At 74.7% G+C, this 57,216-nt stretch carries 53 protein-coding genes (2 of these 53 running past the window's edge); 22 read left to right on the top strand and 31 right to left on the bottom strand.

The annotated features are described in order from the left end of the window. Positions 1–19, top strand: partial view of a hypothetical protein gene (locus JOD57_RS05545; RefSeq protein ID WP_204690978.1) — the final stretch only. 227 nt of this gene lie to the left of the window's left edge; 19 of the gene's 246 nt are visible here — the last part of the coding sequence; the start codon falls outside the window, past its left edge; its stop codon occupies positions 17–19. Between the two features lie 16 nt (positions 20–35). On the opposite strand, the gene JOD57_RS05540 is transcribed toward JOD57_RS05545, so the two are convergent. From JOD57_RS05540 to boxC, 8 genes are all read right to left on the bottom strand, one after another. Next, positions 36–1,106 (bottom strand): glutathione S-transferase family protein, encoded by a 1,071-nt coding sequence (locus JOD57_RS05540; protein ID WP_204690977.1) that lies wholly within the window; start codon positions 1,104–1,106, stop codon positions 36–38. Between the two features lie 103 nt (positions 1,107–1,209). After that, positions 1,210–1,623 carry a DUF1810 domain-containing protein gene (locus JOD57_RS05535; RefSeq protein ID WP_204690976.1) on the bottom strand — a complete coding sequence of 138 codons (414 nt, stop codon included), beginning with the start codon at positions 1,621–1,623 and terminating at the stop codon, positions 1,210–1,212. Between the two features lie 53 nt (positions 1,624–1,676). Then, complete coding sequence (locus tag JOD57_RS05530) at positions 1,677–2,591, bottom strand: LLM class flavin-dependent oxidoreductase (RefSeq protein WP_204690975.1); 915 nt, start codon at positions 2,589–2,591, stop codon at positions 1,677–1,679. A gap of 23 nt (positions 2,592–2,614) precedes the next feature. Further along, entirely contained in the window at positions 2,615–3,133 is a 519-nt protein-coding gene (locus JOD57_RS26710; protein WP_204690974.1) for a gamma carbonic anhydrase family protein, read from the bottom strand. Beyond that, positions 3,130–3,462 (bottom strand): ferredoxin, encoded by a 333-nt coding sequence (fdxA, locus tag JOD57_RS05520; protein ID WP_204690973.1) that lies wholly within the window; start codon positions 3,460–3,462, stop codon positions 3,130–3,132. Before fdxA ends, JOD57_RS26710 begins: the two co-directional genes overlap by 4 nt. Before the next feature lie 115 nt (positions 3,463–3,577). Then, positions 3,578–5,263, bottom strand: coding sequence for a benzoate-CoA ligase family protein (locus tag JOD57_RS05515; RefSeq protein WP_307824490.1), 1,686 nt, complete (start codon positions 5,261–5,263; stop codon positions 3,578–3,580). Positions 5,264–5,391: 128 nt separating this feature from the next. After that, positions 5,392–6,873, bottom strand: a complete 1,482-nt coding sequence (gene boxB, locus JOD57_RS05510) for a benzoyl-CoA 2,3-epoxidase subunit BoxB (RefSeq protein WP_239568189.1) — start codon at positions 6,871–6,873, stop codon at positions 5,392–5,394. 2 nt (positions 6,874–6,875) lie between these two features. Beyond that, on the bottom strand, positions 6,876–8,603 hold the full coding sequence (gene boxC / locus JOD57_RS05505) for a 2,3-epoxybenzoyl-CoA dihydrolase (RefSeq protein WP_204690972.1): 1,728 nt from the start codon (positions 8,601–8,603) through the stop codon (positions 6,876–6,878). A 170-nt stretch (positions 8,604–8,773) separates the two neighbouring features. Between boxC and JOD57_RS05500 the strand changes: the two genes are divergently transcribed. Next, entirely contained in the window at positions 8,774–9,427 is a 654-nt protein-coding gene (locus tag JOD57_RS05500; protein ID WP_204690971.1) for a GNAT family N-acetyltransferase, read from the top strand. Here the strand turns inward: JOD57_RS05500 and JOD57_RS05495 are convergent. From JOD57_RS05495 to JOD57_RS05470, 6 genes are all read right to left on the bottom strand, one after another. Further along, the gene (locus JOD57_RS05495) at positions 9,421–10,350 is read right to left on the bottom strand and encodes a DMT family transporter (RefSeq protein ID WP_204690970.1); all 930 of its coding nucleotides are present in this window, start codon (positions 10,348–10,350) and stop codon (positions 9,421–9,423) included. The genes JOD57_RS05500 and JOD57_RS05495 overlap by 7 nt on opposite strands. A 7-nt stretch (positions 10,351–10,357) precedes the next feature. Continuing rightward, the gene (locus JOD57_RS05490; RefSeq protein WP_204690969.1) at positions 10,358–11,059 is read right to left on the bottom strand and encodes an ABC transporter ATP-binding protein; all 702 of its coding nucleotides are present in this window, start codon (positions 11,057–11,059) and stop codon (positions 10,358–10,360) included. Continuing rightward, a complete protein-coding gene (locus JOD57_RS05485; RefSeq protein ID WP_204690968.1) occupies positions 11,060–11,851 on the bottom strand; it encodes an ABC transporter ATP-binding protein in 792 nt (263 codons plus the stop codon). Then, on the bottom strand, positions 11,848–12,885 hold the full coding sequence (locus JOD57_RS05480) for a branched-chain amino acid ABC transporter permease (RefSeq protein ID WP_204690967.1): 1,038 nt from the start codon (positions 12,883–12,885) through the stop codon (positions 11,848–11,850). The genes JOD57_RS05485 and JOD57_RS05480 overlap by 4 nt, the downstream gene beginning before the upstream one ends. Continuing rightward, positions 12,882–13,772 (bottom strand): branched-chain amino acid ABC transporter permease, encoded by an 891-nt coding sequence (locus JOD57_RS05475; protein ID WP_204690966.1) that lies wholly within the window; start codon positions 13,770–13,772, stop codon positions 12,882–12,884. Before JOD57_RS05475 ends, JOD57_RS05480 begins: the two co-directional genes overlap by 4 nt. Positions 13,773–13,839: 67 nt before the next feature. Next, complete coding sequence (locus JOD57_RS05470) at positions 13,840–15,072, bottom strand: ABC transporter substrate-binding protein (RefSeq protein WP_204690965.1); 1,233 nt, start codon at positions 15,070–15,072, stop codon at positions 13,840–13,842. 178 nt (positions 15,073–15,250) lie between these two features. Here JOD57_RS05470 and JOD57_RS05465 point away from each other — a divergent pair, with 178 nt between their 5' ends. After that, a complete protein-coding gene (locus JOD57_RS05465) occupies positions 15,251–16,096 on the top strand; it encodes a PaaX family transcriptional regulator (RefSeq protein WP_204690964.1) in 846 nt (281 codons plus the stop codon). 26 nt (positions 16,097–16,122) lie between these two features. Here the strand turns inward: JOD57_RS05465 and JOD57_RS05460 are convergent, their stop codons facing one another. After that, positions 16,123–16,674 (bottom strand): DUF6158 family protein, encoded by a 552-nt coding sequence (locus JOD57_RS05460; RefSeq protein WP_204690963.1) that lies wholly within the window; start codon positions 16,672–16,674, stop codon positions 16,123–16,125. A gap of 201 nt (positions 16,675–16,875) precedes the next feature. Between JOD57_RS05460 and JOD57_RS05455 the strand changes: the two genes are divergently transcribed. Beyond that, entirely contained in the window at positions 16,876–17,742 is an 867-nt protein-coding gene (locus JOD57_RS05455; protein WP_204690962.1) for an amidohydrolase family protein, read from the top strand. Between the two features lie 11 nt (positions 17,743–17,753). Beyond that, positions 17,754–18,176 carry a hypothetical protein gene (locus JOD57_RS05450; protein ID WP_204690961.1) on the top strand — a complete coding sequence of 141 codons (423 nt, stop codon included), beginning with the start codon at positions 17,754–17,756 and terminating at the stop codon, positions 18,174–18,176. On the opposite strand, the gene JOD57_RS05445 is transcribed toward JOD57_RS05450, so the two are convergent. From JOD57_RS05445 to JOD57_RS05425, 5 genes are read right to left on the bottom strand one after another with little or no spacing between them, the layout of a single operon-like run. Continuing rightward, on the bottom strand, positions 18,151–18,567 hold the full coding sequence (locus tag JOD57_RS05445; RefSeq protein ID WP_204690960.1) for a PaaI family thioesterase: 417 nt from the start codon (positions 18,565–18,567) through the stop codon (positions 18,151–18,153). The genes JOD57_RS05450 and JOD57_RS05445 overlap by 26 nt on opposite strands. 24 nt (positions 18,568–18,591) lie before the next feature. Further along, positions 18,592–19,170, bottom strand: coding sequence for an MBL fold metallo-hydrolase (locus JOD57_RS05440; RefSeq protein WP_204690959.1), 579 nt, complete (start codon positions 19,168–19,170; stop codon positions 18,592–18,594). After that, positions 19,089–19,577, bottom strand: coding sequence for a hypothetical protein (locus JOD57_RS05435; RefSeq protein WP_204690958.1), 489 nt, complete (start codon positions 19,575–19,577; stop codon positions 19,089–19,091). The genes JOD57_RS05440 and JOD57_RS05435 overlap by 82 nt, the downstream gene beginning before the upstream one ends. Then, positions 19,574–21,511, bottom strand: coding sequence for a primary-amine oxidase (locus JOD57_RS05430; protein WP_204690957.1), 1,938 nt, complete (start codon positions 21,509–21,511; stop codon positions 19,574–19,576). The genes JOD57_RS05435 and JOD57_RS05430 overlap by 4 nt, the downstream gene beginning before the upstream one ends. Positions 21,512–21,522: 11 nt before the next feature. Continuing rightward, on the bottom strand, positions 21,523–22,998 hold the full coding sequence (locus tag JOD57_RS05425) for an APC family permease (RefSeq protein WP_239568185.1): 1,476 nt from the start codon (positions 22,996–22,998) through the stop codon (positions 21,523–21,525). 217 nt (positions 22,999–23,215) lie between these two features. Here JOD57_RS05425 and JOD57_RS05420 point away from each other — a divergent pair, with 217 nt between their 5' ends. Together JOD57_RS05420 and JOD57_RS05415 are read left to right on the top strand one after the other, a co-directional pair. Beyond that, positions 23,216–24,679: an APC family permease gene (locus tag JOD57_RS05420; RefSeq protein ID WP_204690956.1), complete on the top strand. Its 1,464-nt coding sequence runs from the start codon at positions 23,216–23,218 to the stop codon at positions 24,677–24,679. Next, a complete protein-coding gene (locus tag JOD57_RS05415) occupies positions 24,676–25,431 on the top strand; it encodes an IclR family transcriptional regulator (protein WP_204690955.1) in 756 nt (251 codons plus the stop codon). Before JOD57_RS05420 ends, JOD57_RS05415 begins: the two co-directional genes overlap by 4 nt. 22 nt (positions 25,432–25,453) lie before the next feature. Here the strand turns inward: JOD57_RS05415 and JOD57_RS05410 are convergent, their stop codons facing one another. Genes JOD57_RS05410 through JOD57_RS05400 form a run of 3 tightly spaced genes read right to left on the bottom strand, consistent with a single transcriptional unit; the run spans position 25,454 to position 29,139 of the window. Beyond that, positions 25,454–26,347: an alpha/beta fold hydrolase gene (locus tag JOD57_RS05410; RefSeq protein WP_204690954.1), complete on the bottom strand. Its 894-nt coding sequence runs from the start codon at positions 26,345–26,347 to the stop codon at positions 25,454–25,456. Further along, a complete protein-coding gene (locus JOD57_RS05405) occupies positions 26,344–27,750 on the bottom strand; it encodes an FAD-binding oxidoreductase (protein ID WP_307824487.1) in 1,407 nt (468 codons plus the stop codon). The genes JOD57_RS05410 and JOD57_RS05405 overlap by 4 nt, the downstream gene beginning before the upstream one ends. A gap of 39 nt (positions 27,751–27,789) precedes the next feature. Beyond that, complete coding sequence (locus tag JOD57_RS05400; protein WP_307824486.1) at positions 27,790–29,139, bottom strand: MFS transporter; 1,350 nt, start codon at positions 29,137–29,139, stop codon at positions 27,790–27,792. 166 nt (positions 29,140–29,305) lie between these two features. Between JOD57_RS05400 and JOD57_RS05395 the strand changes: the two genes are divergently transcribed. Both JOD57_RS05395 and JOD57_RS05390 read left to right on the top strand, forming a co-directional pair. Next, the gene (locus JOD57_RS05395) at positions 29,306–30,739 is read left to right on the top strand and encodes an aldehyde dehydrogenase family protein (protein WP_204690952.1); all 1,434 of its coding nucleotides are present in this window, start codon (positions 29,306–29,308) and stop codon (positions 30,737–30,739) included. Positions 30,740–30,854: 115 nt separating this feature from the next. Further along, positions 30,855–31,298, top strand: a complete 444-nt coding sequence (locus JOD57_RS05390; RefSeq protein WP_204690951.1) for an ester cyclase — start codon at positions 30,855–30,857, stop codon at positions 31,296–31,298. A 79-nt stretch (positions 31,299–31,377) separates the two neighbouring features. Here the strand turns inward: JOD57_RS05390 and JOD57_RS05385 are convergent, their stop codons facing one another. Genes JOD57_RS05385 through JOD57_RS05370 form a run of 4 tightly spaced genes read right to left on the bottom strand, consistent with a single transcriptional unit; the run spans position 31,378 to position 36,268 of the window. Then, positions 31,378–32,823 (bottom strand): gamma-aminobutyraldehyde dehydrogenase, encoded by a 1,446-nt coding sequence (locus JOD57_RS05385; protein WP_204690950.1) that lies wholly within the window; start codon positions 32,821–32,823, stop codon positions 31,378–31,380. Positions 32,824–32,860: 37 nt separating this feature from the next. After that, positions 32,861–33,226, bottom strand: a complete 366-nt coding sequence (locus JOD57_RS05380) for a hypothetical protein (RefSeq protein WP_204690949.1) — start codon at positions 33,224–33,226, stop codon at positions 32,861–32,863. Then, a complete protein-coding gene (locus tag JOD57_RS05375; protein WP_204690948.1) occupies positions 33,213–34,775 on the bottom strand; it encodes an FAD-binding oxidoreductase in 1,563 nt (520 codons plus the stop codon). The genes JOD57_RS05380 and JOD57_RS05375 overlap by 14 nt, the downstream gene beginning before the upstream one ends. 2 nt (positions 34,776–34,777) lie before the next feature. Then, positions 34,778–36,268, bottom strand: coding sequence for a (Fe-S)-binding protein (locus tag JOD57_RS05370; protein ID WP_204690947.1), 1,491 nt, complete (start codon positions 36,266–36,268; stop codon positions 34,778–34,780). A gap of 127 nt (positions 36,269–36,395) precedes the next feature. Between JOD57_RS05370 and JOD57_RS05365 the strand changes: the two genes are divergently transcribed. From JOD57_RS05365 to JOD57_RS05350, 4 genes are all read left to right on the top strand, one after another. After that, a complete protein-coding gene (locus JOD57_RS05365) occupies positions 36,396–37,169 on the top strand; it encodes a FadR/GntR family transcriptional regulator (protein ID WP_204690946.1) in 774 nt (257 codons plus the stop codon). Continuing rightward, entirely contained in the window at positions 37,166–37,885 is a 720-nt protein-coding gene (locus JOD57_RS05360) for a cache domain-containing protein (protein WP_204690945.1), read from the top strand. Before JOD57_RS05365 ends, JOD57_RS05360 begins: the two co-directional genes overlap by 4 nt. Positions 37,886–38,039: 154 nt before the next feature. Next, positions 38,040–39,608 (top strand): APC family permease, encoded by a 1,569-nt coding sequence (locus JOD57_RS05355; RefSeq protein WP_204690944.1) that lies wholly within the window; start codon positions 38,040–38,042, stop codon positions 39,606–39,608. Beyond that, complete coding sequence (locus tag JOD57_RS05350; protein ID WP_204690943.1) at positions 39,605–40,651, top strand: LLM class flavin-dependent oxidoreductase; 1,047 nt, start codon at positions 39,605–39,607, stop codon at positions 40,649–40,651. The genes JOD57_RS05355 and JOD57_RS05350 overlap by 4 nt, the downstream gene beginning before the upstream one ends. Positions 40,652–40,726: 75 nt before the next feature. Here the strand turns inward: JOD57_RS05350 and JOD57_RS05345 are convergent, their stop codons facing one another. Next, positions 40,727–42,241 carry a PucR family transcriptional regulator gene (locus tag JOD57_RS05345; protein WP_204690942.1) on the bottom strand — a complete coding sequence of 505 codons (1,515 nt, stop codon included), beginning with the start codon at positions 42,239–42,241 and terminating at the stop codon, positions 40,727–40,729. A 144-nt stretch (positions 42,242–42,385) separates the two neighbouring features. Here JOD57_RS05345 and gabT point away from each other — a divergent pair, with 144 nt between their 5' ends. Beyond that, on the top strand, positions 42,386–43,741 hold the full coding sequence (gabT, locus tag JOD57_RS05340; RefSeq protein WP_204690941.1) for a 4-aminobutyrate--2-oxoglutarate transaminase: 1,356 nt from the start codon (positions 42,386–42,388) through the stop codon (positions 43,739–43,741). After that, positions 43,738–46,884 carry an NAD-glutamate dehydrogenase domain-containing protein gene (locus tag JOD57_RS05335; protein ID WP_307824484.1) on the top strand — a complete coding sequence of 1,049 codons (3,147 nt, stop codon included), beginning with the start codon at positions 43,738–43,740 and terminating at the stop codon, positions 46,882–46,884. Before gabT ends, JOD57_RS05335 begins: the two co-directional genes overlap by 4 nt. A 33-nt stretch (positions 46,885–46,917) precedes the next feature. On the opposite strand, the gene JOD57_RS05330 is transcribed toward JOD57_RS05335, so the two are convergent. Both JOD57_RS05330 and JOD57_RS05325 read right to left on the bottom strand, forming a co-directional pair. Further along, complete coding sequence (locus JOD57_RS05330; RefSeq protein WP_204690940.1) at positions 46,918–47,934, bottom strand: carbon-nitrogen hydrolase family protein; 1,017 nt, start codon at positions 47,932–47,934, stop codon at positions 46,918–46,920. Continuing rightward, the gene (locus JOD57_RS05325) at positions 47,931–49,403 is read right to left on the bottom strand and encodes a purine-cytosine permease family protein (RefSeq protein ID WP_204690939.1); all 1,473 of its coding nucleotides are present in this window, start codon (positions 49,401–49,403) and stop codon (positions 47,931–47,933) included. Before JOD57_RS05325 ends, JOD57_RS05330 begins: the two co-directional genes overlap by 4 nt. Before the next feature lie 126 nt (positions 49,404–49,529). Here JOD57_RS05325 and JOD57_RS05320 point away from each other — a divergent pair, with 126 nt between their 5' ends. From JOD57_RS05320 to JOD57_RS05305, 4 genes are all read left to right on the top strand, one after another. Beyond that, positions 49,530–51,074 (top strand): PucR family transcriptional regulator, encoded by a 1,545-nt coding sequence (locus tag JOD57_RS05320; protein WP_204690938.1) that lies wholly within the window; start codon positions 49,530–49,532, stop codon positions 51,072–51,074. An 86-nt stretch (positions 51,075–51,160) separates the two neighbouring features. Continuing rightward, positions 51,161–51,652: an Lrp/AsnC family transcriptional regulator gene (locus JOD57_RS05315; protein WP_204690937.1), complete on the top strand. Its 492-nt coding sequence runs from the start codon at positions 51,161–51,163 to the stop codon at positions 51,650–51,652. A 20-nt stretch (positions 51,653–51,672) separates the two neighbouring features. Continuing rightward, complete coding sequence (locus tag JOD57_RS05310) at positions 51,673–52,566, top strand: ornithine cyclodeaminase family protein (protein WP_204690936.1); 894 nt, start codon at positions 51,673–51,675, stop codon at positions 52,564–52,566. A 249-nt stretch (positions 52,567–52,815) separates the two neighbouring features. Then, positions 52,816–53,253, top strand: a complete 438-nt coding sequence (locus tag JOD57_RS05305) for a VOC family protein (RefSeq protein ID WP_239568181.1) — start codon at positions 52,816–52,818, stop codon at positions 53,251–53,253. A 471-nt stretch (positions 53,254–53,724) separates the two neighbouring features. Here the strand turns inward: JOD57_RS05305 and speB are convergent, their stop codons facing one another. After that, positions 53,725–54,675: an agmatinase gene (gene speB, locus JOD57_RS05300; protein ID WP_204690935.1), complete on the bottom strand. Its 951-nt coding sequence runs from the start codon at positions 54,673–54,675 to the stop codon at positions 53,725–53,727. A gap of 127 nt (positions 54,676–54,802) precedes the next feature. Here speB and JOD57_RS05295 point away from each other — a divergent pair, with 127 nt between their 5' ends. From JOD57_RS05295 to JOD57_RS05285, 3 genes are all read left to right on the top strand, one after another. After that, positions 54,803–55,390, top strand: a complete 588-nt coding sequence (locus tag JOD57_RS05295) for a helix-turn-helix domain-containing protein (RefSeq protein ID WP_204690934.1) — start codon at positions 54,803–54,805, stop codon at positions 55,388–55,390. A gap of 80 nt (positions 55,391–55,470) precedes the next feature. Beyond that, positions 55,471–56,937: an amino acid permease gene (locus JOD57_RS05290; RefSeq protein WP_204690933.1), complete on the top strand. Its 1,467-nt coding sequence runs from the start codon at positions 55,471–55,473 to the stop codon at positions 56,935–56,937. Positions 56,938–56,959: 22 nt separating this feature from the next. Next, positions 56,960–57,216 carry the start of a carbon-nitrogen hydrolase family protein gene (locus JOD57_RS05285; RefSeq protein ID WP_204690932.1) on the top strand. It continues 541 nt past the right edge of the window, so the window shows 257 of its 798 coding nt (coding positions 1–257); it begins with the start codon at positions 56,960–56,962; its stop codon lies beyond the right edge, outside the window.

Genomic DNA, 57,216 nt, shown 5'->3' with positions numbered 1-57,216 from the left:
CGGAGGCGGCGGGTTCTGACCTCCTGACCGGCCGATCAGGCCGGCCGGGGCCGGTGCCGCTCCGCGTCGGGACGGTGGCCGATGCCGCCGGGCCCGTGGTCGGCCGGGACCTCCTCGCCCTGCGCGACCGGTCCGGGCGGGGTGCCGTCGCCGAACGGTGAGCCACCGAGTTCCTCGCGGCCGTGCGGGGTCAGCCAGTTCGACGTGTCCGGGCCCTGCGGGATGACCTGCGTCGGGTTGATGTCGGCGTGCACCACGTAGTAGTGCTCCTTGATCTGCGGGAAGTCGGTGGTGTCCCCGAACCCCGGCGTCTGGAACAGGTCGCGCGCGTAGCCCCACAGCGCCGGCATCTCGGCCAGCTTCTGGCGGTTGGCCTTGAAGTGGCCGTGGTAGACGGCGTCGAAGCGGGCCAGCGTGGTGAACAGCCGGACGTCGGCCTCGGTGATCGTGTCGCCCAGGAGGAAGCGCTGCGTCGACAGCCGCTCCTCCAGCCAGTCCAGCGCCGTCCAGAGCCGGTCGTAGGCCCGGTCGTAGGCGTGCTGCGAGCCGGCGAAGCCGCACCGGTACACGCCGTTGTTGACCTCGGTGTAGACGCGCTCCATCACGTCGTCCATCTCGTCCCGCAGGTGCTCGGGGTAGAGGTCGGGGGCGCCGTCGCGGTGGTGCGCCGTCCACTGGGTGGAGAAGTCGAGCGTCATCTGCACGAAGTCGTTGGTGACGACGGCCTTGGTCGGGACGTCGACCATCGCCGGCACCGTGATGCCACGCGGGTACCCGGGGTCGCGGGCGAGGAAGGCCTCCTGCAGCCGCTCGTGGCCGAGCACCGGGTCGCGGCCGCCGGGGTCGAGGTCGAAGGTCCAGCTGCGCTCGTCGTGGGTGGGCCCGCAGATGCCCATCGAGATGACCGGCTCGAGGCCGAGCAGCCGGCGCACGATCGCGGCGCGGTTGGCCCACGGGCAGGCGCGGGCGATGACCAGCCGGTAGCGGTCGGGCTCGACCGGCCAGGGGCTCGACCCGTCGGAGGTGATCCGGTCGGTCAGGTAGTTGGTGTCCCGGCTGTACTCCTGGCCGTTGGCCACGTACCCGGATCCCGTGTCGTCGCTCACGCCGTCCAGCCTCGCCGACGCCGGTCGGCGCCGCGCGGGGAGTGCTGCGCCCGGCCTCGTGCTCCGGTCCGCACGGGGACCGGAGCACGAGCGTCGGCAGCGGTCACAGCCGGGACGTCGTCGCCTCGTCCTCGACCCCGCCGAAGTACTGGTCGAGGACCGCCCGGAACACCGGCTCGTCCGGAGCGGCGTGCGCGAACAGCGTCATCGACGAGCGCAGCTTCACCGCGTCCACCGGGCCGAGCACCCGCACCGGGTCCGACCCCGGCAGCGCGGTGAGCGCCCGCGCGCACTCGACCAGCCGCGGGCCCAGCACCGGGTGGGCGAGGTAGGCGCGGGCCTCGTCCAGCCCGCTGATCGCGTAGTGCTGCGCGGTGGCGCTGCGGCCGAGGCCGGCGACCTGGGGGAAGACGAACCACATCCAGTGGCTGGTCTTGCGCCCGGCGCGAAGCTCGGCCAGGGCGCGGTCGTGGGTGCCGGACTGGGCGTCGACGAAGCGCTGCAGGTCGGGGGTCACCCGCTGAGCATGCGACCCCGCCGACGGCGCGGGCCCGACGGGTCGGGGTGGCGTCAGGCGGCGCGGAGCCCCGGCAGCACGGACGCGGTGAACAGGTCGACGGCCGCCCGGCGCCGCTCGCCCGACCCCACCGGGGAGAAGACGAGTGTCTCGGCACCGGCGTCGGCGTACTCGCGGGCGCGCGCGACCACCCGGTCGGGGTCTCCGTGCAGGAGGTAGCGGTCGGCGAGGCGGCTGAAGTCCTGCTGGTAGACGGCGCTGACGTGCTCGACGACGTCCCGGCGGGCCACGGCGGCGTCGGCGTCCACGCCACCCCAGCAGAAGACGGCACCCCGGACGCCGGCGGGGTCCCGGCCGGCCGCCTCGGCGGCGGCGCGCACCTGCCCGAGGCTCTCGGCCATCTGCTCGGGTGTGTACATGTAGGGCATCCAGACGGCCGCGGAGCGCCCGGCGCGGCGGATCGCGGCGGGGCTGCGGCCACCGAGCCAGATCGGCGGGCCGCCCGGCTGGACCGGGCCGGGGGAGAGGGCGACACCCTCGACGCGGGTGAAGCGGCCGGCGAAGTCGACCGGGCCGCCGCTCCACAGCTGCCGCATCAGCTCCAGTGCCTCGTCGGTGCGGGCGCCGCGCTCGCCGACGTCGACGCCGGCCGCGGTGAACTCCGGCGGGTACTCACCGCCCACCCCGACGCCCAGGTCGAAGCGCCCGCCGGAGACCTGGTCGAGCGTGGTCGCCAGCTTCGCGGCCAGCGCGGCCGGGTAGAGCGGCAGCACGGTGAGCGAGCTGAGCAGCCGGATCGACCGGGTGGCCCCGGCGGCCGCCGCCAGGGCGACGAACCCGTTCGGGTGCGCGCTGTGGAAGAACAGGTGCTCGCCCGTGCCGATCCCGTCGTAGCCGGCGTCCTCGGCGGCGCGCGCCTCGGCGGCCACCGCCTGCTGGTCGGAGCTGAGCGTCAGGACCACCCGCACGGCTGCCTCCTCCTGCGGTGCTCTCAGCCGACCCGCGTGAGCCGGTCCCGGTAGCGCCGGGCGTTGGCCACGTACAGGGGGACGGCGTAGTCGACCTGCGCCGCGATCCCCGCGCCTGCACGGATCCTCGCGGGGATGCCCAGCGCCCGCGAGTCCGGGGGCACCACGGTGTCCTCGGCGACGAGGGCACCGGCACCGACGAGGCAACCGTCGCCGACGACGACGCGGTTGAGCACCACGGAGCCCGAGCCGATCAGGCAGCGGTCGCCGACCGTGCACCCCTCGAGGTGGGCGAGGTGGCCGACGACGCAGTCCTCGCCGACGACCGTCGGGTGGGTCTCGGTGGTGTGCAGCACCGTGCCGTCCTGGATCGAGGTGCGGGCGCCGACGCGGATCTCGCCGTAGTCACCTCGCAGCACGGCCTGGGGCCAGACGCTGACGTCCGGGCCGAGGACGACGCGGCCGACCACCGTGGCGTCCGGGTGGACCCACGCCGTCGGGTGCACCTCCGGGGCGACGCCGTCGAGCGCCCAGAGGCTCACGAGTCGTCGGCCACGAGCTCGGTGTCCACGCCGATCCGGCCGACCTTGGACGCGCCGCCGGGGCTCCCGAGCGGGGCGTCCCGGCCGGGCAGGGGCTCGACGAAGAACCGCCGGTTGTCGGCGATGTGCGGTTCGTTCTCGTCGGTGACCCGGCGGTCCTGGGAGATGGCCTCGACGGGGCACACCGGCTCGCAGGCCCCGCAGTCGATGCACTCCTTGGGGTTGATGTAGAGCTTGCGGTCGCCTTCGTAGATGCAGTCGACCGGGCACTCCTCGACGCAGGACATGTCGGTGGTGTCGATGCACTCGGCGCCGATGACGTAGGGCACGGGGTGGTCTCCTCGCGGTTCGGGAAGCCGGGTCAGGCGGGCACGGCCGCGCCGGTGCCGGCGGGGTCGTCGCTGACGTGGCCGGCCGGGGTGCGGAGGGCCGTCGCGGTCACGGTCACTCCGGATCCCCGGTGATGGGTGTGAGGTCGGGCTTCGCGGCGCCGCCGAGGCGCTCGAGGGCCAGCTCGCGGATCCGGAAGCGCTGCAGCTTGCCGGTGGCGGTGGTGGGCAGCTCGTCGAAGACGAGGATGTGCCGCGGCCGCTTGAACGCCGCCAGCCCCTCCCGGCAGAAGGCGACCAGGTCCTCGGCGCCGGCCGCCGAGCCCGGCACGAGGACGACGCAGGCGACCGGCTTGTCCAGGCCCGTCTCGTCGGGCACCGAGACGACGACCGCCTGGGCGACCTCGGGCGAGGCCCGGAGCCGCTCCTCGACCTCGGTGGGCGAGACCCAGATGCCGCCGGCCTTGATGATGTCGTCGGTGCGGCCCAGGGAGGAGTAGTAGCCGTCGGCGCTGCGCACGTAGGTGTCGCCGGTGCGCACCCACTCGCCCTGGAAGACCCGCCGGCTGACCGCGGTGCGCGACCAGTAGCCGGTGGCCGCGGACGTGCCGCGCACCCACAGGTTGCCCGGGGTGCCGTCGGGGACGGGCCGGCCGTCGTCGTCGAGGATCCGCGCCTCGTAGCCGGCCACGATCTCGCCGGTGGAGCCGGGCCGGGTCCGGCCGGGGCGGCCGCTGATGAAGATGTGCAGCATCTCCGTCGAGCCGATCCCGTCGAGCATCTCCACGCCGAAGGTCGAGGTGAACCGCTCGAAGAGGGCCGCGGGGAACGCCTCCCCGGCCGAGACGCAGGCCCGCACGCCGGTGAAGGTGTCCCGGGGGAGGCCGGCGGCGAGCAGCGCGGCGTAGTACGTGGGCCCGGCGAAGAACAGGGTGGGCCGCTGCTCCCGCAGGACCCGCTCGGTGCCCGCGGGGCTCGGCCGGGACCGGTCGAGCACCGTGCCGGCGCCGACGGAGAACGGGAAGGTGAGCGTGTTGCCCAGCCCGTAGGCGAAGAAGAACTTCGCCACGGAGAAGGTGACGTCGTCCGGGCCGATGCCGAGCACGTCGCGGGCGTAGGTCTCGGCGGTGTCGCGCAGCGACCCGTGCCGGTGCATGGCGCCCTTGGGCGTGCCGGTCGTGCCGGAGGTGTAGAGCCAGAAGGCGGGGGAGTCGGCGATGGTGGGGTAGGGCTCGGCGACCGCCTCCAGGAAGTCGGCGCCGGCCGAGACGAAGGAGTCCCAGCTGCGCACCCGGGCACCGGTGACCTCGGGCAGCTCGTCGCCGGTGAGGACGACGACGTCGGCGAGGTCGCGGCACCCGCTCACCGCGGTGCCCAGGCCGGCGAACTCCGAGCTCAGCGCCACCAGGCGGGCCCGGCTGTCGCGCGCGAGCGTGGCGATGTCCGCGGGCTTGAGCATCGTGCTCACCGGCACCGGGACCGAGCCGATGCGCAGCCCGGCGAGGAACGCCGTCAGCAGCTCCGGGGTGTCGCCCATGCACAACAGCAACCGCTCCTCGGGGCGCACCCCGGAGGCGACCAGGGCCGCGGCGAAGCGCCGGACGTCGTCGTCGAGCTGGGCGTAGGTGAGGGTCCGCACGCCGCCGTCGAGGTCGATCGCGGTGATCGCCCGCTTGCCGGGCGTGGCCCGGGCGTGGCGGGTGACGAGCCACTCGGCGGCGTTGAACACCTCGGTCGGGGAGGACGCGGCGACCGCGGGCACGGCGCCGGGGGCGGGCGGGGCGGTGTCGAGCGTGGCCACGGTGCTCACTCCTTCGCAGGGACCGGTCCGGCGGGGCCCGGCCGGGGCAGGGGGTGCGCGGGACGGGCCGCGGCTGCGGCCGGGTCCGGTCGTGGACCCGGCCGCAGCGGTGGCAGGAGGGTCCTCCCTCAGAAGCGCACGTAGTCGTACTCGACCGGCAGCGAGTTGATGCCGACCGACGGCGGGGCGATCCAGCCGGCGAACTCGCCGGGCTCGTAGTGCGGCACCATCAGCCCGGCGACGCGCTCGCGGTCCTCGCGGGTGGGCAGGTGGTCGCCGACCCGCTGCTCCCAGGTGGCCGCGTCGACGACGTCCCCCTCGGGTGTGACGTGGTGTCCGGCGAAGGCGCCGACCTTGCGGTTGAAGCCCTGGTGCGGCAGGAACAGCCGCTGCTCGAGCCCGGCCTCCTCGAGCTCCTGGTTCCACCGCCGCACGCCGTTCTCGCAGTCGGCGGCGTACTCGTTGCGCAGGTCGAGGTTGAGCGCGGTCAGCATCGGCACCGTGCGGGTGGACAGCCGCCCGTCCTCGACGACCGGCACGTCCATGGTCAGGTCGTGCAGCTGGTGGTCGTCCTTGCGGCGGGTCTCCATCCACCGGCCCTTGAGCCCGGCGGTGTAGTACGCGGCCACGTTCGACGAGGTCTCCGAGCCGAAGAGGTCCATCGAGACGGAGTACTGGAAGTTCAGGTACTTCTGGACCACCGACAGCGGGATGCCGCCGTACTGCCAGATGTCGTCGGTGCCGTGCTCCTTCATGAGCTGGGCGGTCCGCTGGACGGTGCGCTGCACGCCGGTCGTCCCGACGAACATGTGGTGCGCCTCCTCCTTGAGCATGAACTCGCAGGTGCGCGCCAGCGGGTCGAAGCCGCTCTCCTTCAGCGTGCCGAGCTGGTACTTGCCGTCCCGGTCGGTGAAGTAGGTGAACATGAAGAACGACAGCCAGTCGGTCGTCTCCTCGTTGAACGCCCCGAGGATGCGCGGCGAGTCGAAGTCACCGGAGTTGCGCTTGAGCAGCTGCTCGGCCTCCTCGCGGCCGTCCTTCCCGAAGTAGGCGTGCAGCAGGTAGACCATCGCCCACAGGTGCCGGCCCTCCTCCACGTTGACCTGGAAGAGGTTGCGCATGTCGTAGAGCGACGGCGCGGTCATGCCGAGGTGCCGCTGCTGCTCCACCGACGCGGGCTCGGTGTCGCCCTGGACGACGATCAGCCGGCGCAGGTCCGAGCGGTGCTCACCGGGCACCTCCTGCCAGGCCGGCTCGCCCTTCTTGTCGCCGAAGTTGACCTTGCGGTCCGGGTCGCGCTCGGCGAGGAAGATGCCCCAGCGGTAGTCCTCCATCGGCACCCGGTCGAAGTGCGCCCAGCCGTCGCGGCCGACGGCGATCGCCGTGCGCAGGTAGACGTCGTGGGTCGGGATGGACGGGCCGAGGTTCTTCCACCAGTCGAGGAACTTCGGCTGCCAGCCCTCCAGCGCCCGCTGCAGCTTGCGGTCGCCGGCGAGGTTGACGTTGTTCGGGATGCGCTCGCTGTAGTCGATCCGCGACAGCGGCCCGGTGGGGGTGGGGGCCTCGCCGGTGACCGTGCCGTCCTGGGGGTTGCTCTCCGTCGTGGTCATGGTCAGACCCGCTTCCTGTCGTAGTCGGCCCGCTTGCCGGTTCCGTAGCGGCGCAGTGCGCCTTCGGGGCCAGCGGCGTTGGGCCGCTGGAAGATCCAGTTCTGCCAGGCGGTGAGCCGGCCGAAGACCTTGGTCTCCGGGGTCTCGCGGCCGGCGAAGCGGAGGTTGGCCTCCATGCCGGTGAGCGCGTCGGGGGAGAAGCTGGCGCGCTCCTCGACGGCCAGGCGGACCTCGTCCTCCCAGTCGATGTCGTCCGGGGTGCTGGTGACCAGGCCCAGCTCCGCGGCGTCGGCGGCGGCCAGGTCGCGGCCCACGGCGGCCTCGGCGGCGGCCAGCTCCGCGGCGGAGCCGAGGAAGCGGACCTGCAGCCGGGACAGCCCGTTGCCCATCGGCAGCAGGCCGGTGTTGAACTCGTCGAGCCGGACGACCGCCGGCGGCAACGGGCGCTCGTCGTCCTCGAACTGGCCCTCGAGCATGTACTGGCGGTCGGCGGCCAGCGCGATCTCCGCCAGGGCGCCGACGAAGCACGAGCCGGGCTCGACCAGCGCGAAGAGGCTGCGGCTGGTGGTGTCGAGCCGCTTGAGGGTCCGGCGGAAGAAGCCGGTCGTCTCGTTGACCAGCCAGTGCCCGCGGTGGGCGAGCAGGAACTCGTCGTAGGCGGCCGCGGTGGCGACGTCGCCCTCGGTGCGCAGCAGCCAGGTGCCGACGGAGAGCTCGTTGGTGCGCAGCCGCAGGATCGCGTCGTCGAGCTCACGGGTGGTGGCCAGCAGCCAGGCGGCGTCGCCCTGCTCGTGCAGCTCCTCGACGCTGCCGGGGACGGCGGTCGGGCCGAGGACCGTGATCGTGGCGGTGCCCGAGTCGCGGTCGAGGACGACGCGCGCGTGCTCGTACCGGGTCGTGTCGCCGTCGACCTCGCGGCGCAGCGGGGTGAGCGGCACGCCGGCGGTGCCGGCGCCCGGCCGGCCGGACGCGGCGGCCGCCTCGGCGGCCCGCCGGGCGACCTCGGCGTCGAAGTCGCGGGCCTTGACGCTGGCGTCGACCAGCCGCCACTGCACGGCGCGCTCGCCGCGGATGCCCTCGGCGGTGGTGGCGAAGACGTCGGCCAGGTCGCGGCGGACGCCGCGCTTGTCCACCACCCGCGTCAGGCCACCGGTGCCCGGCAGCACGCCGAGGAGGGGCACCTCGGGCAGGGAGACCGCCGAGGAGTTGTCGTCGACCAGCACGATCTCGTCGCAGGCCAGGGCCAGCTCGTAGCCGCCGCCGGCGGCGGTGCCGTTGACCGCGGCGACGGACCGCAGGCCGGAGTGGGCGGAGGCGTCCTCGAGGCCGTTGCGGGTCTCGTTGGTGAACTTGCAGAAGTTCACCTTCCAGCTGTGCGGGGACGCCGCGAGCATCTTGATGTTGGCGCCCGCGCAGAACATGCGCTCCTTGCCGCTGGTCACCACGAGCGCCTTGACCTCGGGGTGCTCGAAGCGGATCCGCTGCACCGCGTCGTGCAGCTCGATGTCGACGCCGAGGTCGTAGCTGTTCATCTTCAGCTCGTAGCCCGGCACGATCCCGCCGTCCTCGGCGACGTCGAGGACGAGCGTGGCCACCTCGCCGTCGACCGACAGCGTCCAGTGCCGGTACCGCTCCGGCGAGGTGTCGAAGGAGACCTCGGTCGTGGCGGCCGGCTCGGCGACGGGGGCCGGGCCCTCCGTCGCCGCCGAGCGGTCGTCGAGGGTCGTCACGGTGCCTCCAGGGAGTCGCGGGCGCCACGGTGCACGGGCCTGCCGGCACCCATCGTGACGTGCTACACGACCTTGCGCAAGGGGCTCCTCGCCTGTAGACATGTGGCACAGACCACAGCCCCGTGGGTCGTGTGCGCCGCGCGGCTCCGGATCCCGGACGGGGGTCGGACATGGCCGTTCCCGACACGCAGGCGGTCGCCCTGCGCTGGGTGCACGAGGACGACCCCCGGTGGGACGCCGACCGCGAGCGCGTCTTCGCGACCGTCCCCGGCGGCGTCTTCCGCAGCGACTCCCGCAGGCCCGGCGAGCGGTTGTCCAGCGACTGGTGGCGCGTCGAGCGCGCCGGCTCGGTCGTGGGCTACGGCTGGCTCGACGACGTCTGGGGCGACGCCGAGGTCCTGCTGGCCGTCGAGGACGGCGCGCGGGGGACCGGGGTGGGTGCCTTCGCCCTGCGCCACCTTGAGGAGGAGGCCGCCGCGCGGGGACTCAACTACGTCCTCAACGTGGTCCGCGACACACACCCGGAGCGGGCGGCGGTGACGGCGTGGCTGGAGCGGCGGGGCTTCACGGCGGCCGAGGACGGCCGGCTGCGCAAGCGGGTCGGCGACCGGGACCGTGACGTCGGCCAGCACCAGGCCGGCCGGCCGGGCACCGGCCGGGCGACGCCCCCGGAGGGGGACCGGCAGGCGCGGTACCTCGCCGAGCGGGGGCGCGCCGAGAGCCGGCCCCGGCCGGAGACCGAGACCGCCGTCGTCGGTGCCGACCGGGGGCCCGGCGAGGAGGAGAGCGGCGGGTACGTCGACCCGGAGGAGCACCGCTACTGAGCCGGCTGCCCGACCGGCAGCGGCCGGCGCCGGGGGACGACCACCAGCGCGACACCTCCGGCGGTGAGCGCGACGCCGGCCAGCGACACCGCCGCCGGGACGGTCCCGAACAGCAGCCAGGCCTCGAGGGCCACGGCCGGCGGCACCAGGTAGAAGAGGCTGGACACCTCGGCGGCCGTGCCCCGCCGGAGGAGCAGCATCAGCAGCAGGACCGCGCCGAGGGAGAGGGCGAGCACCAGCCAGAGCATCGCCAGCACGAACTCGCCGGTCCACCGGACGGTCATCCGCTCCGTCGCGACCGCGCCCGGCAGCAGGACCGCCGCCGCGGCCGCGTACTGCACGGCCGTGCCCCACAGCAGCGGGACGCCGGCGCCGTACCGCTTCTGGTAGACCGTGCCGGCGGTGCCCGAGGCGAGCGCCACCAGGCAGGCGAGGAGGCCCGGCGTCGACAGCGCCCCGGCCTGGCCGGCCGCCGCGGTGAGTCCCGGCCAGACGACCACGACCACGCCGGCCACCCCGAGCGCGAGGCCGAGCCACTGGCGCGGCGCCGTCCGCTCCCCGAGCACCCGCCCGGCCAGCACGACGGTGAGGACCGGCTGCAGGCTGACCACGACCGCCGACACGCCCGCCGGGGTCCCGAGCGAGATCGCGACGAAGACCCCGCCGAGGTAGCCGGCGTGCAGCAGCAGCCCGACCGCCGCGGAGTGGCCGTACTGCGCCGGCCGGGCGGGCACGGCCGCGCGCAGGACGAGCGCGATCAGCGCCAGCAGCGACGCGGCGATCACCATCCGCAGCCCCAGGAAGGTCAGCGGCTCGGCGTGGGGCAGGCCGTACTGCGCGCCCACGAAGCCGGTGCTCCACAGCAGCACGAAGAGCGCGGGCACACCGAGCCGCTGCAGGCGCGACCGGCCGGGGTCGGTCACGGGGGAGTCAGGCCACGCCGAGGAGACGGTGGGCCACCGAGCTGTCGCTGCGGAACTCCGGCGTCGAGCAGCGGTGCACGATCCGGCCCTTCTGCACCACCGCGATCTCGTCGGCGACGGCGAAGGCCAGGTGCAGGTCCTGCTCGACCACCAGCAGGGTCACGCCCTCGGCCTTCATGCCGACGACGACCTGCCCGATGGCGTCGACGACGGTGGGCGCGAGCCCGTCCGACGGCTCGTCCATGAGCACCAGCCGCGGGTTGGTCAGCAGCGCCCGGGCGATGGCCAGCATCTGCTGCTCGCCGCCGGAGAGCTGCCCGGCGCCGTGCCGCAGGCGCTCGCCGAGCCGCGGCAGCAGCTCGACCACCCGGCGGGTGTCCCAGGGGCCGCGCCCCCGGCCGCGGCGCGCGGCCAGGTCGAGGTGCTCGATCACGGTGAGCGGCGCCCAGACCCGCCGGCCCTGCGGCACGAGGGCCACGCCGGCCCGGGCGACGACGTCGGGGCGGCGGCCGGTGAGGTCCACCCCGCCGAGCCGGACGGTGCCGGCGGAGGCGCGCACCAGCCCCATGAGCGTGTTGACCAGCGTCGTCTTGCCGACGCCGTTGCGGCCGAGCACGCCGAGCGCGCGACCCTCGGGCAGGTCGAGGTCGACGCCCTGCAGCACGGTGCTGCGCTTGTAACCGGACTCCAGTCCGCGGACCTCGAGCACTCAGCCCACCCCCAGGGAGGCCGGTCCGGCCGAGTCGGTGAACAGGGACTCCCGGCCGGGGCCGAGGTAGGCCTGCTGCACCGCGTCGCTGGCGCGCACCTGCTCGGGTGCGCCGGTCAGCAGCACCCGGCCCAGGTGGAGCACGGTGACCGACCGCGCCAGCGCGAAGACGACGTCGAGGTCGTGCTCGACGATGACCACGGTGACCGACGCCGGCAGCGCCCGGACCAGCTCGACCAGCCGCGCGCTCTCCGCGGGGGACATGCCCGCCGCCGGCTCGTCGAGCAGCAGCAGCTGCGGGTCGCAGGCCAGGGCGACGGCCACCTCCAGCTGCCGCCGCTCACCGTGGGAGAGGTCGGCGACGGGGCTGCCGCTGCGGGACTCGAGGCCGACGTCGGCGAGCAGGGCGGCGACCCGCTCGCGGGCGGCGGCCTGCCGCCGCGGCACGAGGGACGCGCGCGACCCGCGGCGCCGCTGGGCGGCGAGCAGCACGTTCTGCTCGACGGTCTGCGAGGTGAACAGGCTGGAGTGCTGCAGGGTCTGGCTGATCCCCAGCCGCGCCCGGGCGTGCTCCGGCAGCCGGGTGACGTCGGTACCGGCGAAGGACACCCGCCCGGCCGACACCGGCATGCTGCCGGTCACCAGCTTGAACAGGGTGCTCTTGCCCGCGCCGTTGGGACCGATCAGCGCGTGCCGTGCCCCGGCGGGGACGTCGAGGGTCACGTCGTCGACCGCCGTGAGCGCGCCGAAGTGCCGGCTCACCCCCGACAGGGACAGCAGGGCGTCGCTCACGTCGTCCCTCCCCGGGCCGTGCGCCGGCGCCGCAGGGCCCCGGAGACCCCGGCCAGGCCGGCGAAGCCCCGCGGCAGCAGGTAGACGGCGAGCACGAAGACGATGCCGAGGACGAGGGGGCCGTGCCCGTCGAGGGTCGGGCCCAGGGCGTCGCGGACGAGGACGACGACCGCGGCGCCGAGCACCGGCCCCCACAGCGAGCCCGCCCCGCCCAGGACGACCGCGAGCAGGGCCAGCGCGCCGGTGGTGAAGCCGGCCTCGCTCGGCGTGACCAGGCGGACCTGCGCGGCGAACAGGCCACCGGCCACCCCGGCGAAGGCGCCGGCGATCACGAAGGCCACGTACTTGTAGCGGAACGGGGAGTACCCGAGCGACCGCAGGCGGGGCTCGTTGTCGCGGATGCCGCGCAGCACACCGCCGACGGGCGAGCGTGAGACCAGCCAGAGGCAGGCGAACCCGGCGACCGCCACCGCCAGGACGAACCAGTACACGTGGCCGGCGAGCGTGAGCGGCGTGCCCCCGAGCCGGACGGCGGGGATGCCGTAGAGGCCGTTGGAGCCGCCGGTCACCGAGTCCAGGGTCGTGGCCAGCTGGAAGACGATCTCGCCGATGGCGAGGGTCAGCATCAGGAAGAAGACCCCGCTGCTGCGCACCGCCAGCCAGCCGGTCGCGGCGGCCGCGACCGCCCCGGCGAGTCCGGCGGCCAGGACCGGGACCAGCCCCTCGCTGGTGACGTGGATCGACACCAGGCCGGCCGTGTAGGCCCCCGCGCCGAAGTAGGCGGCGTGACCCAGCGACGGCAGGCCGGTCACCCCGACCAGGAGGTCGAGGCTCACGGCGAACAGCGCGAACACCAGCACGCGGCCGAGCACCGTCGTGGCGAACGGGGCGAGGAAGAACGGGGCCGCGGCCAGCAGCACCAGGGCGAGGACGGCCGGGAGCGCCCGCAGCAGCGAGGGGGGACGCCGTCGCCCGCCGGGCCGGCCGGCGGACACGGCGGTGTCGGCCACGGTGGACGCCACGGTGGCGCTCACGTCCCCGCCAGCTTCCTCGGGCCGAACAGCCCGCGCGGCCGCAGCACGAGCACCAGCGCCAGGGTGCCGAACAGGATGAAGGACGCCACGTCGGGCAGCAGCGCCCGGCCGAGCGACTCGACCTGCCCGATGACGAGCGCGCCGACGAGCGCGCCCTTCACCGAGCCGAGCCCGCCGATGACGACGACCACGAGGGCGAGGATGAGGATGGTGTCGTCGAGGCCGGGCCGGGCGCCGTAGACGGGCGCGCCGAGCACCCCCGCCACGGTCGCCAGCATGGAGCCGATGCCGAGCACCGCGACCTTGACCTTGCGGTTGTCGATGCCCATGGCCGAGACCATCTCGCGGTCGGCGACGCTGGCGCGGACCAGCGCGCCGACCGAGGTCCGCTCGACCACGACGTAGACGACGGCGGCGAGGACCAGGCCGACGCCGATGAGCGCCAGGCGGTAGGCCGGGTAGGAGCGGCCCAGGAAGGACACGCTCTCCGCCAGGCCGGGCGGCGCGCCGACGGAGAGCGCGTCGTTGCCGTAGACGATCGACAGCACCTCCGCGACCACGAGCGACACCCCGAGGGTCAGCAGCGCCTGGTCGAGGATCGGCCGCCGGGCCAGGGGCTCGGTCATCACCGACAGGGCGCCGCCGGCGAGCAGCCCCACGAGCGCGGCGATCCCCAGCGCGGCGAGGAACCCGCCCCACGTCGCGCCGTCGGAGAGCAGGCTCCAGGCGAGGTAGGCGCCGACGAGGAACAGCGCCCCGTGGGCGAGGTTCAGCACGTCCATCATCCCGAAGACGATGGACAGGCCGACGGCGAGGATGAACAGCAGCGAGCCGATGGCGAAGCCGTTGAGGATGCTGACCAGGTTCTCGTCGAACCAGCCGATCACGGTCTGCGGCCTCCTCCCGGCCCTCCCGCCGCGGCGGCGGGGGAGGGCGGCGACGGGGACACCGGGCTCAGCTGCCCGGCTGGGGGAAGGTGCCGAGGTCGGTGAGGACGCTGTTCACGAGCGTCCCGCCCTCGTCGGTCACCTCGCGCAGGTAGATGCTCTGCTCGGGGGTCTGGCCGTTGAAGCTCCACGGACCGCGGGGGCTGTCCTCGATCTCGCCGAGGCCCTCGAGGGCGGCCGACAGCTCGTCGCCGCTCAGTCCGCCCGCCTCGGCGAGGGCGTCGGCGAGCACGTTGGCCGTGTCGTAGGTGGTCATGCCGAACACCGTCGGCGGCTCGTCGTAGGCCGCCTCGTAGGCCTCGACGAACTCGGTGTTCGCCTCGTTGTCGATCTCCGTGGAGTAGTGCAGCGTCGTCTGCACGCCGACGGCGGAGGGCCCCTGGGCCTCCAGGACGCTGCCCTCGGTGAGGAAGCCGGAGCCGTACAGCGGGATCTCGGCCTTGAGGCCGAACGAGTCGTACTGCTGGACGAAGCTGACCGCCTCGGCGCCGGAGTAGAAGACGAACGTCGCGGCCGCGCCGGACTCGCGGATCCCCGACAGGAACGGCTGGTAGTCCTGGGTGGTCCCGAACGGGGTCAGCGCCTGGCCGGCCACCGTCCCCCCGCCGGCCTCGTAGGCCTCGGTGAAGCCGGCGACGACCTCCTGCCCGGCGGCGTAGTCCGGCGCCATGACGTAGACCGGGCCGACGCCCTCCTCGGCCAGGTGCTGCCCCATGGCCGCGGCGACCTGGGCGTTGGTGAACGAGGTCCGCCAGACGTAGGGGGAGGTGGCCTCGCCGGTGATCGCGCCGGCCCCGGCGTTGGCCACGACCAGCAGCTTCTGCGCCTCGGTGAACTGGTCGGCCGCGCCGAGGGCCGTCGCGGAGTTGACGATGCCCACCACGACGTCGACCTGCTCCTCCTGGAGCAGGCGCTGGATGGCGGGCACGCCGGTGTCGGGGCCCTCGCCCTCGTCGGCGACGACGGTCTGGACCTCGTAGTCGCCCATCCGGCCGTCGTTCTGCTCGAGCCACAGGTCCCAGCCCTGCTGCATGTCCTCGCCGAGCGGGGTGTAGACGCCGGCCTGGGGGATCACGAGGCCGACGCGGACGGTGCCGCCACCTCCGCCGCCGCCCTCGCCGCCGGTGTCCTCGTCGCCGCCGCCCAGGCTCCCGCCGCCGCAGGCGGTCGTGGCCGAGAGCAGCGCCACCGCGCCGAGCGAACCGAGCAGCCGCCCCCGGGACAGGCCGTGCAGCGTCATGTAACTCTCCGTCGAGTCAGGACGTGCTACAGCCACACGTCTGTCAGCAGCCGAGCATGTAGCAGACGGTCCAGGTGTGTCAAGGCTCACACCTCTGCCCGCGGTCGCCGGGTGCCCTCGCCCGGCCGCGTCGTGGTCGGCCGCCGGGGGAGTGTGGTCGGGGTGTCACGATGTGTGCGTGGAACTCGTCGAGGGGCCGGTCGTGACGCGGCGCCAGGAGCTGGGGGCGGCCAGCGCACGCAGCCTGCTCCTCACGGTGCTCGGCGAGTTCGTGCTGCCCAGCGGCGCCCCGGTGTGGACGGCGACGCTGATCGACCTGCTGGCCGACCTCGACGTCGCCGAGAAGGCCGCCCGGCAGGCGATCATGCGCACCGCGGACAGCGGGTGGATCGCCGGCAGCCGGGTCGGCCGGGAGACCCGCTGGTCGCTCACCGAGGCCGGGACGGCGCTGCTGCGCGAGGGCACCGAGCGCATCTACGGCTTCGCGGCGGAGGACCGCGCCTGGGACGGGCGCTGGCTGGTGCTCGCGGTGGGCGTGCCGGAGAACGCCCGCCCCCTGCGGCAGCGGCTTCGGACGCAGCTCGGCTGGGCCGGCCTGGGGTCGATCGACACGACCACGTGGGTCACGCCGCGCATCGACCGGGAGCAGGCGGCCCGCCGGGTGCTCGAGGACCTGGGCCTGCTGTCGGGCAGCTGGTCGTTCGTCGCCGAGGCCGGCGTCGTCGGCGACGAGCGCTCCCTGACGCGCACGGCGTGGGACCTCGACGCGATCGAGGGCCGCTACGAGGACTTCCTGGAGCTGGTCGGGACCCGCCGGCCGCGCACGGACCGGCAGGCGCTCGTCGCCCAGGTGCGGCTGGTCCAGGAGTGGCGCCGGTTCCCGCTCCTCGACCCCGGGCTGCCGCGCGAGCTGCTGCCGCCGCGGTGGAGCGGCAACCGGGCGGCGGAGGTCTTCCGCGAGCGGCACGCCGCCTGGGCGCCGCGGGCCCAGACGGCCTGGCGCGAGCTCAGCCGCGACGGCTGAGGGACCGCGCCGGCCGTCCCGGGCCGTCAGGCGGTCGGGACGTGCGCGGCCAGCCACGAGCGGCCGGCGTCGGTGAGCACCCGCATGTCCCGCTCGGCCTGCAGCAGCGGCGGGTCCTGGCGGTAGAGCCGGGCGACGAGGTGGCTGTCCGGGGCCAGCTGGCGCGCGATCTGGTGCGCCTCGAGCTTGTGCAGCCGCCCGCCCGGCGCCTCGGCGAAGCGCCGCAGCAGCGCCGCCTGGACCTCCGCGGGGTCGCGGGCGGAGCCGTCGGCCGCGGCCGGGGCGGGCTCCTCGTCGAGCAGGGACGTGACCGCCCGGGAGAACGTCTGCACGAGGTCGCGGATCCGGTCGTCGCGCGAGGGGGTGGCCGCCCCGCCCCCGGACCCCTGCCAGGTGCGCTGCGGGTGGCGGCGCAGGTACTCCTGCTCGAGCTCGAGCATCCGCTCGGTGTGCGTGCGGAACTGCTCGGCGGTCCCGTGCAGGAACACCCAGTGGCGCATGGCGTGCGCGTGCACCCCCTGGCGCTCCAGGTCCTCGTCGGACAGCTCGCGGGCCGGGACGCCCGGTCGTTCGGTCATGAGTGCTCCTCCGCTCGGCGCGCGGGTCCGTGGCCCCGGTCGCATCGTGCCCCCGGCCCGTCCGGCTGTCAGCACACCGTGCTGGCTGCACCCGAGGGAACCCGGACGGGCTACACGCCGATCGACCCGGTGACGTGTCACTGTAGGACGTCGAGGTGTTACCGTCGGCGCTCCGGGCGGCCGGGACGGGAGGACCACCCCATGCTCGACGGGCACGTCCTCGTGGACGCCCACGTCCACGTGCCCCGCCTGTCCTCGCTGGCGCCGGCGTGGGTCGAGTGGGCGCGGCGGTTCGGGCGGCCCGGGGTCCTGGAGGAGGTCTGGCACGCCGACGGGACGCCGGACCCGGCGGCGCTCGACCGCCTCTTCGCCGACGAGGGCGTGGACGTCGCCCTGCTGTTCTGCGAGTACAGCCCCAGGGCGACCGGCTACCAGCTCTTCGACGACCTGCTGCCGATCGTGGCGCACAACCCGCGGCGGTTCCGGCCTGTCGCCAACGTCAACCCGCACCTGCACTTCCCGATCGCGCGCGAGCTGGAGCGCCAGCTCGACCTGGGCGCCGCCGCCCTGAAGATCCACCCCGTGCACGGCGGCTTCCGCCCCGACGACGCGGCGATGTACCCGGCCTACGCGGTGCTCGTCGAGCGCGGCGTCCCGCTCGTCGTGCACTGCGGGACGAGCAGCTTCCCGGGGTCGACGAACGCCTACGCCGACCCGCAGCTGCTCGACGCCGTCCTGCGCGACTTCCCCGACCTGCACGTGGTGCTGGCCCACGGCGGCCGCGGCTGGTGGTACGACGCGGCGGCCTTCCTCGCCCTCTCGCGCCCCACCGTGTGGATCGAGCTCTCCGGGCTGCCGCCCGAGCGGCTGCCCGAGTACTACGCGCGCTTCGACCTCGGCCGCCTGGCGCGCCGGTTCGTCTACGGCACCGACTGGCCGGGCGTCCCCGGGCAGGCGGTCAACGCCCGGGCGGTCGCCTCGCTCGGCCTGCCCGACGACGTCGTCCCGCTCGTCCTCGGCGGCAACGCGCTGCGGGTGTACGCCGGCCTGGCGCCCGCGGTCCCGTGACGGGAGGCGCCGTGCGCGCGGCCGACGCCGCGTCGTCCTACACCCTCGGCTGGGCCGAGGACCCCGACCCGCGGTGGGACGCGCACCGGGAGGCGCTCTTCGCCACCGTCCCGGACGAGCTGTTCCCGGCCGGGCTGCGCGTCCCCGGCCGCCGGCTGCCCGGCGCCTGGTGGGACGTCACGGACGGCGGGGCGGTGGTGGCCTCCTGCTGGCTGCACGAGGTCGCCGGCCGGGCGGTGGCGCTGCTGGCCGTCGCGAGCGCCGGCGCGGCCACGGGGGCCGCCGGCTTCGGCACCGTCCGCCTGGGGGAGGCGGCCCGGGAGCGGGGTCTGGACCGGGTGAGCGACGTCCGGCGCCGCACCCACCCCGGCCGGACGGCGGTGACGGTGTGGCTGCTCGGCCGGTCGCTCAGCCCGACGCGCGGGCCGGCCTGACCATGCAGGTCAGCCGGGCGCTGGCGGTCAGCCGGCCCCGGTCGTCGGTCACCTCGATGCGGAAGGTCGACAGCGGCAGCTGCGCGCCGGCGGGCGTGCAGACCGCGGTCACCCAGCCGGACGTCACGGCCGCGACGTAGCTCGCGTTCAGCTCGATCCCGACGACCGTGGCGCCGGGCCCGGCCTGCAGCGCCGCGGCGTAGGACCCGACGGTCTCGACCAGGCTGCAGGTGGCGCCGCCGTGCAGCAGGCCGTGGGGCTGGGTGTTGCCCTCGACGGGCATCCGGGCGACGACGTGGGCGGGGTCCCAGTCGGTGATCTCGATGCCGAGCTTCTCGTCGAGGGCACTGGAGAGGTCCGTCGGCAACCAGGCCGGCGCTTCGGCGATCACCCCGGGGACCCTACGGTCGCCGGCTCAGCGGGGCGTCGCGGTGCCCGGGCGGAAGGGCGCACCGTGGCCGGGGACGACCAGGCTGGCCAGGCCGAGCACCCGCTCCCGCTGCCGGCGCAGCTCCTCGCGGTCGGGCGCGTAGGGGTCCTCGGCCGGCCCCTCGCCGGTCCACCACAGGTGCGTGAGGGCGACGACGTCGTCGGCCGTGCCCACCAGCGTCGTGATGTCCTGCGGCGTGTGCCCGGGCGTGGCCAGCAGCCGGACCGACGCCGTGAGGTCGACGCCGTCGGCCGGGCGGGGGGTGAACACGTCGCCCTCGATGACCGACTGGAAGTCGTGCACCGGGACCACCGGGAAGAGCGCCACGTTGAGCGTGTGGTCGAGGTGGTGGTGGCTCAGGACGACGTCGGTGACGTCCTCCGGCGCGACGCCGAGCGCGCGCATCGGCGCGAGGATCAGCTCGCGGTCGGCGACCATGCCGGGGTCGACGACGACGACCCGGTCGGCGTCGCGGACCAGGCTCACCGTGCCGGCGACGTTCGGCAGGCGGGCGTAGCCCTCGACGAGGACGTCGACGCGGGCGGTGCGGGAGAGGTCGGCCACGCGGGGACGGTAGCCCCGGCTCGGCCCGCCGGCGACCGGCGCAGCGCAGCGAGCGCCGCGAGGAGGAGCTGCGTGCAGCCCAGGCCGACCGCGAGCCAGCCCAGCGCGGTGCCCGACGAGCCGGTCCCGTGGTGGACGTGCGCCGCTCCGGCGGTCAGCTGGGCGTGCACGGCCAGCATCCCGGCGTCCAGCAGCGCGGTCGTGCCCCAGGCCGACGGGGTGGGCGCCCGCCACAGCTGCCGGGCGCAGGGCAGGCACGCGACCGCCATCAGGGCCATCGCCAGCGAGCCCAGGGAGGTCGGGTCGAGCAGCGCGAGGTGCACGGCGGCCGAGACCACCGCCACGACGGCGGCTCCCCGGCCGAGGGCGGCTGCCCCCGGCCGGGGAGGAGCGAGGACCGTCGTCACCCGCAGTGCCCCTCGCCGGGCGAGCAGTGCGAGGACGTCGACGGCGGGACGCCGAGCGCGGGGTTGCGGTCGAAGAAGCCGACCGGCTTGAGCGTGAAACCGGAGTAGTCGGTCGGCATGACCGGCCAGTCCTCGGGCCGCGGGAAGTGGGTCAGCCCGAAGGTGTGCCAGAGCACGACGTCGGTGTCCTCCAGCGGGGCGTCGCCGGCGACGAACGCCGGCAGCCCACCGTCGCCCGGGTGCTGGTTGACGAAGTCGCCGGCCGGGTACCGCTCGGCCGGGTCGTACTCGGTGACCCACAGGCTCCTGGTCGAGAACGTGGCGCGCTTGTGGATCGAGGACTGCTCGTCGGCCAGCAGCACCGGGCCGTTCAGCGGGTGCAGCGCGTAGCCCACCGGCTGCCCGAGCCGGTTGGTCTTCGACGGGTTGACCACGTGCCAGGTCCGCCCGACGGTGGCGTCGGTGAGCCGCTGGGCCTCCGACTCCCGGGTCAGCGGGGTCAGCCGGCGCGCGAAGGCGTTGCCGTAGGGGTTGGTGTCGCTCATCGGCAGCCGGACGGCGTCCACCTCGTGCACGGTGTTGCCGGACCCGTCGGCGCCGTCCACCGCCATGTCCAGCCGCGCGGAGAACAGGTGCTGGTGGAACGGCGCCCCGAGGCCCGGGGCGACCTCGGTGGCGTACGGGTGCTCCTCGCCGCGGTAGGCCGAGGTGAAGACGATCCCGGTCGCCTTGCTCTCCAGCTGGATGGTGCCGTCGGTGTAGAGGTACCAGTAGAAGCCGTAGTCGTAGTTGCCGATCGTGGTGAAGAAGCTGATCACCAGCCGCCGCGACCGGCGGGTCTCGGCCATCCCGTTGAACAGGTCGGTGTGCTTCCAGCCGACGCCGTAGTCCTCCTCGTGCAGGCAGACGGCGTTGCGGATCACCCGGGGGGCGCCGTCCTCGTCGGCGAGCGTGGCGTCGAGGTAGTGGATCTCGCCCAGGCAGTCGCAGCCCAGCTCGAGGGAGTTGGTGTAGCGGGCGAAGACGTACTCGCCGACGTCGAAGTAGTTCTGCCAGAACCGCACCGGGGAGGGGTCGGCGTAGGGCACGACCATCTCGGCGATCGAGGCGCGGTGCACCACCGACCGGCCGTCGATGGACAGCTGGTTGAGCACCAGCCCCTCGCGGGCGTCGAAGCCGACCCGGAACTCCCAGCCGGCCCAGCGGACGACGTCGTCCTCGACGGTGAAGCTCGGGCCCTCGGGCTGGGTGATCTCGATGGGCCGCAGGTCCCGGACCGGCGAGGGGTGGACGTCCGGGGTCAGGTCGGCGCGCTCGGCGGGCACGGGCAGGTCGTAGTGGTCCTGGACGTCGAGCGCGACGCCGCGGGTGATGTCGACGAAGGCCACCACGCCGTCCACCGGGTGCGCCCAGGGCAGGTCGGACTCGTCGGCCTGGTGGAAGCCGAGCACCCGGGCGATCCGGTGGCCGTACTCGCCGGGGAAGTAGGAGCCGGCCGACAGCGGCACGCACCGGACGTCGGCGACGTCCAGCCCCCGCTTGGCCATCGCGGCGATCCACTGCTCGTCGGCGGCGAGGATCGGCTCGATCGCCTCGAACTCGGCGTCGAGGATCGGCACCTGCCCGTCGGCCACGCCGTCGATCTCGACGTCGGTGACGACCGTGCCCCCGGTGACGGAGACGGTGAGGTCACGGCCGTTGCCGGTGGCGCGGTCGAGCAGCAGGGCGCGCACCCGGCGCTCGATCGGGTCGCCGGGCGTCCAGGCCAGGACGTCGCGCTTGTGCGGCTCCTCCAGGCCCACGTAGACGAACTTGCTGCTCTCCTGCACCAGGCCGGCGGCGCGGACGATGGCCGTGGCGGCGGTGATCTCCTCGGCGGTGAGCCGGGACAGCGGGTGGCTGACGGTCGTGCGGGGCGAGTCGATCAGGGTCATGGCTGTTCTCCTCAGATCTGCGGGACGTCGGCGGAACGGGGGGCACGGACCAGGTCGCGGGCGGCGGTCGGGCGGAGCCTGGCAAGGACGGGACCGCCGAGCAGGGCGGCGACGAGCAGCACGCCCGCGCCGACCCCGAGGGCCGTCGAGCCGCCCATGAGCAGCGGCAGGTTCTCGACCAGGAGCACCAGGATCAGCGCCAGGCCGACGAGGCCCAGCGACGGTGCGACGAGCGTCTGCCAGGGCCGCCGGTCGGCGCGGGTGCGGCGGAAGAACACGATGACCGCCAGGCACGCGAGCAGCATCAGCACGACGATGCCGACGCTGGCGATGCCGGCCAGCCAGGTGAAGATCTCCAGCACGGGATCGAGGCCGGCGAGCGCGCAGACGGCCATGAGGACACCGCCGACCGCCGTGGTCAGCAGGCTGGCGACGTGCGGGGAGGCGTGCCGGACGTGGCTGCGGCCGCAGGCGACCGGCAGCACGCCGGTGGTGCCCAGGGCGAAGAAGTAGCGCGACAGCACGTTGTGGAAGGCCAGCACCGCGGCGAACAGGCTCGTCACGAAGAGCACCTGCATCACGTCGGCGGCCACCGTGCCGACGTGGGCCTGCGTGGTGGCGACCACCAGACCGCCGGGGTCGGCGACGGACTCGGCGACGACCGCGCCGTCGCCCCAGGCGCTGACGATCGCCCAGGCGGAGACGGTGTAGAACACGCCGATCAGGGCCAGGGCGGCGTAGGTGGCCCGCGGGATGGTGCGCTCGGGGTCGCGGGCCTCGTCGCGGAAGATCGCCGTGGCCTCGAAGCCGATGAACCCGGCGATGGCGAACATCAGGCCCAGACCGGGGGAGCCGGAGAGGACGTCGGCCGGGCGCAGGAACGCCGAGGACAGCCCCTCCTCGCCGCCGCCCCGGCCGATCACCGCGACGTCGAGGACCAGGACGATGCCGACCTCCGCGACCAGCAGGACGCCGAGCACCTTGCTGGACAACTCGATGTGCCGGTAGCCCAGCACGGCGGTGACGGCCAGGACGACGGCGGTCCACGACCACCAGGGCAGCGCCGGCCCGCCCCAGCGGTCGACGAGGTCACCGAGGGCGTAGCCGATGTAGCCGTAGACGGCGCCCTGCACGGTCACGTAGCTGACCAGCGCGACCAGGGCGGTGCCCAGCCCCGGCCCGCGGCCCAGGCCCGTGCCGACGTAGGAGTAGAAGGCGCCGGCGTTCGGCACGTGCCGGGTCATCGCGGTGAAGCCGACGGCGAAGAAGGCCAGCACGACCGCGGCCACCACGTACATCGCGGGGAAGCCGGCCCCGTTGCCGGCGGCGATGCCGATGGGCACCGACCCGGCGACGACGGTGAGCGGCGCGGCGGCGGCGACGACCATGAACACGATGGCACCGGGGCCGAGCCGGCCGCGCAGGCGGGAGGAGGGCGCCCCGGCGTGCGGGGCGGTGACCGGGGGCGGGTCGGAGACGGCAGCCAAGGCGACCTCCGGGGGAGGCGGCAGCTCGGCTGCCGGGTGGACGGTGTCACCGAGGAGCCTGGGCCGTCGAGGGCCGCGGTCGGTTACACGTTCGTCATCAGTGGGAAACACCTGCGTTACACCGAATGGGAGACGCCGGTCACAGGTTTCTCATTCGGGGAGAGCCCCGGCGACACCGGCTGTGGCTACGCTCGCCCCCCACCAGGGAGGGAGCGGCATGGCGCAGCGGAGCGCAGGGGTGCGGCTGCCCGTGCAGTCGCCGGTCGCGGGGCTGCGCCGCCGGCGGCTGAGCTTCCTCGAGGTGCTCGCCCAGTCGGTCTCGGGGCTGGCTCCCTCGGCGGCCATGGTGGCAGTCCCCTCGATCGTCCTGCTCGAGTCCGGCTCGGCCACGCTGCCCGTCCTCCTGGCGGCCACCGCCCTCGTGGTGCTGATCGGCTGGTGCCTGACCCACTTCGCCCGGCGGATGGCCGCGGTCGGCGGCACGTACAGCTACACCGCCCGGGGGCTGGGGCCGGTCGGTGCGCTCGTCGGTGGGTGGGCCCTGCTCATCGGGTACGCCGCGGTCGCCATGGCGGCACTCGTGGGGTCGGCGGTCTACCTCGCCGGCCTGTTCGGGCTCGATCCCTCACCGCCCGTCGTCGCCGGGGCCTGCGTGCTGCTCGGCCTCCTCGGCACGCTGTGCACCGTGCGGGGCATCCAGCTCTCCGCGCGGGTCGCGCTGGTCCTCGAGGTGCTCTCCATCTCCCTCGTGCTGACCGTGCTCGCGGTCCTCCTCCTCGCGCCGAGGAGCACGCCGGGCACGGCGGCGGCCGTCGTGGACGGCCCGGTGCACTGGGGTGCCGCCGTGGGGGTGGTGCTGGGCGTGACGGCCTTCATGGGCTTCGAGAGCGCCGCCACGCTCGGCGTGGAGGCCCGCCGCCCGCTGGTGTCCGTCCCCCGGGCGGTGCTGTGGACACCGGTCGTGGCCGGGGTGCTGCTGCTGGCGGCGGCCGCCGCGCAGGTCGTGCTGCTGCGGAGCGCGCCGCTCGACGTCCTGACCAGTCCCGTCCCGGTCGCCGAGCTGGCCGAGCGCGACGGGCTCGGCCTGCTGCGCCGGCTGCTCGACCTGGGCATCGCCACGTCCTTCTTCGCCTGCGTCACCGGGTCGACCAACGCGCTGGGCCGGGTGCTGTTCACCATGGCCCGCGAGGGCGTGCTGCCGGCGGCGCTGGGCCGCACGCACCCGCGGTTCGAGACGCCGCACCACGCCCTCACCCTGGCGCTGCCCGCGGTCGTCGGGGTCCCGGTCGTCGTCCTCCTCAGCGGCTCGGGGCCGCGGGCGGTGCTGACCGGTGCGCTCACCGTGTCCGCGTTCGGCTACGTGCTGGCCTACGTGCTGGCCTGCCTGGCGATGCCGCTGTTCCTCCGGAGCATCGGCGAGCTGACCCCCCTGCCGGCGGTCGCCGGGTCGCTCGCCGCGGTGGCGGGCGTCCTGGGGCTGGGAGTCGCCCTCGGTGGCGCGTCGCTGTGGGGCGGGCAGGCCATGACCTCGGTGTTCCTCACCGCGCTGGCCCCGGGCCTGCTGTGGGCCTGCTGGCTGCGGTGGCGCGCACCGGGGCGGCTGGCGGCGGTCGGCGTCTACGACGTCGCGACGGTGGGCAGCGTGCTGCCCGGCAGCGTGCCGGTCGAGCCGGTGCCATGACACCGGCGGTCGACCGCGGGCTGACCGGTCGCCAGCCGAAGGCCGTGCAGAGCGCGCTGGCGATCCTCGAGGCCGTCGCGCGGGCCGGCGCCGGGGTGACCGCGAGGGAGGTGGCCGAGGAGCTGGGACTCCCTCCCGCCACCACCTACCGGCTGCTCAACCTGCTGGTCGGCGAGGAGTACCTGGTGCGGCTGCCCGACCTGCACGGGTTCGCGCTCGGCCGCAAGGTCTCCGCGCTGACCCGCGGCGAGGGCGTCGTCCCGTTGTCGACGGCCGCCCGGGAGGTCGTCGCGGAGCTCCGGGGGCGGGTGCGCTGCGGCGTGCACCTCGTCCTGTACACGGCGACGTCGCTGCACTGTGCCGACGTCGATCCCGACCACCCCCTCCAGGCGCCGGAGCTCCTCGAGCGGCACCTGCACGCCTCCGCCCCGGGGAAGCTCCTGCTCGCCGAGCAGCCGGACTGGCAGGACGTCCTGCAGCCGCACCGGCTGCACCGCCTCACCGACCGGACGGTGGCGCGGGCGGCGGATCTCGACGCCGAGCTGCGGGTGGTGCGCCGCCGCGGCTGCGCCGTCCAGGCCGGCCAGGTCCACGACGACCTCGCCTGCGCGGCGGTCCCGGTGCGCTCGCCCGCGGGTGTGCTGGTCGCCGCGGTGGTGGTGACCGTCCGCAGTGCCGACCCGGCCGCACCGGCGGCGCAGACGGCTCCGGCCCGCGAGTACGCCGGTCGGCTGGGGCGGTTGCTCGGCTGAGCCGGCCGAGGGCTCGCGCGGCTCAGCCCGTCGCCAGCGAGCGGCGCAGCACCCGGACCGAGGCCGCGGCCCCCGAGGCGGTCATCACGACGCCCGCGTGGTCGTGCCCCGGCAGCAGCTCCGCCGTCACCAGCCCGTCCGACGCCGCCACCACCGCGGCGACCTCGTCGTCCGTGTAGGCCGGCGGCGAACCGGCGCCGGCGCTCCACTCGGCGTGGAGCAGCTGCGTGGGCACGGCGAGCCGGCGCAGCGCGTCGGCGGCGGTGTCCGTGAGGAACGTGTCCGCGGCGTCGTCGACCAGCGCCCGCCCGTCCAGCCGCACCCGGCCGCCGTCGCGGCCGCGTTCCAGGTCGTGCGCCAGGCAGGTGGCCAGGTGCGGGTCGGCCGGGTCGAGCAGCGGCGCGGTGTGGGCGACGACGAACTCGACGTAGCTCGCCAGGTCGGGCCAGTCGGTGGCCAGCCGGGCGGTGCGGTCGGCGAACGCCGCCTCCAGCTGGTCGCGGCTGGTCGGCCGGCGCACCATCGGCGACCCGCCGTCGAGCAGCGTCAGGCTGCGCACCCGCTCCGGTGCGGTGGCCGCGAGCTGCACCGCGACGAACCCGCCCAGCGACATGCCGACGACGTGCACCGGCTCCCGCAGGCCCAGGGCGTCGAGGACGGCGAGCTGGTCCTCGACGTGTCCGGCGAGGGTCGAGGCGTCCGACCGCGGCGTGGACAGGCCCCGGCCGCTGAGGTCGGCGGCGACCAGGTCGACGTCCGGGTCCTCGGCCAGCAGCCAGGTCCACAGCCGGGAGGTGCTGCTGAGACCGTGCACGGCGAGCACCGGCCGGGTGCTGCCGGGCCGGCGCCACGCGTGCACCACCCGGCCGTCGGGCCGCCCGACCTCGGCGTGCTCGCCGAACTCCCCGGCGGTCACGCTGCCGGGTCCGGGAACACCTTGCCGGGGTTGAGGATCCCGTGCGGGTCGAGCGCGGCCTTGACCGCCCGCTGCATGGCGACCACCTCCGGGGACAGCTCGTGCGCGAGGCCGTCGCGCTTGAGCAGGCCGACGCCGTGCTCGCCGGTCACCGTCCCGCCCAGCGCCACCGCGTCGCGCATGATCTCGGTGAACGCGACCTGGGCGCGCGCCCGCGCCTCGGCGTCGCCGGGCGGGGTGATGAGCAGCGGGTGCAGGTTGCCGTCGCCGGCGTGCGCGATGTTCGCGATGAGCACGTCGTTGCGGACGGCCGCGGCCTCGATGCGGGCCAGCATCTCCGGAACGGCGGCCTTGGGCACGCAGACGTCCTCGGTCAGCAGCGGGCCGAGCCGCTCCAGCGCCGGGTAGGCCAGCCGGCGCGCGGAGAACAGCGCCTCGGCCTCGACCGGGTCGGTGGACGCCGCGGCCCAGGTGGCGCCGCCGGCCTCGAAGCACTGCAGCATCGCGTCGGCCTCGGCGTCCCCCGCCGGGCCCGGGACGTCGGTGCGGCCGAGCAGCACCACGGCCGCCTCCAGCGACAGGCCCATGTTCTTCCACTCGTCGACGGCGGCCAGGCAGTGCCGGTCGACCAGCTCGAGCGCCGAGGGCGTCACCCCGGCCGCGCCCACCGCCTCGACCGCCCGCCCGGCGTCGACGACGGAGTCGAAGTAGCCGACGACGGTCCGCTCGGGAGCCCGCGCCGGGCGCAGCCGCACGGTCACCTCGGTGACCACGCCGAGGGTGCCCTCGGAGCCGACCAGCAGCCCGACCATGTCGTAGCCGACGACGCCCTTCGCGGTGCGGCGGCCGAGCCGGACGACCTCGCCGAGGCCGTTGACCACCTCGAGCTCCAGGACGTAGTCACGGGTCACGCCGTACTTCACGCAGCACACGCCGCCGGCGTTGGTGGCCACGTTGCCGCCGATGGTCGACCACGGCGAGCTGGCCGGGTCCGGCGGGTACCACAGACCCTGGGCGGCGCAGGCGGCCCGCAGGTCGTCGTTGACCACGCCCGGCTGCACGACCGCGTACCGCTCGACCGGGTCGATCGCCACGACGTCCCGCATGTGCTCGGTGGAGAGCACGACGCAGCCGTCGACGGCATTGGCGCCGCCGGACAGGCCGGTGCCGGCGCCGCGGGGCACCACCGGCGTCCGGTGCTCGAGGCAGGCGCGCACCACCGCCTGCACCTCGGCGGTGGACCGCGGGCGGACCACCGCGAGCGGGGTGCCGAACGGCGCCCACTCGGCCTCGTCGTGCACGTAGGAGCGGACGACGTCGTCGTCGCCGAGGACCCGGTCCGCGGGGAGGGCCGCGAGCAGGGCCGCCACGACGCCGGACCGCAGCGCAGGAGCCTGTGTCACGCCCCCCAGTCAAGCACCGCCCGCCGGCCGCACCGGCGCTCAGTCGAGCGCCGGGTCCCGCCCGGCCGCCGTCGTCGCTGCCACGGCGACGGGTGCCGGGGCGCGCCGCGACAGCAGGAGGGCGCCGGCCGCCGAGAGCAGCATCGCGATGCCGACCAGCCAGAGCGCCGGCCGGATGCTGCCGGTGGCGTCGGAGATCCAGCCGGTCAGGTAGGGAGCGGCGAACCCGGCGGTGTTGCCCAGCGAGTTGATCAGCGCGATGCCCGCCGCGGCCCCGGCGCCGGTGAGGAACAGCGGCGGGAAGTGCCAGAAGACCGGCAGCGCGCAGCAGATGCCGACCGCGGTCAGCGTGATGACGGCCATGACGGTGAACGGCGAGTCCAGGTAGAGGGCCACCGGGATGGTGACGCCGCCCAGGGCCGCCGGCAGCGCGAGGTGCCAGCGGCGCTCGCCGGTCCGGTCGGAGTGCCGGCCCCACAGCACCATCGTGGCCGCGCCGGCCAGGAAGGGCACCGCGACGATCGCCCCGGTCTCGAAGATCGAGTAGGTGGCGTCGAAGCGCTCCGCGAAGCCGGCCACGACGGTCGGCAGGAAGAAGGAGACCGCGTACAGGCCGTAGACGACGCCGAAGTAGACCATCCCGAGGCCGACCACCCGCAGGTTCGCCATCGCCCGCCACGGTGAGGCCTCCCGGCCGGGCGTCTCGCCCTCGGCGGCGATGGTCCGGGCCAGCCAGCCGCGCTCGTCGGCGGTGAGCCAGCGGGCGTCCGCGGGGCGGTCGGTCAGGTAGAACCAGCAGACGACGCCCAGCACGACGGCGGGCAGGCCCTCGACGAGGAACATCACCCGCCAGCCCTCGAGGCCGAACAGCCCGTCGCCGTACTGGATGACCGCACCCGAGAACGGCGCGCCGAGCGCCGAGGAGAGCGGGACGGCCACCAGGAAGGCGCCGATCAGCTGCACCCGCTGCGCGCGCGGCAGCCACCAGGTCAGGTACAGCAGGACCCCGGGGAAGAAGCCGGCCTCGGCGATGCCGAGCAGGACGCGCAGCGCGTAGAGCCAGCCCGCCGAGTCGACGAAGGCCATGGCGCTGGCGACGACGCCCCAGGTGACCATGATCCGCGCGATCCAGCGGCGGGCGCCGAACCGGTGCAGCGCCAGGTTGCTCGGCACCTCGAAGAACAGGTAGCCGATGAAGAACAGCCCCGAGGCGAGCCCGAACATCGTCTCGGTCAGGCCGAGGTCCTCGCTCATCGTGAGCTTGGCGAAGCCGATGTTGGTGCGGTCGAGGTAGTTGACGAAGTAGAGGAGCCCGAGGAAGGGCACCAGCCGCCACGCGACCTTGCGCAGCGCGCTCCTCCCGACCGGGTCTGTCTCGGTGTGGGCCACGGCTCCTCCAGACGACGTCCGTGCGGGTGTGCGCGGGCAACGGTAGAGAGGCGCGGACACGTGCCAGGTCGGCGTCCGGGCGGGTGGGGGGTGGACGATCTGGCTCTCGCTGCCGACAGTCGGCGTCCACGACGCTCGGGCGGTTCCCACTCCTGAGGAGGCGCGCATGTCCACCCCCTACTGGGTCGCCGGCCGGCCGGTCACCGGCACCGAGGTGCTCGAGGTCCGCTCGCCGCACGACGGCGCGCTCGCCGGGACGACCACCACCGCCACCCCCGAGGACGTCGAGGCCGCGGTCGCCGCCGCCGAGGCGGTCCGCGCCGAGTACGCCGCGACGCCGGCCCACGTGCGCGCCGCCGCGCTCGACACCGTCTCCCGGCGGCTGGCCGAGCGCAGCGAGGAGGTCGCCGCGCTGATCACCGCCGAGTCGGGCAAGCCGCTCAAGTGGGCGCGGCTGGAGGTGACCCGCGCGGTGTCGACCTTCCGCTGGGGCGCGGAGGAGGCGCGGCGCTGGTCGGGGAGCCTGCAGCGGCTGGACACCGACCCCGCGGCCACCGGTCGACTGGCCCTCGTGCGGCGCGTGCCGCGCGGCCCGGTGCTGGGCATCGCCCCGTTCAACTTCCCGCTGAACCTGGTGGCCCACAAGGTCGCCCCGGCGATCGCGGTCGGGGCGCCGATCGTGCTCAAGCCCGCGCCGGCCACGCCGCTGACCGCGCTGCTGCTCGGCGAGCTCCTGGCCGAGACCGACCTGCCGTCCGGCGCCTGGTCGGTGCTGCCGGTGCCCAACGAGGTGGCCGCGCAGCTCGTGCAGGACCCGCGGCTGCCCGTCGTCTCGTTCACCGGCTCGGTGCCGGTCGGCTGGTCGATCCGGGAGTCCGCGCCGCGCAAGCACGTGACCCTCGAGCTCGGCGGCAACGCCGCGGCCGTCGTCGCCCCCGACCAGGACGACGCGGCGCTGGACTGGGCCGCCTCGCGCATCGCCACCTTCGCCATGTACCAGGCCGGGCAGTCCTGCATCTCGGTGCAGCGGGTTTTCGCCCACGCCGCCGTCGCCGAGGCGCTGACGGCGCGGGTGGTCGAGGCCGTGGGCAAGCTGGTCACCGGCGACCCCACGGACGACGCCACCGACGTCGGCCCGCTGATCGACGAGCAGGCCGCCCGCCGGGTGGAGAGCTGGGTCGCCGACGCCGTGGTCGCCGGAGCGCGGGTCCTCACCGGCGGCACGCGCGACGGCGCCTCCTACGCGCCCACGGTGCTCACCGACGTGCCGGCCGACGCGAAGGTGTCCCGCGAGGAGGTCTTCGGGCCGGTCGTCGTCCTGGACACCGTCGACTCCGTCGACGAGGCGTTCGCGCGGGTCAACGACAGCCGCTTCGGCCTGCAGGCCGGCGTCTTCACCCGCGACCTGCAGGTGGCCTTCCGCGCCGCGCAGGTGCTCGAGGTCGGGGGCGTGGTGGTCGGCGACGTGCCGAGCTTCCGCGCCGACCAGATGCCCTACGGCGGCGTGAAGGACTCCGGCACCGGCCGCGAGGGCGTGCACGCGGCGATGGAGGACCTCACCGAGGAGCGCGTGCTCGTCCTCACCGGCATCGCCGTCTGACGAAGGACCCCGTCCCCCTCACCGCTCGCGACCTCGCGGCGAGCCCCTGGACGGGGCCTCACCAGCCGTACCGTCGGCCCTGGTGGCCGCCTCTCGGGGCGGCCACCATGGGGCGGTGACCGGTACCGCGACCTTCGACGTCGAGCGCCTGCTGCAGCTCTGGAGCGATCCGCTGCCCGACGGGCCGGCCGCGGAGGACGCCTTCCGCGTGCTCTACACCGACCCCGTCACCGTCAACGGCCAGGCGCTGACCGTCGCCGACCTCGTCGTCCGGGCGCGCGCCGTCCAGGGGGCGTTCGACGAGGTCGAGCGGCGGGTCGTCTCGGTCGTCGAGGACGGCGACCGGGTCGCGGTGGCCTTCCGCATGGGTGGGCGGCAGGTGGGGCCGCTGCAGACCTCGGCCGGCCCGCTGCCCCCGACCGGCCGGCACCTGGAGCTGCGCGTCATCGACGTCCTCACGCTCACCGGCGGCCGGATCAGCGAGATCGTCATGGTCGCCGACGAGCTCGGCGCGCTCGTCGCCCTGGACGCCGTCCGGCTGGCCCCGCCGACGGATTGATCACGGAGTCGTTGCCGCCGACACGCGCCGACACGCTGTGCGGGGCGGCAACGACTCCATGATCGACGAGCCGGGCGCCTCAGCTCTCCAGGTTGGCCATCACGTGCTTGATGCGGGTGTAGTCCTCGAACCCGTACATCGACAGGTCCTTGCCGTAGCCGGAGTGCTTGAAGCCGCCGTGCGGCATCTCGGCGACCAGCGGGATGTGCGTGTTGATCCAGACGCAGCCGAAGTCCAGCGCCCGGCTCATCCGCATCGCCCGGCCGAAGTCCCGCGTCCAGACGCTCGAGGCCAGCCCGTACTCGACCCCGTTGGCCCAGGCGAGGGCCTGCTCCTCGTCGGAGAAGCGCTGCACGGTGATGACCGGGCCGAAGACCTCCCGCTGCACCAGCTCGTCGTCCTGCCGGAGCCCGGCGACGACGGTGGGCTCGACGAAGAAGCCGCGGTCGCCCTGGCGGCGGCCGCCGGCGGTGATCTCGGCGTGGTCGGGCGCGCGGTCGAGGAAGCCGGTGACGTGCGCGAGCTGGTTGGCGTTGTTCACCGGGGGCACGAGCGCGTCCTCGTCGCCGGCGCCGCCCTCGTACGTCGTCCGGGTGTTGCGGGCCTGCTCGGACAGCGCCGCGACGAAGTCGTCGTGGATGCCCGGCCCGGCCAGCACGCGGGTGGCGGCCGTGCAGTCCTGCCCGGCGTTGAAGTAGCCGGCGACCGCGATCGCCTCGGCGGCGGCCTCGAGGTCGGCGTCGTCGAAGACCACCACCGGGGCCTTGCCGCCGAGCTCGAGGTGCACCCGCTTGACGTCGCGCGCGGCCGACTCGGCCACCGCAATGCCCGCGCGCACCGACCCGGTGATCGAGACCATCTGCGGGGTGCGGTGCTCCACCAGGGCCCGGCCGGTGTCGCGGTCGCCGCAGACGACGTTGAGGACGCCCGGCGGGAGGAACTCCGCGGCCAGCTCGGCCATCCGCAGCGTCGTCGCCGGGGTGGTGTCGCTGGGCTTGAGGACGACGGTGTTGCCGGCCGCGATCGCGGGGGCGAACTTCCAGACCGCCATCATCATCGGGTAGTTCCAGGGCGTCACCTGGCCGATCACCCCGACCGGCTCGCGCCGGATGAAGGACGTGTGCCCCGCCAGGTACTCCGCCGCGGCCTTGCCCTCGAGGTTGCGCGCGGCGCCGGCGAAGAACCGGATCTGGTCGACCATCGGCGGGATCTCCTCGCTGGCGGTCAGCCCGAGCGGCTTGCCGGTGTTGCGGCTCTCCAGCTCCACCAGCTCCTCGCCGTGTGCCTCGATGGCGTCGGCGAGGCGGTACAGCGCCAGGGACCGCTCCGACGGCGTGGCGTCCCGCCAGCCCGGGAAGGCCCCGGCCGCCGAGGTGTAGGCACGGTCGACGTCCTCGGCCGACGACACCGGGGCGGAGGCGAACACCTCGCCGGTGGCCGGGTCCACCAGGTCCATCCGGTGACCGTCGGTGGCGTCGACGTGCTCCCCACCGACGAAGTTGCGCAGCTCGAGCTTCTCGCTCACCGCAGGTCCCTCTCGTTCGACTGTGCTGATTCGGTCGTCATCGTGCCTCGGGACCGTCGATGGGTCCAGCCTCCGGGCCTGAAACCTGCGGATTCGGTGGTCCGGCAGCCTCGGCCTCGACCTCGGCGAGGATCTGCGACCCGGTCACCACCGTCTCGGCGAAGTGCCGGTGCATCCACGCGAGGTGGTCGTGCCGGCTGCGCATGATCCGGAGGGTGTCCCAGTTGGGGAACACCTGCTGCAGCACGTGCTCCTGCATCAGTCGCGGGTCGACCTCGTAGACGTGCTCGAAGGTCGTCTGCGCCACCTCGCTGGCCCGCAGCGCGGGCGGCGGGGTGTGCTGCTCGGCGAACCGGTACGGCGCGGTGGCCGCCGGTCCGGCGGGCTGGTCAGTCCCGGACATCGGGGTCCTCCCCGTAGGCGCGGTCGAGCAGGTACTTGCCCGGGTTCATCACGTTGTTGGGGTCCAGCGCCCGCTTGACCTCGAGCATGACGTCGAAGCCCCTGCCGAGCTCCTGCGGCAGCAGGTCGACCTCGCCCTCGCGGCAGGACCCGTGGCAGGCGCTCATCGAGCCGCCGTGCGCGATGGCCACCGCGGCGATGTCCCGCTTGGCCTGCACCCAGGCCGCCCAGGCGGCGTCGTCGAGGCGCTGCTCCCAGATGCCGACGTCGATCTCGGTGAGGTAGTCGACCCCGGTGCTCGCCGACGTGTAGGCGAACATGCCCCAGTCGTCGAAGACGTCGGTCTTCCGGCGCAGGTCGGCGAGGATCTCGTGCCAGGCCCGGCTGACCGCCGGCACGTTCGAGAAGTTGACCGCGGCGTCCTCGCAGTGCCAGGACATCGGGATGACCTGGCCGTCCTTGGTGCGGCCGTGCAGGGGGGTGGCGTAGCGGTCGTGCCGCGCGGCCCAGTCGCCCTCGGAGATCTCGTCGCCCAGGTAGCGGGCGCCGTGCTCCTTGGCGATGCGGAACAGCCGCCTGCCGCCGGCCCGGACCTCGTCCTCGTAGCCGTACATGACCGAGCAGACCAGCGCCCGGACGTCGGAGGGCTGCGGGATGTAGGCCTCGTCGTCGCGGCGCAGGTAGGCGACCTTGTGCTCGTCGAAGAGGACCGCGCCGGCGAAGGTGGCCACCCCGGCCCGGGCCAGGGCGCCGGTGCAGGCGTGGGCGTCGTCGTAGCTGTCGAACGCCCAGAACGGCGAGAGCTCGGCCTCCGGCTTGGGGAACAGCTTCAGCGTCGCCTTCGTCGCGATGCCGAGGGTGCCCTGGTGGCCCATGAACAGGTGCTTGAGCTGGTAGCCGCTGGAGCTCTTGCTGATCTTGCGCCCGATGCCGTCGCCGACGTGCAGCACGTCGCCGGTGGGCAGCACGTGGTCGAAGCTGAGCACCAGGTCGCGGGTGTGCCCGTAGCGGGAGCCGATCAGCGACCAGCCGCTGGTGCCGATCCGCCCGCCCACCAGCGAGCACGGGTAGGACGCCGGGTCGTCGGGGTAGAAGAGCCCGTGCTGGGCCAGCCGCTCGTTGAGCTTCATCATGCTGATGCCGGTGCCGACCGTGACGGTGCGGTTGACCAGGTCGAGCTCGTGGACCTGGTTCATCCGCTTGACGTCGACGACGATGCCGCGGCGCATGGGCACCGCGCCGTCGGTCAGCCCGGTGCCGCCGTCGCGGGGGACCACCGGGACGCGCAGGTCGTTGGCGATCCGCACCACGGCCGCCACCTGCTCGGTCGAGGTGGGCAGCACCACGAGGTCGGGCACGCGCTCGGACCAGCGGTGCACCGGGAACGGCGCGGGCACCCGGGCGCGGTTGTAGCGGTCGGTCTTCGCCAGGAGGATCTGGTCGTCGGCGAGCACCGGCCGCAGCGCGGCGACGAGGGTGGCCAGGCGGGCGTCGTCCATCGGCTCCGTGGTGAACGGTGCCGTGCCGATGGTCGGTTCGGTCGTCGTCATGGTCAGTGCCCCCCGCACCCGCAGCCGCCGGAACCGTTGCCGCACCCGCCGCCGCAGCCGCCGCCACCGCAGCCGCCGCGTGAGCTGCCGGAGGCCCGCCGGGCCCGGCCCGGGACGCCGGTGCGCTCCTGCGCGAGCCGGCGGTCGCCGACGTCGCCCCGGGAGCCGCCCACGGTGATGCCGAGCGACTGGGCGAACAGCTCGTGCAGGTCGACGACGTCGATGTCCTGCGCGTCGCCGGCCTCCGACAGCGGCCGCTCCGACCACGGGCAGGCGCTGACCAGCGTGTCGACGTCGAGCTCGGCGGCCCGCTCCAGGCGCATCGCGCTGATCTTCGCGGTGAGCTCGGGCTTCTCGACCGGAAGCCCGCCGCCACCGCCGGAGCAGTAGGACCACTGGGTCACCCGGTCCACGTCCTCGAACCGCAGCCCGGGGATGGCGCGCAGCAGCTCGCGCGGCTCGGCCCAGATGCCCTTGCGCTTGTTGAGCCGGCACGGGTCGTGGTACGTGATCGCCCGGTCCACCGGCACGCTCGGCGTCAGCCGGCCCTCGCGCAGCAGCTGGGCCAGGACCTCGATGACGAGGACGACCTCGATGTCGAACTCCTCGCCGAAGTACCTCGGGTAGTCCTCGGTGAAGCTGATGTAGTCGTGCGGGTCGAGCACCAGCAGCCGCTTGGTGCCCGTGGCCCGCCAGTCGTCCAGGTTGTGCCGGGCGAAGCGCCGGGCCTGCTCGGCGTAGCCCATCTCGGCGGCCGGGCCGCCGCAGCACCACTGCTCGCCCATGAGGCCGAACTCGTAGCCGGCCATCTGCAGCATCTGCGCGACCGCGCGCGGCACCGACGTGCGGTAGAAGGCGGCCTCGCAGTCGACGAACAGGACCGTCTCCCCGCCGACGGGGATGTCGAGGCCCTCGGCCCAGTCCCGCACCTCCTCCTGGCTGACCGGCGTGTCGCCGAGCACGGGCTCGTGCGTGCGCAGGTCGGTGCGCTCGTTCCAGACCTGCCAGTTCGGCTGGTGCACGCCGCTCTCCACGGCGAGGGAGCGCACCGCCTTGACGACGTCGACCGTGCGGGTGCGGAAGCGGTAGAAGTCGCCGGTGAACAGCGTGTTCGGGCACCGGAGCTCGCACGCGCCGCACTGGGTGCAGTTGACGTAGTCGGCGGCGATGTCGGCGATGTCGAGCTCGCCGCGCTCCATCGCGATGACGTTGGCGTGGAAGGCCGTGGGGGTCCAGGACTCGTTGCGCTCGACCTGGGTGACCGGGCAGACCTCGCGGCAGAACTTGTGGCCCGACGAGAAGCAGTTGTACGAGGTGTTGCGCCACTGCTCGACGAAGGCGGCGGTCCTCGGGTCCTGGTTCGGCGGCGGGACCGGGCCGGCGAGCGTCTCCGGGTAGTCCGCCAGCTCGGGCGGGTTGGACGGGGCGCCCGGGGTGAACGGCTCGGAGAGGGCGTCCGCTCCCGGAGCCCGCTCGGGCTGGACCTGTGTCACTGGGTGCTCCTCGTCACAGGGTGGCTGGGTCTGCGCCACGCTAACGGTCAAAACCTATGGAATCAACGGTTAAGCCCTCGGGTCGCGGGTGGGACACTCGCAGTCACCACAGGCACAGGAGGCGTGCGTGCAACTGCTCAGCGGTGACGCCCGGCGCGCCGTCTTCGCGCCGCTCGACGACGGCGCGCTGCGCAGCGAGGCCGTCGTCCGCCGGGTGGGCAGCGCCATCGCCCTCGGCCTGCTGGCCGACGGCGAGCAGCTGCCCACGGAGACCGACCTCGCCACCATGCTCAAGGTCTCGACGGTGACCCTGCGCGAGGCGCTGGCCGAGCTGCGCAAGCTGGGTCTGGTCGAGACCCGCCGCGGTCGCGGCGGCGGCAGCTTCGTCCGGTCGCGGGACGACGTCCTCACCGAGCTCGCCGACGCCCGCCTGGCCGAGCTGGGCACCACGGACCTGCGCGAGCTCGGCGACGTCCACAGCGCGGTCGCGGCGGCGGCGGCCCGCCTCGCGGCCTCGCGGGCCTCGCGCACCGAGATCGCCCGCCTGCGCGACATTGTCGACCGGCTGGCCTCGGCGGGGTCGGTGACCGGCCAGCGGCGGACCGACGGCCGGTACTACATCGAGCTCGCCGCCTGCGCCCAGTCGGTCCGGCTGACCATGCAGGAGATGGACCTGCACCTGGAGCTCGGCCAGCTGCCGTGGCCGCCGGCGCACGCGCCCGGGCTGCTCGACGTCATCGTCGCCGGCCACCGGGCCGTCGTCGACGCGATCGAGGACCGCGACGCCGCCCGGGCCCGGGCGCTCACCGAGGCGCACATCGAGACCCGCACGCTCTGGGCCATCGAGCTGCGGCTGCAGCGTCTCGGGGACCTGACCGCACCGCAGCGGGAGGTCTCGTGACCCCCGAGGGGGCCGACGAGGTCGCGCGGGTCGCCGCCGCGGTGTCCGACCTCGTCGAGCAGGTGTTCGTCACCGTCACCCGGGTGCGCGAGGCGGTGCTGCGGTCGGTCGAGCGCGACGGGCTGCGCGCCGGGAGGTGGGTCCTGCCCGACGGCGTGCAGGAGCTGCTGCGCGAGCCCGGGCAGCTCGCCGTCGGGTTGGGACTCGTCGTCGCGCCGCGGCCCGAGCAGGGCCTGCCGCAGCGGCTGGAGTGGTGGCAGGTCGACCCGGACGGTGGAGAGCTGCACACCCTCGAGCCGGACCTGCGGCCGACGAGCCTGGGCTACTACGACTACACGGTCACCGAGTGGTACGACGTCCCGCGGCGGACCGGGCGGCGCCACGCCTTCGGCCCCCACGTCGACGTCCACGGCACCGGGCGCTACGTGCTGACGCTGACCGAGCCGGTCGTGGCCGGGAGCGGGTTCGTCGGCGTGGCCGGCGCCGACGTCCCGGTGCGCCGCTTCGAGACCCACCTGTTGCGAGCCCTCGGGCGGCTCCCGGCGCCCTTCGTCCTGCTCAACGACGAGGACCGGGTGGTCCTCTCCACGGCGCCGCGCCACCTCGTCGGCAGTCTGCTGGCGACGGGCGCCGGGACGCCGGGGTCGGAGGCGCCGGTCCCCGGTGTGCCCTGGCGGCTGCTGCTCGTCGACGGCGGGCGTCTCCTCACCGCCTGACCCGGGTCCCGGGCCCGGAGACCAGAACGAGACCGGAAGGCAACGCCGGGCGTCTTGTCCTGTGAACTCTGGCTCTATAGGTTTCCCGCCGACCTTGTGGCCTGGGGCACACCGACGTCCGTCGGTGGCCGCGCCACCGAGCCGAGGAGACCCGGTGACACCACCCGGAGCACACGGCGGCCCGACCGCCGACGACGCACAGCTCGCCGCGCTGGGCTACACCGGCCAGTTCCACCGCAGCATGGGCCTGTGGGCCAACATGGCCCTCGGGTTCACCTACCTCTCGCCGCTGGTGGGCGTGTACTCGCTGTTCGCCTACAGCCTGTCGATCGGTGGCCCGCCGGCGATCTGGTGGATCGTCATCGTCGGCGTCGGGCAGCTGCTGGTGGCGCTGGTCTTCGGCGAGGTGGTCTCGCAGTACCCGCTGGCCGGCGGCATCTACCCGTGGACCAGGCGGCTGTGGAACCGGCGGTACGCCTGGATCGTCTCGTGGGTCTACATCTGGGCGATCATCGTCACCGTCACCGCGGTCGCCGAGTTCGGCGGCGGGTTCGTGGCCGCGCTGTTCGGCGTGGACGCCACCCCGGGGGTGGTCCTGCTGACCGCCGTCGCGCTGCTGGTCGTGGCCTTCGTGGTCAACTACAGCGGCACGCGCACGCTGGCCCGCATCGCCAAGGTCGGCCTCGCCGCCGAGCTGGTCGGCGTCGTCGCCCTGGGCCTGTTCCTGCTGCTGTTCCGCCGGGAGCAGTCGTTCTCGGTCTTCTTCGACACCCTCGGCGCCGGTGGCGACGCGGGCTACGTCGGCACGTTCCTGGCCGCCGCGCTCTCCGGCCTGTTCCTGTTCTACGGCTTCGAGGCCTGTGGCGACGTGGCCGAGGAGGTCGCCGACCCGACCCGCCGCATCCCCAGGGCGATGGTCCTGACGATCCTCGTCGGCGGCGTCTCCGGGCTCCTCTCCTACGCCGGCTACGTGCTGGCCGCGCCCGACGCCCAGCTGCAGGCCATCGTGGCGGGGGAGGACGTGGACCCGATCCCGACGATCCTGGTGAGCGCACTGGGCACCGTGGGCTCCAAGGTCTTCCTCGTCGTCACGGTGGTCGCGTTCGTCTCCTGCGTGCTCTCGCTGCAGGCGGCGGGCATCCGGTTGCTCTACGCCTTCGCCCGCGACCGGATGCTCCCGGCCAGCGGCTGGCTGTCGCACGTCTCCGACCGGCACGCCGTCCCCACGAACGCCCTCCTGGTCGTGTGCGTGGTGCCGGCGCTCATCTGCCTGTTCGTCTACTGGCAGCCCGACAGCCTCGCCCGCGTCACCGCCTTCGCGGTGCTGGGCATCTACATCGCCTTCCAGGCCGTCGTCCTCGCCGCGCTCCGGCAGCGGCTCAGGGGCTGGCGCCCGGCCGGCCTGTGGAACCTGGGCTCGGCCGGCCTGGTCGTCAACGTCCTGGCCCTGGCCTACGGGGTCTTCGCCATCGTCCTGCTGGTCAAGCCGGCTCCGGGGACCGAGACCTTCCTCGACCGCTGGATCGTGGCCGTCGGCCTGGCCGTCGTCGCAGGTACGGGGCTGCTCTACCTGTTCACCGCCCGTCCGGACCGGCACTCTGCGCACGTCCCCGAGGGCGACGCCCGCGAGGTGGCCGCACGGCTCCACCAGATCCGGCACGACCAGATCCGGCACGGCACCTCGGTGCAGGCCCGTGCCCAGGCGAGCGAGGAGATCCGATGAAGTTCAGCTACGCCATGCTCCCCGACTACCCCCTCGAGGAGTCGCTGCGGGCGATCGAGCTGGCCGACGAGCTCGGCTTCCACGCGGTGTACGCGGCCGACGAGACCTGGCACAAGGACCTCTGGCTGCTGTTCGCCGCCGCGGCCGCCCGGACCTCCCGGGTGCGCATGGGCCCGAGCGTCTCGGCGGTCACCCTGCGCGAGCCCACGCTGATCGGGCAGGCCGCCGCCACGCTGGACGAGCTGACCGGGGGGCGGGCGGAGGTGGTGCTCTCCAGCGGCAACTTCGGCCTGCTCGCGCAGTACAAGCTGGACTGGACGAAGACCCGGCCGCTGTCGCGGGTCGTCGAGGGCGTGCACGTGCTGCGGACGTTCCTCGACGACGGTGCGATCACCTTCGACGGCGAGTTCTTCCGCTACGACGGCCTGTTCACCTTCGCCCGGCCGGTGCAGGAGCGGGTGCCGGTGAAGATGGGCGCGATGCGGGGGCCGAAGTCGTTCGAGGCCGCCGCCGAGCACTCCGCCGGCTGCCACCACGCGCTGAGCTACACCCGCGAGGCCTACGAGTACGCCGCCGAGCACCTGCGGATCGGCGCCGAGCGGGCCGGCAAGGACTGGACGTCGCTGGACTTCGGCGCGTGGGTCGTCCTCTCCGTCGGCCGGGACTCCGCGGCGGCCAAGGACGCCGCCCGCAGCATGGTGGGCATCTACGCCTCGTCGATGCCGGCCGAGCAGCTCGAGCGCAACGGCGTGGACCCCGACGACCTCACGCCGATCGTCGACGCGATCGCCGGCGGGGACCTCGCCAAGGGCATCGAGCTGACCAGCCCGGAGCTCGCCGACAAGCTGTCGTTCTCCGGCACGCCCGAGGAGGTGACGGCGAAGATCAAGGAGATCGAGCCGGCCGGCGTCAACCACCTCATCGCCGCCATCACCGACGCCTCCATGGTCAAGGCCTTCACCGGCCGCGAGCTGGCCGGCGTCGCCACGGTGGAGGAGCAGCTGCGCCTGCTGCACGACGAGGTCATGCCCGCGTTCGCCTGAGCGGCGCGCGTACGACACGCGCAGGGTGGGGCATCTCCGCGGACGTGCACGGTGCACGTCCGCGGAGATGCCCGTTCAGCCGGTGGGCGGGTGGAGGGCGAGCCAGAGCTCGGCGCGCACGCCGGGGGAGTCGAGGTCGCGGTCGAGCAGCTCCTCGGCGCGCCGGATGCGCTTGCGCAGCGTGTGCCGGTGCACGCCGAGGCGGGCCGCGGCCGGCTCCCACTGGCCGTGCGCGGCGAGCCACACCCGCAGTGACTCGACCAGGTCGCCGGGGCCGGCCCGGTCGGCGGCGACCAGCGGCGCGAGCGCCGCCTCGGCGAAGGCGGTGGTGGCCGCCGGGTCCAGCAGACCGGCCAGCCCGCGGCCGGCCAGGTCGGCGAACGCGGTGACCGCCCGCCCGGCGGTCCGGCCGTGCCCGGCCGCCTGCCGGGCCTGGCGCACGCCGTCGGCCAGCCGGTCCCAGGGCACCGGCGGCGCGGTGCCGACGACGGCGCCGGGCACCCGCTCGGGGAGGACGGCCAGCTGCGCGGCCAGCGGGCCGTCGGCCGGCACGAGGACGACGAGGGCGTCGTCGAGACCGGCCGAGAGCACCGGCTCGCCGGCGTGGGCGGCGGCGTCGGCGGCCACGTCGACCGCGGCGGCGCGCTGCTCGACGCTGCCCAGCACCGCCAGCGCGAGCACCGGCTCGGCCGGCAGCCGCTCGCCGAGCGCCTCGACCACCGGGCCGACCGCGGCGGTCTGACTGGCGAGCAGCAGCCGCAGGATGGCCGCCCGCAGCGCCGCGGTGCCGCTGTCGAGCGCGCGGGACTGCTCCAGCCGCAGCGTGAGCAGCAGCGCGGCGGCGTTGACCACGTGCCGGTCGCCCGCCGGGAACGGTCCCGGCCGCCCGACGGCGAGGAACCCGCGGACCCGGGATCCGGTGCCCAGCGACTGCAGCAGCACCGTCTCGCCGGGCTGGGTGAGTGCGGCGCCGGCCGGGGGCCGGGTCGTGCGCAGCCGGTCGACCGCCGCGGTCAGGTCGCCGGCGCGTCCCCGGGCGGACGGCGGCGCGGCCTCCAGCGGCGTCCCGGTGGCGTCGACCAGCAGGGCCCAGCCACCGAGGTGCCGGGCCAGCCGGTCGACCACGGTGCCGGGAGCGCCGGGCGCCACGGCGGCGCGGGTCAGCTCCCGCTGCACCGTCGACGTCCGGGTGACCGCCGCGTACTCCTCGGCCGCGAGCGCGCTGGACACCGCCCGCGACAGCGCGATGAACGGGGTCTGCCGGGGCACCTCCAGGACGGCCAGCCCGTGCGCGTCGGCCGCGGCCACCAGGTCGGCGGGCACCTGCGCGTGGCTCAGGCCCGTGCCCAGCCCGAGGCCCACCACGCCGGCCTCCGCCAGCCGGCGGACGTAGTCGGCGACGTCGGCACCGCCGGACGCGAGTGCCAGGCCCGTGGTCAGCAGCAGCTCCCCGCCCTCGAGGAACGGCGTCGGGTCGGCCAGCTCGCTGACGTGCACCCAGGAGACGGCGCGGTCGACCGCCGCACCGCGGGTGTGCAGCGTCAACCCGAGCGGCGCGGTGCCCAGCAGGGTCGCGACGGTGACCGGCACGGCGACCACCTCTCGACTCGACGATGTGGACACCCGGACGACCCGAGGGTGCCGTTTCGGACGGTACCGGGAGAGACGTGCGCCACCCACCCTGGACACCGGAACCTCCCCCGTCGGGGGACGCCTGCGCACGAGGAGACCGTGATGACCGACCTGCTCACCGGACCCGACACCGTCGCCCAGGAGCGGCGCCTGGTCACCGAGCTGCCCGGACCGCGCTCGCGCGAGCTGGCCGCCCGCCGTGCCGGGGCGGTCACCTCCGCCGTCGGCAGCGTCCTGCCGGTGTACGTCGAGCGCGGGTCCGGCGGCGTGGTCGTCGACGTCGACGGCAACTCCTTCATCGACCTCGGCTCGGGCATCGCGGTCACCAACGTCGGCCACGCCTCGCCCGAGGTGGTGGCCGCCGTCCAGGCGCAGGTCGCCGCCTTCACCCACACCTGTTTCATGGTCGGGCCCTACGAGGGCTACGTCGCCGTCGCCGAGGAGCTCAACCGGCTGACCCCCGGCGACCACGAGAAGCGCTCGGCGCTGTTCAACACCGGCGCGGAGGCCGTGGAGAACGCGGTCAAGGTCGCGCGGGTGGCCACCGGCCGATCGGCTGTCGTCGTCTTCGACCACGCCTACCACGGCCGCACCAACCTCACGATGGCGCTGACGGCGAAGAACATGCCGTACAAGCACGGCTTCGGGCCCTTCGCCGGCGAGGTGTACCGGGTCCCGATGTCCTACCCGTTCCGCGACGAGGCCGGCATGACCGGCGAGCAGGCCGCCGCGCGGGCGTTCGACCTGATCGAGACCCAGATCGGCGCGGCCAACGTCGCCGCGGTGCTCATCGAGCCGATCCAGGGCGAGGGCGGCTTCGTCGTCCCGGCGCCGGGCTTCCTCCCGGCCCTGACCGACTGGTGCCGCCGCTCCGGTGCGGTGTTCATCGCCGACGAGGTGCAGACCGGCTTCTGCCGCACCGGCGCCTGGTTCGCCTCCGAGCACGAGCAGGTCGTCCCCGACCTGATCGCCACCGCCAAGGGCATCGCCGGCGGGATGCCGCTGGCCGGGGTGACCGGCCGGGCCGAGCTGATGGACGCCGTCCACACCGGCGGCCTGGGCGGCACCTACGGCGGCAACCCCGTGGCCTGCGCCGCCGCGCTGGCCACGATCCGCACCATGCGCGAGCACGACCTCAACGCCGCCGCGCGCGCCATCGAGGCGACCATGCTGCCGCGGCTGCACGCGCTGGCCGAGCGCACCGGCGTGGTCGGCGACGTCCGCGGCCGCGGCGCGATGCTGGCCGTCGAGCTGGTCGAGCCGGGCACGACGAAGCCCGACGCCGCGCTGACCAACGCGATCTCCAAGGCCTGCCACGCCGAGGGCGTCATCACGCTGACCGCCGGCACGCACAGCAACGTGCTGCGCTTCCTGCCCCCGCTGGTCATCGGGCAGGACCTGCTCACCGAGGGGCTCGACGTCCTCGACGCCGTCTTCGACGCGCACGCCGGGAAGTGAGCGCCCCGGCCGCCGGCGCGCGCCGCCGGCTGACCCTGCGTCCGGAGGGCCCGGCCGGCGACGGCCGGGTCGGCGGCCTGGTCACCTGGCCGGCGGCCCGTCCGCTGCTGGCCGACGTCGTGCCCGTCTTCGACCGGCTCGGCGTGCGGGTGGCCGACGCCGCCGCCGTCCCCGGGGACGACGGCGCGCCGGCCACCCGGCTGGAGCTGCTCCTCCCACCCGGGACGGCGCCGGCGACGGCGCTGCCCCGGCTGGAGCAGGCCCTGGCCTCCGCCTGGGCGGGGGAGACCGAGCTCGACGGCCTGTCCCGCCTGACCGTCGGCGCCGGCCTGCCGGTCGGGGACGTCGCCGTGCTGCGCGCCGCCTGCCGCTACCTGGCGCAGGTGGGGCTGGGCCTGTCCCGCGGCTACGTCGAGGAGACGGTGCTCGCGGCGCCGGGGTTCGCCCGCGCGCTGCTGGCGCACTTCGCCGCCCGGCACGACCCGGACGCCGCCGATCCCGCGGCCGCGGCCTCGGCCGCCGCGCACCTGGCCGAGCTGCTGACCCGCACGACGAGCCTGGACCAGGACCGCATCCTGCGCGGCCTGCGCGACGTGCTCGCCGCCGTCGTGCGCACCAACCGCTACCAGGTCGACGGCGCCGGGGCGCCGCGGCCGGCCCTGGCGCTGAAGATCGCCTCCGCGCACCTGGACCTGCTGCCCGCGCCGCGCCCGGCGGTGGAGACGTTCGTCTGCTCGCCGGGCACGGAGGGGCTGCACCTGCGCGGTGCCCTCGTGGCCCGCGGCGGGCTGCGCTGGTCGGAGCGCCCCGAGGACTTCCGCACCGAGGTGCTCGGCCTGGTCAAGGCGCAGATGGTCAAGAACGCGGTCATCGTGCCGGCCGGGGCCAAGGGCGCCTTCGTCGTCCGCGGCGACCTGCGCGGCCTGGACCGCGCGGCGGTGCAGGAGCGGGTGGCCGGCGCCTACCGGACCTTCGTCGACGCGCTGCTGGACGTCACCGACGACCGCGACGGCGACCGCGTCGTGCACCCGGCCCGCACCGTGGTGCACGACGGGCCCGACCCCTACCTCGTGGTCGCGGCCGACAAGGGGACGGCGACCTTCTCCGACCTGGCCAACGAGGTCGCCGAGCGCCGCGGCTTCTGGCTGGGCGACGCCTTCGCCAGCGGTGGCTCCAGCGGCTACGACCACAAGGCCATGGGCATCACCGCCCGCGGCGCGTGGGTGTCGGTGCGCCGCCACCTGCGCGAGCTCGGCGCCGACCCCGACGGGCCGCTGACGGCGGTCGGGATCGGTGACATGTCCGGCGACGTCTTCGGCAACGGGGTGCTGCTGTCGGACGAGCTGCGGCTGCTCGCCGCCTTCGACCACCGGCACGTCTTCCTCGACCCGGACCCCGACCCGGTCCGGTCGGCGGCCGAGCGCCGCCGGCTGTTCGCGCTGCCGGGCTCGTCGTGGGACGACTACGACCGCTCGGCGCTGTCCCCGGGCGGTGGCGTGCACCGCCGCGACGCCAAGTGCGTGCCGCTGTCCCCGCAGGTGCGGGCCCGGCTCGGTGTGGACGCCGAGGAGCTGTCCCCGGCCGAGCTGGTGCAGGCGGTGCTGCGGGCCCCGGTCGACCTGCTGTGGAACGGCGGCATCGGCACCTACGTCCGCGCCGCCGACGAGACCGACGCGCAGGTCGGCGACCGCGCCAACGACGCCGTCCGCGTGACCGCCGGGGAGCTGCGCTGCCGGGTGGTGGGGGAGGGCGGCAACCTGGGGCTGACCCAGCGCGCCCGGATCGCCGCGGCGCGGGCCGGCGTCGCGCTGAACACCGACTTCATCGACAACTCCGCCGGCGTGGACACCTCCGACCGCGAGGTCAACCTCAAGATCGCCTTCTCGGGGGTGCCCCGCGCCGAGCGCGACGCGGTGCTGCGCGCGGTCGGGGACGAGGTGGCCGCGGCGGTGCTGGCCGACAACGCGCTGCAGGCGCGGGCGCTGTCGGTGTGCGCGGCCCAGGCGCCGTTCCTGCTCGACCGGCACGCCCAGCTGATCGGCGACCTCGAGCGGCACGGCCTCGACCGCGACCTCGAGGGACTGCCGTCGGAGGCCGAGGTCGAGCGGCTGCGCCAGGCCGGGGCCGGGCTGACCCGGCCCGAGGCCGCGGTGCTGCTCGCGCACTCGAAGAACCTGGTCCGCGAGGAGCTGCTGCGCAGCGACCTGCCCGACGACCCGTCGGTGGCCGGGGTGCTGGCGGCCTACTTCCCCCGCGAGGTGCGCGAGCGCTGGCCCGACCGGGTGGCCGCCCACCCGCTGGCCCGGGAGATCACCGCCACGCAGCTGGCCAACGACCTGGTCAACCGCGTGGGCCCGGGGTTCCTGCTGCGCCTGGAGGAGCGCCACGGCGTCCCCACGCCGGTCGCGGCCCGCGCGTACACCGTGGCCACCCGGGTGCTCGACCTCGACCCGCTGTGGGCGCGGGTGGACGGCCTCTCCGGGGACGAGGTGCCGCTGGCCGTGGAGCGGCTGGCGCTGCCCGAGCTGCAGGCGGCCACCGAGCGGGCGGCCGACCGGTTGCTGCGCGCCCACCCCGACCCCGCGGCGCTGACCGCGGCGGCACCCGCGCTGGCCGCGGTGGCCGGCGAGCTCGACCCGGACACGTGGCTGGCCCGGCCGGGTGCGGCCGGTGACCGCGCCCGCGCGCTGCGGGCCGAGCTGACCGCCGCGGGCGCGGGTGCGGAGCTCGCCGCGCGGGTCGCCGTCCTCGGCTGCCGGGCCGACGTGGTGGACCTGGCCGGCGTGGCCCGCTCCGCGGGGATCGGCACCGGCCGGGTGGTCGAGGCCGACGCCGCGCTCGAGCGCCTGTTGGAGCTGCCGCGGGTGCAGGCCTGGACCGCCGAGCAGGCGGGCATCTCGCACTGGGGCGTCGCCGCCCGCGCGGCGCTGCGCGACGAGGTCGACCGGCTGCGGTGGGCCCTGGTGGCGGCGCTGCTGCGGGACGCCGACGGCGACGCGGACGCCTTCGCCCGGCGGCACGCGACCGCGCTGGCCCGCTTCACCGCCGTCCGCGAGCAGGCCGCGTCCGCCCGCGACGACGTCCTGGCGCGGGCGGGCGTGGTGGCCGCCGAGCTGCGCCGGCTGGTGGAGGTCGTGGGCTGAGCCGGGGCGGCCGGCCGGGGCGGGGTGTCCCGGTCAGCCGTTCCCGGTCCGCCGTGCGTCGACGTCCGCAGGGGTGTCGGCGTGGCGCCACGAGACGGCCGCCCGGGGGCGGCGGTCCACGGTGAGGCTGAAGAGGTCCGCCCGGCTGGAGTGGCCTGCCACGTCCAGGTCGTGCTTGAAGGCCGTCGTCAGCTCGAGGTCCAGCTCGGCGTGCACGATCCCGGGTCCGGTGAGCGGCTCGGCCAGCCAGGAGCCGTCCGGCCCGGCCACGGCGCTGCCGCCCGGGAACCAGGTCCCCGTGGCGGGGGTGTCGGGGCCCACGCCGAGCCGGTAGGCCTCGCGGAGGTCCCCGGGGACGTCGTCGGCGGTGAGGAACTGGGCCGCGGAGACGACGAAGCAGCGGCCCTCGAAGGCGTAGGTCCGGGCCGCCACGGCGTGCATCTCGGTCATGTCCGGCCACAGCGCGAGGTGCACCTGCTCGTCCTGCGCGTGCAGCGCCTGGCGGATCACCGGCTGCCAGTGCTCCCAGCACACCAGGCCGCCGACCCGGCCGACCTCCGTGCTGTGCACCTGCAGGCCGGCGGCGTCCGGGGACGGCGCCCACACGATCCGCTCGGTGTGGGTCGGGACCAGCTTGCGGTGGACGCCGAGCGTCGCGCCGTCGCGGCCCACGTACAGCAGCGAGTTGTAGAGGGACCCGCCCGCGGCACCGGACCGCTCGTTGAGGCCCATCGCCACCAGCACGCCGTGCCGGCGGGCCGCGGCCCGCAGGGGGTCCAGCTCGGGCCCGTCGACGGCCGGGCACTGGGCCAGCAGGCGGCCGTACCAGTGACGGGCCCCCGCGTCGTCCCAGCCGGCCAGGCCGAACACCCATGCCGGGTAGCCGGTCAGCCAGGTCTCGGGGAAGACCACCAGCTGCGCACCGTCGGCGGCGGCAGAGGCGACGGCAGCGACCGCACGCGCGACACCTGCCGTCAGGTCCAGCACGGCCGGCGGCTCCTGGACGACGGCCACCCGGGGGCGGCCGGCGGCGGGACGCGGGCCGCTCATGCCAGCGGCTCGAAGCCGTCGGGGGAGTGGGTCCGACCCTGCCGGACGAGCGACTCGAGCTCCTCGTCGCTGCGGACCCGGGCCCGCTCCTCGGCCGCGGTGTCGAGGCTGCGGCTGAGCACGAGGTAGAGGCCGCCGGCGACGACCAGCCCCACCAGGAAGGAGACGTCCACGCCGCCGAGCGCCTCGGCCACCGGCCCGGTGTAGGCGGTGGTGACGACGAACGGCACCATCGCGAGGACGCCGGCCAGGTAGGGGACCAGCCCGCGGGCGGGCCAGGTGCCGTAGATGCCCCGGGGCCTGAAGATCTCGGTGATGGCGTAGCGGCCCCGGCGGACGAAGTAGAAGTCCACCAGGTTGACCGCCGTCCACGGGATGAGGAAGTAGAGCATCAGCAGCACGAAGGTGTTGAAGCTGCCGAGGTAGTCCTCGGGCAGGACCAGCGCGATGACGACGGACAGGATCATCACGACGACGATGCCGGTGATCCGCGTCCGGACGCCCGGGGAGATCCGCCGGAAGCCGTCGACCGCGCTCGCGCTGGTGAGCATGGCGCCGTACGCGTTGACCGACATGATCCCGATCAGGGCCGGGACCGAGACCAGCACCAGCGCCGTCCCGAAGTGCGGGAAGAGCTCGTTGCCCACCGTCACCAGGCTGCCGATGGCGTCCGGCGCCTCGAGCCGGTCGGCGAGCAGCGCGCCCAGCCCCATGAGCCAGATCGCCGAGCCACCCGCGCCCAGGTAGGTCCAGGCGATGACCTTCCCGGCGGGGGTGTCGGCCGGCAGGTACCGGGAGTAGTCGGAGACGTAGACGGAGTAGCTGATCTGGTAGCCCGCGGCGACGGAGAACATCGTCAGGAACCCGGTCAGCGACCAGCCGGTCTGCACGGGCTGTGCCGCGTCGCCGAGGTGCACGATCGCCCAGACCGTGAACACCCCGAAGAAGGCGAGGAGGACGTAGGTCAGCCAGCGCTGCACGAAGTGCAGCAGGTCGTGCCCGACCACGGCGATCGCGATGCTCAGGAGGGCCAGCGCCGGGTACCAGAACCACGGCCCCCCAGGGAGCACCAGCTGCAGCGCCTGGGTGGCCAGGATCAGGTCGAACACGATGAAGCCGACGTAGACGAAGACCGTCGCGGCGAAGGGCAGGACGGCCCCGCGCGACCCGAACTGCGCCCGTGACTGGATCATCTGGGGCAGTCCCATCCGCGGCCCCTGGTTGGCGTGGAAGGCCATGAAGAAGGTGCCGAACCCGACGCCGAGCACGATGGCCAGCAACGTCCACCCCAGGGACAGGCCCAGCGAGACGCCGATGAAGCCGGTCACCATGGTCACCAGCACGAAGTTGCCGGCGAACCAGAACGGCCCCTGGTGCCACACCTTGCCGTGGCGTTCGGCGCGGGGCACGTAGTCGATCGACCGCACCTCGATCCGCGTGCGCTCGGGCCGGCGTGCTGTCTCGCTCATGAGGTCCTCCACTGCAGGCCCCGGCGGACGCGCCGGCGGACTCCGCCGGAGAGCGTGACAGACCGTTGTGGGCAGGTCGTCGGAGCAACCTCCACTGATCGCCCCTCGGTGTTGTAGGTTCCTCCGATGCCGAGCAGCCTGAGGGACCTCCTCGGGACGTCGGGTCTCTCCGTCGACCTGGTCGTGGACGGGGACCTGGACCGCCCCATCCGCTGGGTGCACGTCACGGAACTGAGCGATCCCTCGCCCTACCTGGTCGGTGAGGAGCTGCTGCTCACCGCCGGGCTGTGGCGACGGCGGGGCGCCTCGGCGGCGGACTTCGTCCGCGCGGTGACCGGCCGCGCCGCCACCGGCGTCGGCTACGGGCTCCTCGAACCCGGGGAGCGGGTGCCGCCGGCCCTGGTGCGCGCCTGCCGGGAGCAGGGCCTGCCGCTGGTGGCCGTGGGCGTGCAGACGCCCTTCCTGGCCATCTCCCAGTGGTTCGTCGACCGGTTGACCCGGGAGAACGAGACGGTGCTGCGTGGCTCGTTGCGGCTCACCACCGACCTGCTCGCCGCCGCGGAGACGGAGCCGACCAGGGCGGCCCTCGGCTCGGTGGCGACCGTGCTGGGCCGGGCGATCGGGCGGGAGGTGTGGATCGTCGACGGCGGCGGGGAGGTCCTGGCCTGGACGGGCACGCCGCCGGACGACCAGGCGTGCCGGGCCCTGACCGAGGAGGCCGGGCCCGGCGCGGCGGCGGACCCGCCCCACGACGTCGACGTGCCCGGGCGTGGCACCTGGCGGGTGCGGTCGGTGATGGCCGGCCGTCGCCGGGCGGCGCTGCTCGCCGTCCCGGTCACCGGCGACGACCTGCTCGTCCGGGCCCGCACGGACGCCGCCGCGCCCATCGTCGGCCTCGTGCTCGCCCGCGAGCGGGCGGTGCGCGAGACGGAGCGCCGGCTGTCCGGAGAAGTGGTGTCCCTGGTCCTCGGTCGCCAGGACGACCTCGCGGCGGCGCGGCTGGCGACCTACCGGCTGGACCCCGAGCGGCCCCTGGTCGTGGTGGTGTGCCGGGTCCGTGACGCCGAGGGGGCGCTGGCCTCGGCCGAGAGCTGGCGCGAGGACGCCGGGGTCGACGCCGTCCTCGCGCTCCGGGGGGCCGAGCTGTTCGCCGTCCTGTCCGGCGCCGCGGTGCACGAGGCCGGCGGACCGCTGGCCGTCGGCAGAGCGCTCGCCCACCGGGTGCGGGCGGCCGGGGCGGGCGTGAGCTCCGCGGCCGACGGCGTGGCGACCCTGCGGCGAGCCACGACCCAGGCGCAGCAGTCCGCCGAGCTCGCGCACCGGCACGGTGGTGGGGCGGTCCTCTCCGACGAGCTGCGGGGCCGGCACGCGTACCTGCTGGCGCTGCAGGACCGCGGCGACGTGGAGGACTTCCGGCAGACGGTCCTGGGTGGCCTCGAGGACCACGACCGGCGACACGCCTCGGAGCTGCTCGCCACGGTGCGCGCCTTCCTCGACTCAGGAGGCCGGTGGCAGGAGACCGCCGACCGCCTGCACGTGCACGTCAACACGCTGCGCCACCGCCTGGCCCGCGTCGAGCAGTTGACCGGCCGGAGGCTGGACAGCACCGCGGACCGGGTCGACCTGTGGCTGGCGCTGCAGGCCTCACCGGGCACCCCGCCCGCCCGGTGAGGGCCGCGCCGGGCCACCGCGGGCCTCGTTACGATCAACGGGCCCGGAGCCGCCGGGTCGACGTGACCGAGGCGGGAGGGCCACCGGTGACCATCCGTCGGCAGTTCGTGCTGGACGACGTCTCCCGGGCGATCATCGAGCAGCTGCAGGAGGACGGTCGCCGTCCCTACGCCCGCATCGCCGCGGCGGTGGGCCTCTCGGAGGCGGCCGTCCGCCAGCGCGTGCAGCGGCTGCTCGACGCCGGCGTCATGCAGATCGTCGGGGTCACCGACCCGCTGCAGGTGGGGTTCTCGCGGCAGGCGATGGTCGGCGTGCGCACCAGCGGCGACGCGCGGATCGCGGCCGAGCGCATCGCCGCGTTCACCGAGGTCGACTACGTCGTCATCACGGCCGGGTCGGTCGACCTGCTGGTCGAGGTGGTCTGCGAGGACGACGACCAGCTGCTCGACGTCGTCGCCCGCATCCGCGGGGTGGACGGCGTGGAGTCCACCGAGACCCACCTGTACCTGGGGCTGGCCAAGCAGACCTACGCCTGGGGCACCCGCGGCCCGCAGGGCCCCGCCGACGCCGGCCTGTGACCCCCGCGGTGCCCGCTGCGGTGAGCCTCGACGCGGACGCCGTCGCCGCGCTGGGCCCCGCGGCCGCGGTCCGGGCGATCGCGGAGGCGCTGCGCAGTGGGCTCGACCCCGCCGCGGACCCGCCGCGCGTCCCGGTCGGCCTGGCGCACGGCCAGTTCCTCTTGATGCCGTCGGAGGTGCCGGCCGCGGCCGGGGTGAAGGTGGTGACCGTCGCCCCGGACAACCCGGCCCGCGGACTGCCCCGCATCCAGGCCGTCTACCTGCTCTTCGACGCCGGCACCCTCGCGCTGCGGGCGGTGCTCGACGGGACCGCGCTGACCACGCTGCGCACCCCGGCGGTCTCGGTCGCCGCCGTCCTCCCGCGGCTGCCGGAGCGCCCGCTGCGGCTCGCGGTGGTGGGTGCCGGCCCGCAGGCCACCGGCCACGCCACCACGCTGGCCGCCGTCCGGCCGGTCGAGTCGACCACCCACCTGGTCCGCGACCCGTCCCGGACGCCGCTCGACGCGGTCGCGCTGGGGTCGCCGCAGGCCGAGGAGGCGCTGCGGTCGGCCGACGTCGTCGTCTGCGCGACCTCGGCACGGTCCCCGGTGTTCGACTCCGCCCTGCTGCGCGACGACGCCGTGGTGGTCGCCGTCGGCTCCCACGCGCCCGACGCCCGCGAGCTCGACGCCGCGCTGCTCGGGCGCGCCACCGTGGTCGTGGAGGACGTCGCGACCACCCTGCGCGAGGCCGGGGACGTGGTGCTGGCGATCGCCGAGGGCACGCTGACCCCGGACGACCTGGTGCCGGTGCGCGACGTCGTCACCGGCGCGGTCGCGGTGCCGGCCGACCGTCCGCTGGTCTTCAAGAGCGTCGGGATGTCGTGGCAGGACCTCGTCGTCGCGACGGCGGTCGTGGACCGCACCGTGGGTTGACCGTTCGGGAGCTGTCCTGCGGATCGTGTGCGCCGCTACTGCTGCGTACGTCCCTGAGCGGCCCACTCAGGGACACCGGGCGCGACAGCCGCCCGGTCGGTGGCCCGCCGGTGCGCCTCGGCCGCTGCGGCGGTCGCACGGCCCGACCCGAGGACCTCCGGGGCCGTCTGAGGTCGAGCAGCGGGTCCAGGCGGAGGGACCGGGTCCGGGGGAGCGCGGCCCTTGACGCGTCGACCTGGACTCCACACGATGCAGGACGACCTTCGCCGGGAGGTTCCCGCCTGGAGAGGCTCCACCATGTCGTTCCCCCGCATCGCCCACGTCGCGCTCACGGTCGCCGATCTCGAGCGGAGCGTCCCCTGGTATCGGCAGTTGTTCGGCGCTGAGCCAGTCCTGGACGAGGACACCGGTCCGTTCCGGCACGTCGTGTGGTCGCTGGGCGACACGCTGGTCGGCCTGCACGAGTTCCCGGACGGCCTCGACGACGTGCCGTTCGACGAGCGTCGACCGGGCCTCGACCACCTCTCCTTCGCATGCGTCGACCAGGCCGAGCTGGGGCGGTGGGCCGCCCGGCTCGACGAGCTCGGGATCCGGCACGGCGGCATCGAGGAGGCCAGCTACGGCTTCGGCCTCTCGTTCCGGGACCCGGATGGCCTTCCGCTCGAGTTCTTCGCTCCGCCCGCCTAGGTCTGTCCTGTGGAGGATCTGCGCGCCCGGTGACGCCGGTGTCCCTGAGTCCGCCCCGCCTTGAGGGACACGAGTCGCCGCGGGCAGGATGCGCAGGATCCCGTCGTCATCGCAGTGGTCGTGAGACGCAGCGGAGGTCGTCTCGCGGCCGTGCTGTGCCCGGTCCCGTGGGTCAGGGGGGCGCACCGTCAGGGTCTGTCCCCACGGCCGCCGCGGAGGCGTCCGGCAGCAGCGCCTCGGCGTGTGCCTGCCCGGGTGGACCTCCCTGGCGAGGCCGTACTCGATCATCGTGACGAGGCGCTGTGTGCACAGGTGGGCCGAGGGGGCGATGGCGCCGGGTGCTCATGAGGGTCAAGCGGCATGGACGGGGTCGTCGGCCAACCCAGCCCTGGCCGGGCGGGGACCTCTGTCCGACGGACCGGCGCGGAGCAACGGGTGGCTGGTCGCGAGGGCACCACCCTGCTGTCGTGCTCAGCCGCGGTTGAGCGCCAGGACCGAGAGCAGCTCGTAGCCGACGTGGGCCGCCGCGATGCCGGTCAGCTCCGCGTGGTCGTAGGGCGGGGACACCTCGACGATGTCCGCGCCGACCACGTCGAGCCCGACCAGCCCGCGCAGCGTGTTGAGCAGCTCCCGGCTGGTCAGCCCGCCGGCCTCCGGCGTCCCGGTGCCCGGCGCGTGGGCGGGGTCGAGGACGTCGATGTCGACCGAGACGTAGACCGGGCCGCCGGCCAGCCGGGCGCGCATCCGCTCGACGATGCTGCGCACGCCGTCGACCTCGTAGTCGTCGGAGCGGATCACCTGGAAGCCGAGGACGGTGTCGTCCTCGAGGTCCTGCTTGCTGTACAGCGGGCCGCGGATGCCCATGTGCAGCGAGCGCTCCAGGTCGATCAGCCCCTCCTCGCTGGCGCGGCGGAACGGCGTGCCGTGCGTGTAGGGGGCGCCGAAGTAGGTGTCCCACGTGTCGAGGTGGGCGTCGAAGTGCAGCACGGCCACCGGGCCGTGGTCGCGGGCCAGCGAGCGCAGGATCGGCAGCGCGATGGTGTGGTCGCCGCCGATGGTGAGCAGCTGGGCGCCGTCGGCGCGCAGGGCGGTCACCTCGCGGTCGATGGTCTCGATCGCCTCACCGAGGTCGAAGGGGTTGACGCCGACGTCCCCCGCGTCGGCCACCTGCTGGGTGCCGAAGGGCGTGGCGTCGAGCGCCGGGTTGTAGGGGCGCAGCAGCTTCGAGCCCGCCCGCACGTGCCCGGGGCCGAAGCGGGCGCCGGGCCGGTAGCTGACCCCGGAGTCGAAGGGCACCCCGAGGACGGCGACGTCGGCGCGGGAGACCTCGTCGAGTCGCGGCAGCCGCGCGAAGGTGGCCGGCCCGGCATAGCGGGGGACCTGGGTGGCGTCGACGGGACCGATCGGGGTCTGCTCCGGCACGGGGTCTCCTGGGGTGCGGGAACGGGGGTGGATCCCCCGTCCGGGTCGGCCGTCACTGTCAACTCGTGTTTCCCATTTGTCAACGCCGGGCCGGGAACTAGTGTCCGCGGGGGATCGGGAGGTGGGGATGGGGGCAGTGCCCGAGGCGGGGGTGCCGCGCATCGGCGATCGGCTCAAGGCGGTCCGGCAGGCCCGCCGGCTCACGCTCACCGACGTGGCGGAGGCCAGCGGGCTGACCAAGGGCTTCCTCAGCAAGCTCGAGCGCGACCAGGCCAGTGCCTCGGTGGCCGCCCTGGTCCGGGTGTGCGCCGCGCTCGGCATCTCGCCGGGCAGCCTCTTCGAGGCCGCGCCCGGCGGCGAGGCGGTCCGCGCCGGCAGCTACCCCCCGATCGCCTTCGGCGGTCGCGGGCTGACCGAGTACCTGCTCACGCCCGCGGGGGAGCGGCGGGTGCAGGCCATCCTGTCGGAGGTCGCGCCCGGCGGGGGCAGTGGCGAGGAGCCCTACGCGCTGCCGGCCGAGGTGGAGTTCGTCTTCGTCCTCGAGGGCGACCTCGAGGTCACCGTGGCCGGCGAGGTCACCCGGCTCGGCCCGGGCGACGCGTTCACCTTCTCCCCTGGCGCCGAGCACGGCTTCCGCTCGCTGCGCACCGACGGCGTCACCCGCGTGCTGTGGGTCTTCGCGCCCGCGCTGTCCGCCGGGCGGCCGCCCTTGTAGGAAACCGTGGTTGACATCTACGCAACCGATGGTGATGCTCGCTGCGACCCAGACCACAGAACGGCCGCAGAGGAGCACCCGTGAGCACAGTCAGCGCCGGACCGGGCGGCCCGGTCGGTGGTGGGGCGCCGGCCCGCCGCGGCCAGCTGTTCCGGCTCAAGTCGGTCGACGCCATCGTCGCCCAGCACGAGGAGCAGGGCGGGCACGGCCTGCGCCGGTCGATGAGCCTGCTCCAGCTCACCGCCCTGAGCATCGGCGCGACCCTCGGCACCGGCATCTTCGTGATCCTCGGCGAGGCGGTGCCGCTGGCCGGACCGGCGGTCGTGCTCGGCTTCGTCCTCGCCGCGGTGACCGCGCTGTTCTCGGCGCTGTCCTACGCCGAGCTGGCCGGCAGCATCCCCGTCTCGGGGTCGTCCTACTCCTACACCTACGCGACCATGGGCGAGCTCGTCGCCTGGGTGTGCGGCTGGTGCCTGATGCTCGAGTACGGCGTCTCGGTGGCCGCCGTCGCCGTGGGATGGGGTGCCTACATCGACGACCTCGCCGCCAACACCGTCGGCACGGTGCTGCCCGAGGCGCTGTCCGCGCCGCCCGGTGACGGCGGGGTGGTCAACGTCCCGGCGATCGTGGTCGTGCTGCTCGCCATGGCGCTGCTGCTGCGCGGCACCAGCGAGAGCGCGAAGGTCAACACCGCGATGGTCGTGCTCAAGGTCGGCGTCCTGCTGTTCTTCTGCGCGGTCGCCTTCACCGCCTTCCGCGCCGGCAACCTCGCGCCGTTCGTGCCCATGGGCGTCGCCGGCATCACCGCCGCCGCCTCGCAGGCCTTCTTCTCCTACATCGGCTTCGACGCCGCCTCGACCGCCGGCGACGAGTCCCGCGACCCCCGCCGCGACCTGCCGCGGGCGATCGTGCTCTCGCTGCTGGTGGTCACCGTCGTCTACTGCCTGGTGGCCCTGGCCGCCGTCGGCGCGGTGCCGTGGCCGCAGATCAGCGGCTCGGAGGCCGCCCTCGCCGACGTCCTCAGCATCGCGACCGGGCAGACCTGGACGGCGGTGCTGCTCTCGATCGGTGCCGTCATCGCGATCGCCAGCGTGGTGCTCACCGTGCTCTACGGGCAGACCCGCATCCTCTACGCGATGTCCCGCGACGGCCTGGTGCCCCCGGTGTTCTCGAAGGTCAGCGCCCGCCGGCGGATCCCGGTGGCCAACACGGTCATCGTGAGCGTGCTCATCGCGCTGCTGGCCGGCCTGGTCCCGCTCGGCGAGCTGGCCAACGCCACGAGCATCGGCACGCTGTTCGCCTTCGCGCTGGTCAACATCGGCGTCGTGCTGCTCCGCCGCGCCCGGCCGGACCTGCCGCGCACCTTCCGGACGCCGCTGTACCCGCTCACCCCGGTGCTCGGCGTGCTGTTCTGCGTCCTGCTGGTGTTCGGCCTGGGCACGGCGACCTGGCTGGTGTTCCTCGCGTGGATGCTGGTGGGGCTGGCGGTCTACGCCGGCTACGGGTACCGCCACTCCGCCCTGCGGACGCCGCCGGCCGGTGCCTGAGCCCGCACAGGAGGGGGAGACCGTGCGCATCGCACTCCTGCAGGGGCCGGCCGAGACGCCGGACCCCGAGGCCGGGCTGGCCGCGGTCGCCGGCGCCGCCGCCCGCGCGGCCGCGGCCGGCGCCCGGCTGCTGGTCACCCCGGAGATGTCGCTGACCGGTTACGCCATCGGCGCCGACCGGGTCGCCGAGCTGGCCGAGCCGGTGCCCGGGCCGCTGACCGGGCGGGTCGCCGCGATCGCCGCCGAGCACGGGCTGGCCATCGCCGTCGGGCTGCCGGT

It is taken from the genome of Geodermatophilus bullaregiensis (assembly GCF_016907675.1).
GTDB lineage: Bacteria > Actinomycetota > Actinomycetes > Mycobacteriales > Geodermatophilaceae > Geodermatophilus > Geodermatophilus bullaregiensis.
This window is presented reverse-complemented; position numbering and strand designations above follow the sequence as displayed.

Excerpts from the sequence above, each read along its gene's own strand:
- boxB (WP_239568189.1), bottom strand. The coding sequence starts at position 6,873 with ATGACCACGACGGAGAGCAACCCCCAGGACGGCACGGTCACCGGCGAG.
- JOD57_RS05500 (WP_204690971.1), top strand. The coding sequence starts at position 8,774 with ATGGCCGTTCCCGACACGCAGGCGGTCGCCCTGCGCTGGGTGCACGAG.
- JOD57_RS05470 (WP_204690965.1), bottom strand. The coding sequence starts at position 15,072 with ATGACGCTGCACGGCCTGTCCCGGGGGCGGCTGCTCGGTTCGCTCGGC.
- JOD57_RS05460 (WP_204690963.1), bottom strand. The coding sequence starts at position 16,674 with ATGACCGAACGACCGGGCGTCCCGGCCCGCGAGCTGTCCGACGAGGAC.
- JOD57_RS05455 (WP_204690962.1), top strand. The coding sequence starts at position 16,876 with ATGCTCGACGGGCACGTCCTCGTGGACGCCCACGTCCACGTGCCCCGC.
- JOD57_RS05430 (WP_204690957.1), bottom strand. The coding sequence starts at position 21,511 with ATGACCCTGATCGACTCGCCCCGCACGACCGTCAGCCACCCGCTGTCC.
- JOD57_RS05420 (WP_204690956.1), top strand. The coding sequence starts at position 23,216 with ATGGCGCAGCGGAGCGCAGGGGTGCGGCTGCCCGTGCAGTCGCCGGTC.
- JOD57_RS05415 (WP_204690955.1), top strand. The coding sequence starts at position 24,676 with ATGACACCGGCGGTCGACCGCGGGCTGACCGGTCGCCAGCCGAAGGCC.
- JOD57_RS05395 (WP_204690952.1), top strand. The coding sequence starts at position 29,306 with ATGTCCACCCCCTACTGGGTCGCCGGCCGGCCGGTCACCGGCACCGAG.
- JOD57_RS05380 (WP_204690949.1), bottom strand. The coding sequence starts at position 33,226 with ATGTCCGGGACTGACCAGCCCGCCGGACCGGCGGCCACCGCGCCGTAC.
- JOD57_RS05375 (WP_204690948.1), bottom strand. The coding sequence starts at position 34,775 with ATGACGACGACCGAACCGACCATCGGCACGGCACCGTTCACCACGGAG.
- JOD57_RS05350 (WP_204690943.1), top strand. The coding sequence starts at position 39,605 with ATGAAGTTCAGCTACGCCATGCTCCCCGACTACCCCCTCGAGGAGTCG.
- gabT (WP_204690941.1), top strand. The coding sequence starts at position 42,386 with ATGACCGACCTGCTCACCGGACCCGACACCGTCGCCCAGGAGCGGCGC.
- JOD57_RS05330 (WP_204690940.1), bottom strand. The coding sequence starts at position 47,934 with ATGAGCGGCCCGCGTCCCGCCGCCGGCCGCCCCCGGGTGGCCGTCGTC.
- JOD57_RS05325 (WP_204690939.1), bottom strand. The coding sequence starts at position 49,403 with ATGAGCGAGACAGCACGCCGGCCCGAGCGCACGCGGATCGAGGTGCGG.
- JOD57_RS05320 (WP_204690938.1), top strand. The coding sequence starts at position 49,530 with ATGCCGAGCAGCCTGAGGGACCTCCTCGGGACGTCGGGTCTCTCCGTC.
- JOD57_RS05305 (WP_239568181.1), top strand. The coding sequence starts at position 52,816 with ATGCAGGACGACCTTCGCCGGGAGGTTCCCGCCTGGAGAGGCTCCACC.
- JOD57_RS05295 (WP_204690934.1), top strand. The coding sequence starts at position 54,803 with ATGGGGGCAGTGCCCGAGGCGGGGGTGCCGCGCATCGGCGATCGGCTC.